The sequence below is a fragment of the Herbaspirillum sp. CAH-3 genome (assembly GCF_009668275.1).
Lineage (GTDB): Bacteria > Pseudomonadota > Gammaproteobacteria > Burkholderiales > Burkholderiaceae_D > Herbaspirillum > Herbaspirillum aquaticum.
Window position 1 is genome coordinate 57672 of record NZ_VSWE01000009.1, and the last position, 56283, is coordinate 113954.

52 protein-coding genes (1 of these 52 cut by a window edge) are annotated in these 56283 nt (G+C 63.7%); 7 read left to right on the forward strand and 45 right to left on the reverse strand.

All coding sequences use genetic code 11. The annotated features are described in order from the left end of the window. The 32 genes from FYB76_RS12790 to FYB76_RS12945 all read right to left on the reverse strand — a co-directional run. A protein-coding gene (locus FYB76_RS12790) for an SPOR domain-containing protein (protein WP_154133889.1) crosses the window boundary here: on the reverse strand, positions 1-836 show its 5' portion. It extends 151 nt beyond the left edge of the window; 836 of the gene's 987 nt are visible here — the first part of the coding sequence; the start codon lies at positions 834-836; the stop codon falls past the left edge of the window. Positions 837-942: 106 nt separating this feature from the next. Next, positions 943-2256, reverse strand: a complete 1314-nt coding sequence (gene folC / locus FYB76_RS12795; protein ID WP_088754952.1) for a bifunctional tetrahydrofolate synthase/dihydrofolate synthase — start codon at positions 2254-2256, stop codon at positions 943-945. Positions 2257-2387: 131 nt separating this feature from the next. After that, positions 2388-3257 carry an acetyl-CoA carboxylase, carboxyltransferase subunit beta gene (accD, locus tag FYB76_RS12800; RefSeq protein WP_034331674.1) on the reverse strand — a complete coding sequence of 290 codons (870 nt, stop codon included), beginning with the start codon at positions 3255-3257 and terminating at the stop codon, positions 2388-2390. Between the two features lie 196 nt (positions 3258-3453). Then, complete coding sequence (gene trpA, locus FYB76_RS12805) at positions 3454-4251, reverse strand: tryptophan synthase subunit alpha (RefSeq protein WP_088754950.1); 798 nt, start codon at positions 4249-4251, stop codon at positions 3454-3456. Positions 4252-4326: 75 nt separating this feature from the next. Then, positions 4327-5586 carry a tryptophan synthase subunit beta gene (gene trpB / locus FYB76_RS12810; protein WP_154133890.1) on the reverse strand — a complete coding sequence of 420 codons (1260 nt, stop codon included), beginning with the start codon at positions 5584-5586 and terminating at the stop codon, positions 4327-4329. Positions 5587-5616: 30 nt separating this feature from the next. Then, positions 5617-6285 carry a phosphoribosylanthranilate isomerase gene (locus tag FYB76_RS12815; protein ID WP_154133891.1) on the reverse strand — a complete coding sequence of 223 codons (669 nt, stop codon included), beginning with the start codon at positions 6283-6285 and terminating at the stop codon, positions 5617-5619. A gap of 50 nt (positions 6286-6335) precedes the next feature. After that, entirely contained in the window at positions 6336-7244 is a 909-nt protein-coding gene (locus FYB76_RS12820; RefSeq protein ID WP_154133892.1) for a tRNA pseudouridine(38-40) synthase TruA, read from the reverse strand. Positions 7245-7406: 162 nt separating this feature from the next. Then, entirely contained in the window at positions 7407-10148 is a 2742-nt protein-coding gene (locus FYB76_RS12825; protein WP_154133893.1) for a FimV/HubP family polar landmark protein, read from the reverse strand. 457 nt (positions 10149-10605) lie between these two features. After that, a complete protein-coding gene (asd, locus tag FYB76_RS12830) occupies positions 10606-11718 on the reverse strand; it encodes an aspartate-semialdehyde dehydrogenase (RefSeq protein ID WP_088755000.1) in 1113 nt (370 codons plus the stop codon). Between the two features lie 121 nt (positions 11719-11839). Further along, positions 11840-12910, reverse strand: a complete 1071-nt coding sequence (leuB, locus tag FYB76_RS12835; protein ID WP_017452965.1) for a 3-isopropylmalate dehydrogenase — start codon at positions 12908-12910, stop codon at positions 11840-11842. Between the two features lie 93 nt (positions 12911-13003). Beyond that, complete coding sequence (gene leuD, locus FYB76_RS12840; RefSeq protein WP_034333116.1) at positions 13004-13651, reverse strand: 3-isopropylmalate dehydratase small subunit; 648 nt, start codon at positions 13649-13651, stop codon at positions 13004-13006. Positions 13652-13772: 121 nt separating this feature from the next. Continuing rightward, the gene (locus tag FYB76_RS12845; RefSeq protein ID WP_008330868.1) at positions 13773-13904 is read right to left on the reverse strand and encodes an entericidin A/B family lipoprotein; all 132 of its coding nucleotides are present in this window, start codon (positions 13902-13904) and stop codon (positions 13773-13775) included. Positions 13905-13940: 36 nt separating this feature from the next. Then, entirely contained in the window at positions 13941-15341 is a 1401-nt protein-coding gene (leuC, locus tag FYB76_RS12850; RefSeq protein WP_088754944.1) for a 3-isopropylmalate dehydratase large subunit, read from the reverse strand. A gap of 232 nt (positions 15342-15573) precedes the next feature. Beyond that, positions 15574-16395 carry a M48 family metallopeptidase gene (locus FYB76_RS12855; RefSeq protein WP_186450089.1) on the reverse strand — a complete coding sequence of 274 codons (822 nt, stop codon included), beginning with the start codon at positions 16393-16395 and terminating at the stop codon, positions 15574-15576. Between the two features lie 175 nt (positions 16396-16570). Further along, complete coding sequence (aroC, locus tag FYB76_RS12860) at positions 16571-17659, reverse strand: chorismate synthase (protein WP_088754942.1); 1089 nt, start codon at positions 17657-17659, stop codon at positions 16571-16573. 96 nt (positions 17660-17755) lie between these two features. Continuing rightward, entirely contained in the window at positions 17756-19645 is a 1890-nt protein-coding gene (locus tag FYB76_RS12865; RefSeq protein ID WP_154133894.1) for an MFS transporter, read from the reverse strand. 396 nt (positions 19646-20041) lie between these two features. Beyond that, positions 20042-20284: a DUF2274 domain-containing protein gene (locus FYB76_RS12870; RefSeq protein ID WP_004883121.1), complete on the reverse strand. Its 243-nt coding sequence runs from the start codon at positions 20282-20284 to the stop codon at positions 20042-20044. After that, entirely contained in the window at positions 20281-21561 is a 1281-nt protein-coding gene (locus FYB76_RS12875) for a TrbI/VirB10 family protein (protein WP_004883119.1), read from the reverse strand. Before FYB76_RS12875 ends, FYB76_RS12870 begins: the two co-directional genes overlap by 4 nt. Positions 21562-21563: 2 nt before the next feature. Next, positions 21564-22556, reverse strand: coding sequence for a P-type conjugative transfer protein TrbG (gene trbG, locus FYB76_RS12880; RefSeq protein ID WP_004883112.1), 993 nt, complete (start codon positions 22554-22556; stop codon positions 21564-21566). After that, positions 22553-23257 carry a conjugal transfer protein TrbF gene (gene trbF, locus FYB76_RS12885; RefSeq protein WP_004883108.1) on the reverse strand — a complete coding sequence of 235 codons (705 nt, stop codon included), beginning with the start codon at positions 23255-23257 and terminating at the stop codon, positions 22553-22555. Before trbF ends, trbG begins: the two co-directional genes overlap by 4 nt. A gap of 29 nt (positions 23258-23286) precedes the next feature. Continuing rightward, positions 23287-24651: a P-type conjugative transfer protein TrbL gene (gene trbL, locus FYB76_RS12890; protein ID WP_004883106.1), complete on the reverse strand. Its 1365-nt coding sequence runs from the start codon at positions 24649-24651 to the stop codon at positions 23287-23289. Next, a complete protein-coding gene (locus FYB76_RS12895) occupies positions 24648-24974 on the reverse strand; it encodes a hypothetical protein (RefSeq protein WP_004883103.1) in 327 nt (108 codons plus the stop codon). The genes trbL and FYB76_RS12895 overlap by 4 nt, the downstream gene beginning before the upstream one ends. Positions 24975-24986: 12 nt before the next feature. Beyond that, positions 24987-25724, reverse strand: coding sequence for a P-type conjugative transfer protein TrbJ (gene trbJ / locus FYB76_RS12900; RefSeq protein ID WP_004883101.1), 738 nt, complete (start codon positions 25722-25724; stop codon positions 24987-24989). After that, entirely contained in the window at positions 25721-28171 is a 2451-nt protein-coding gene (trbE, locus tag FYB76_RS12905; protein WP_004883099.1) for a conjugal transfer protein TrbE, read from the reverse strand. The genes trbJ and trbE overlap by 4 nt, the downstream gene beginning before the upstream one ends. Before the next feature lie 11 nt (positions 28172-28182). Continuing rightward, positions 28183-28455, reverse strand: a complete 273-nt coding sequence (locus tag FYB76_RS12910; RefSeq protein ID WP_004883097.1) for a VirB3 family type IV secretion system protein — start codon at positions 28453-28455, stop codon at positions 28183-28185. Next, positions 28452-28835: a TrbC/VirB2 family protein gene (locus tag FYB76_RS12915; RefSeq protein ID WP_004883090.1), complete on the reverse strand. Its 384-nt coding sequence runs from the start codon at positions 28833-28835 to the stop codon at positions 28452-28454. Before FYB76_RS12915 ends, FYB76_RS12910 begins: the two co-directional genes overlap by 4 nt. Next, the gene (gene trbB / locus FYB76_RS12920) at positions 28832-29899 is read right to left on the reverse strand and encodes a P-type conjugative transfer ATPase TrbB (RefSeq protein WP_004883088.1); all 1068 of its coding nucleotides are present in this window, start codon (positions 29897-29899) and stop codon (positions 28832-28834) included. The genes FYB76_RS12915 and trbB overlap by 4 nt, the downstream gene beginning before the upstream one ends. Continuing rightward, positions 29896-30360: a ribbon-helix-helix protein, CopG family gene (locus FYB76_RS12925; RefSeq protein ID WP_004883086.1), complete on the reverse strand. Its 465-nt coding sequence runs from the start codon at positions 30358-30360 to the stop codon at positions 29896-29898. Before FYB76_RS12925 ends, trbB begins: the two co-directional genes overlap by 4 nt. Then, entirely contained in the window at positions 30357-32372 is a 2016-nt protein-coding gene (locus tag FYB76_RS12930; protein ID WP_004883083.1) for a conjugal transfer protein TraG, read from the reverse strand. The genes FYB76_RS12925 and FYB76_RS12930 overlap by 4 nt, the downstream gene beginning before the upstream one ends. 258 nt (positions 32373-32630) lie before the next feature. Next, positions 32631-32906 carry an EexN family lipoprotein gene (locus FYB76_RS12935; RefSeq protein WP_004883082.1) on the reverse strand — a complete coding sequence of 92 codons (276 nt, stop codon included), beginning with the start codon at positions 32904-32906 and terminating at the stop codon, positions 32631-32633. Then, complete coding sequence (locus FYB76_RS12940; protein ID WP_154133895.1) at positions 32903-33847, reverse strand: LysR family transcriptional regulator; 945 nt, start codon at positions 33845-33847, stop codon at positions 32903-32905. Before FYB76_RS12940 ends, FYB76_RS12935 begins: the two co-directional genes overlap by 4 nt. Before the next feature lie 74 nt (positions 33848-33921). Then, on the reverse strand, positions 33922-35346 hold the full coding sequence (locus FYB76_RS12945) for an efflux transporter outer membrane subunit (RefSeq protein WP_028699135.1): 1425 nt from the start codon (positions 35344-35346) through the stop codon (positions 33922-33924). A 109-nt stretch (positions 35347-35455) separates the two neighbouring features. On the opposite strand from FYB76_RS12945, the gene FYB76_RS12950 reads away from it, so the two are divergent. From FYB76_RS12950 to FYB76_RS12975, 6 genes are all read left to right on the forward strand, one after another. Then, on the forward strand, positions 35456-36091 hold the full coding sequence (locus tag FYB76_RS12950) for a TetR/AcrR family transcriptional regulator (RefSeq protein ID WP_034139498.1): 636 nt from the start codon (positions 35456-35458) through the stop codon (positions 36089-36091). After that, positions 36091-37257 carry an efflux RND transporter periplasmic adaptor subunit gene (locus FYB76_RS12955; RefSeq protein WP_023123862.1) on the forward strand — a complete coding sequence of 389 codons (1167 nt, stop codon included), beginning with the start codon at positions 36091-36093 and terminating at the stop codon, positions 37255-37257. Before FYB76_RS12950 ends, FYB76_RS12955 begins: the two co-directional genes overlap by 1 nt. A 22-nt stretch (positions 37258-37279) precedes the next feature. Further along, on the forward strand, positions 37280-40396 hold the full coding sequence (locus tag FYB76_RS12960) for an efflux RND transporter permease subunit (protein ID WP_004883075.1): 3117 nt from the start codon (positions 37280-37282) through the stop codon (positions 40394-40396). 190 nt (positions 40397-40586) lie between these two features. Continuing rightward, the gene (locus tag FYB76_RS12965) at positions 40587-40922 is read left to right on the forward strand and encodes a multidrug efflux SMR transporter (protein ID WP_154133896.1); all 336 of its coding nucleotides are present in this window, start codon (positions 40587-40589) and stop codon (positions 40920-40922) included. A 12-nt stretch (positions 40923-40934) separates the two neighbouring features. Continuing rightward, positions 40935-41552 carry a DUF3313 family protein gene (locus FYB76_RS12970; protein ID WP_004883071.1) on the forward strand — a complete coding sequence of 206 codons (618 nt, stop codon included), beginning with the start codon at positions 40935-40937 and terminating at the stop codon, positions 41550-41552. 155 nt (positions 41553-41707) lie between these two features. Next, positions 41708-43162 carry a patatin-like phospholipase family protein gene (locus FYB76_RS12975; protein ID WP_196636953.1) on the forward strand — a complete coding sequence of 485 codons (1455 nt, stop codon included), beginning with the start codon at positions 41708-41710 and terminating at the stop codon, positions 43160-43162. Here the strand turns inward: FYB76_RS12975 and FYB76_RS12980 are convergent. The 9 genes from FYB76_RS12980 to FYB76_RS26805 all read right to left on the reverse strand — a co-directional run bounded on the left by FYB76_RS12980 (position 43155) and on the right by FYB76_RS26805 (position 50816). Continuing rightward, positions 43155-45137: a relaxase/mobilization nuclease and DUF3363 domain-containing protein gene (locus tag FYB76_RS12980; RefSeq protein WP_004883068.1), complete on the reverse strand. Its 1983-nt coding sequence runs from the start codon at positions 45135-45137 to the stop codon at positions 43155-43157. The two genes, FYB76_RS12975 and FYB76_RS12980, sit on opposite strands and share 8 nt — an antisense overlap. 436 nt (positions 45138-45573) lie before the next feature. Then, a complete protein-coding gene (locus FYB76_RS12985) occupies positions 45574-46173 on the reverse strand; it encodes a S26 family signal peptidase (protein ID WP_004883067.1) in 600 nt (199 codons plus the stop codon). Next, the gene (locus FYB76_RS12990; RefSeq protein ID WP_004883064.1) at positions 46170-46715 is read right to left on the reverse strand and encodes a DUF2840 domain-containing protein; all 546 of its coding nucleotides are present in this window, start codon (positions 46713-46715) and stop codon (positions 46170-46172) included. Before FYB76_RS12990 ends, FYB76_RS12985 begins: the two co-directional genes overlap by 4 nt. Next, positions 46712-46987, reverse strand: a complete 276-nt coding sequence (locus tag FYB76_RS12995; protein WP_004883063.1) for a hypothetical protein — start codon at positions 46985-46987, stop codon at positions 46712-46714. The genes FYB76_RS12990 and FYB76_RS12995 overlap by 4 nt, the downstream gene beginning before the upstream one ends. Beyond that, a complete protein-coding gene (gene parA / locus FYB76_RS13000) occupies positions 46984-47622 on the reverse strand; it encodes a ParA family partition ATPase (RefSeq protein ID WP_004883061.1) in 639 nt (212 codons plus the stop codon). The genes FYB76_RS12995 and parA overlap by 4 nt, the downstream gene beginning before the upstream one ends. A 265-nt stretch (positions 47623-47887) precedes the next feature. Then, the gene (locus FYB76_RS13010) at positions 47888-48742 is read right to left on the reverse strand and encodes a replication initiator protein A (protein ID WP_028699137.1); all 855 of its coding nucleotides are present in this window, start codon (positions 48740-48742) and stop codon (positions 47888-47890) included. Positions 48743-48756: 14 nt separating this feature from the next. Continuing rightward, positions 48757-49041, reverse strand: a complete 285-nt coding sequence (locus FYB76_RS13015; RefSeq protein ID WP_004883058.1) for an AlpA family transcriptional regulator — start codon at positions 49039-49041, stop codon at positions 48757-48759. A gap of 112 nt (positions 49042-49153) precedes the next feature. Beyond that, positions 49154-49921, reverse strand: coding sequence for a DUF2285 domain-containing protein (locus tag FYB76_RS13020; protein ID WP_004883055.1), 768 nt, complete (start codon positions 49919-49921; stop codon positions 49154-49156). 343 nt (positions 49922-50264) lie between these two features. Continuing rightward, complete coding sequence (locus tag FYB76_RS26805) at positions 50265-50816, reverse strand: DUF2958 domain-containing protein (RefSeq protein WP_004883053.1); 552 nt, start codon at positions 50814-50816, stop codon at positions 50265-50267. Positions 50817-50934: 118 nt separating this feature from the next. Here FYB76_RS26805 and FYB76_RS13030 point away from each other — a divergent pair, with 118 nt between their 5' ends. Further along, the gene (locus FYB76_RS13030; protein WP_064717570.1) at positions 50935-51228 is read left to right on the forward strand and encodes a helix-turn-helix domain-containing protein; all 294 of its coding nucleotides are present in this window, start codon (positions 50935-50937) and stop codon (positions 51226-51228) included. On the opposite strand, the gene FYB76_RS13035 is transcribed toward FYB76_RS13030, so the two are convergent. The 4 genes from FYB76_RS13035 to FYB76_RS13050 form a co-directional block, all read right to left on the reverse strand. After that, positions 51225-51443 carry a hypothetical protein gene (locus FYB76_RS13035; RefSeq protein WP_103790875.1) on the reverse strand — a complete coding sequence of 73 codons (219 nt, stop codon included), beginning with the start codon at positions 51441-51443 and terminating at the stop codon, positions 51225-51227. The two genes, FYB76_RS13030 and FYB76_RS13035, sit on opposite strands and share 4 nt — an antisense overlap. 87 nt (positions 51444-51530) lie before the next feature. Beyond that, positions 51531-51845: a DUF736 domain-containing protein gene (locus FYB76_RS13040; protein ID WP_004883051.1), complete on the reverse strand. Its 315-nt coding sequence runs from the start codon at positions 51843-51845 to the stop codon at positions 51531-51533. Positions 51846-52655: 810 nt separating this feature from the next. Then, complete coding sequence (locus tag FYB76_RS13045) at positions 52656-54722, reverse strand: ParB/RepB/Spo0J family partition protein (RefSeq protein ID WP_004883050.1); 2067 nt, start codon at positions 54720-54722, stop codon at positions 52656-52658. Positions 54723-54802: 80 nt separating this feature from the next. Next, positions 54803-55633, reverse strand: coding sequence for a DUF932 domain-containing protein (locus FYB76_RS13050; RefSeq protein ID WP_004883049.1), 831 nt, complete (start codon positions 55631-55633; stop codon positions 54803-54805). Positions 55634-56283: the final 650 nt, after the last annotated feature.

Here is a 56283-nt window from a genome sequence, read left to right on the forward strand (position 1 = left end):
GCGGCGCTGAGCTTGTTGCGCAATTCATTGACCTTGTCCTGGGTGGCCAGCGCAGCCACCTGGATGACGAACTTGCCGCCAGCAGCGACCGGTTTCTTCTCCGCCGGGGCCGCAGCCGCACTGGCCGGCTTGCCTTCCAGGATCGCCAGCGCTCGCGCCGCATCGTCGTCGGCGGTGTGCGCAGGCGCCTTGGGCTTGGCAGCTTCCTTCTTCGGTTCTTCCTTGTGCTCGGCCACGGCCGGCTTCTTTTCCTCGGCCTTGTGCACCGGCTTTTCAACAGGCTTCTCGACCGGCTTTTCGGTCGGTTTTTCGCTCGCCTTCTCCACCACCTTGGGCGCCACCGCGGCCACCGGCGGCGTCACCGGCTGGGCCGGGGCAGCCGGCGTGGCTGCAGCCGGTTCAGGGGCGATGCTGGACGGCTCGACGATCTCTTCCTTCTGGTCCAGCGAGGCTTGCTTGCCATCGCGGCCACCCGGCTGGGCCGCATCGGCAGCCGGCTGGTCCTTGGACGGGATCTGGATGGCGATGTCGTCGTTGAGCGGCTTGGGCTCGGAATCGAGGATCATCGGCAACACGATCACCACCGCCAGTGCCAGCGCGACGGCGCCGATCAGGCGGCGGCGGGCGCGTTTCTTTTCTGGCAACAGCGGATCGGCGGCGGCATCCTTGCCCGCCTTGCTGCGGCTGCTGCGGCCGGTGCCAGCGGCGCCGTTGGCTGCACTGCGGCTGCTACGGCTGCGGATGACGGAAGATTGCTCCTCGGAACGTGAACGGAAGGACCCTTGGTCAGCAGAAGAATCCTGCTTGTTTTTACGGAAAAACGAGAACAAGCCCATGCGGAGTCGTCTTGAATTGATCTGGAAATCGTGGAAAACCTGCCTGGCCACTCAGGCCCTGGCACCGCCTGGCAAAGGCGGCCGGCTCCGGAACGCGGGTTCGGGATCAGTGCAGACCGGGGCGGCGCGCCTGCATGACGCCGGCTACGGTCAGGAAGGACCCGAAAACCACAATTCTATCATTCTCCCCTGCTCTGCTTAATGCATTTGCATACGCCTCGGCCGGTGTAGTGAAGGTTTCTACGCTGCGCGCCGCGTCCCGCCTGAATTCCGGCTGCACGCCGGCGCCCAGCAGGGCCTCCTTGAGCTGTTGCGCGCTGGCCGCGCGCGGCAGCGGCAGATCGGTCACGCACCAGTGGTCGATCTTGTCCTTGAGGTGGCCGATGACGCCTTCGATGTCCTTGTCCAGCATGGAGCCGAACACCGCATAGGTATAAGGGTGGAAGCCCATGTTGTCCAGGTTCTGCGCCAGCGTGGCGGCCGCATGCGGATTGTGCGCCACGTCCAGGATCACCAGCGGCTGGCCCGGCAGCACCTGGAAGCGGCCCGGCAGCTCCACCGTGGCCAGGCCAGTACGCACTTCCTGGGCACCCACGGGCAGCACTTCACGCAGGGCTTCCAGCGCGGCCAAGGCGGCCGAGGCGTTCAAGATCTGGTTGGCGCCGCGCAGGCTGGGATAGGCCAGCGAATTGCGGCGCATACCACGTCCGCCGTAGGCCCATTGCTGCTTGTCGCCCTGGTAGTTGAAATCACGGCCCATCAGCCACAGGTCGGCGCCAATCTTCTCGGCGTGGGCAATGAGCGACTTGGGCGGCACCGGGTCGCCGCACACGGCCACCTTGCCGGGACGGAAGATGCCGGCCTTCTCGAAACCGATCTCTTCGCGGGTCTCGCCCAGGTATTCGGTGTGGTCGATGTCGATGCTGGTGACGATGGCCACATCGGCATCGATCACGTTGACCGCATCCAGGCGCCCGCCCAGGCCGACTTCCAGGATCACCACATCCTGCTTGGCATCGGCCAGCAGCTTCATGATCGCCAGGGTGGTGAATTCGAAATAGGTCAGCGAGATGTCGCCGCGCTGCGCTTCCACCGCTTCGAAGGCGGCAATCAGCTGGGCATCGCTGGCCATGTCGCCGGACAGGCGGGCCCGTTCATTGAAATGCAGGAAATGCGGCTTGATGTACAGGCCCACGCGGTAACCGGCGCGCAACAGGATCGATTCCAGCATGGCGCAGGTAGAACCCTTGCCATTGGTGCCGGCCACCATGATGACGGGGCAGTCGAAGCGGATGTCGAGCTTTTCCTTCACGGCCTGCACGCGGTCCAGGCCCATGTCGATCTGCTTGAAATGGCGTTGTTCCAGCAGGGCCAGCCATTCATTGAGGGTGGCGGGAGTCGGGGAGGCTTGGGAAGTCATGGCGCGTCTCGGTCGGTGAAGCGGCTGCTCGAAAAACGGATTACGGATTACGGATTACGGCTTGCGGATGTCGAAAAGACAAAGCCCGGATTTGCACTTCTGCAAATCCGGGCCTGAAGTATAGCGGCTAATCAGGAAACCGTTTCGGCGGACTGATTTTGCAGCAAGGCCAGCAGATGGGCGATTTCCTCGCGCATCTTGCGGCGGTCGACGATCATGTCGATGGCGCCCTTGGTGACCAGGAATTCGGCACGCTGGAAGCCTTCTGGCAGCTTCTCGCGCACCGTGTTCTCGATCACGCGCGGGCCGGCAAAGCCGATCAGCGCCTTGGGTTCGGCCATCACCACGTCGCCCATGAAGGCGAAGGACGCCGAGACGCCGCCCATGGTCGGGTCGGTCAGCACGCTGATGAAGGGCAGCTTCTTTTCCGACAGCTTGGTCAGCATGGCGGTGGTCTTGGCCATCTGCATCAGCGACAGCAGGCCTTCCTGCATGCGCGCACCGCCCGTGGCGGTGATGCAGATGAAGGGGACCTTCTGTTCCAATGCCGCCTGGGCACCGCGCGCAAAGCGCTCGCCGACCACGGAGCCCATGGAACCGCCCATGAATTCGAACTCGAAGCAGGCCACCACGACCGGCAGGGTCATGATGGCGCCGCCCATGACCACCATGGCGTCGGTTTCGCCGGTGGATTCCATGGCGTCCTTGAGACGATCAGGGTACTTCTTGCTGTCCTTGAACTTCAGGGTGTCGACCGGCAGGGCTTCCTGGCCGATCTCATAGCGGCCGCCTTCGTCGAGCAGGGCATCGAGACGAGCGCGGGCGCGGATGCGCATGTGGTGGCTGCACTTGGGGCAGACATGCAGGTTCGATTCCAGGTCGGTACGGTACAGCACGGCCTCGCAGGAGGGGCACTTGACCCACAAACCTTCCGGGATGGCTTTGCGGCTGGTGGAGCCGCGTTGAATCTGGGGTGGCAATAACTTCTCGAGCCAGCTCATAGAGACCTCATAGATGTTTCCGGTGGCGCGCATTGTACCAGAGCCCACCGGCGGCGGACGTAAAGCACGGTCATGCTTTCCGGCTGACAATAAAATGCCGCTGCCCGCTTGCGCCATATCAAAAAACAAAGCCCCCGGACGCTGCCGGAGGCTCCTCATTGCGCTCCCCTGCCCTGCCAGGCCGGGGCGCTGCCGTTCAGGCGTCCAGCGCCTGGCGGATATCGGTGACGAAGGCTTGCACTGCTTCGCAGGCCTTGTCGTGCGGGGTATTTTCCAGCTCGGCGATGATGCGGCTGCCGATCACGACGCCATCGGCCACGCTGCCGACGGTGCGGGCGGTAGCGCCATCCCGGATGCCGAAGCCCACCGCGATGGGCAGCTTCACGTGCTGGCGGATGGCGGCGATGCGCTCGGCCACTTCGGCCGTGTCGATATGGCCGGCGCCGGTGACGCCCTTCAACGAAACGTAATAGCAGAAGCCGCTGCTGACGGCCGCCACCTGGCGGATACGCTCTTCCGAGGAGGTCGGGGCCAGCAGGAAGATCGGGTCCATGCCCTGGGCCTGCATCTTTTGGGAGAATTCTTCACATTCCTCGGGCGGATAGTCCACCACGATGGTGCCATCCACGCCCGCCTCGCTGGCTGCGGCGATGAAGGCATCCACGCCAAAGCGTTCGATGGGGTTGGCATAGCCCATCAGCACGATGGGGGTGTGGCTGTTGGTCTTGCGGAATTCACGCACATAGCCCAGCACGTCGTGGGTGCTGATGCCGAATTTCAGGGCGCGTTCGCAGGCGCGCTGGATCACCGGGCCTTCGGCCATGGGGTCGGAGAACGGTACACCCAGTTCGAGGATGTCGACGCCGCCAGCCACCAGCGCATGCAGCAGCGGCACGGTCAGCTCGGGAGCCGGGTCGCCGGCGGTAATGAAGGTAATGAGCGCCTTGCGCTTCTGCTCGGCCAGTTGGGAGAAGGTGGTCTGGATTCTGGACATGATGAGATGAATTGTTTTGTCGAAACCACCGGCCGGCCCCGCAGGACCGGCCGGCACGTGCGCGCCGGCCTGGGGTCAGGCCTGGTGCTGTTGCACGGTATGCATGTCCTTGTCTCCACGGCCGGACAGGTTGACCAGGACGATCTGATCCTTGGGCAAGGTGGCCGCCAGCTTGGCCGCATGGGCCAGGGCATGGCTGGACTCCAGCGCCGGGATGATGCCTTCGATGCGGCAGCAGTTGTGGAAGGCTTCCAGCGCTTCGGCATCGGTGATGCAGGCATAGCTGGCGCGGGCGCTGTCCTTGAGCCAGGCGTGTTCCGGACCCACGCCCGGATAATCCAGGCCGGCCGAGACCGAATGGGTCTCGATGATCTGGCCGTTGGCATCCTGCAGCAGGTAGGTACGGTTGCCGTGCAGCACACCGGGCGAGCCCAGCGTCAGCGAGGCCGAGTGGCGGCCGGTCTCCAGGCCATCGCCTGCCGCTTCCACGCCGACCAGCTTGACGTCCGGATAGTCGATGTAGGGATAGAAGATGCCCATGGCGTTGGAACCGCCACCGACGCAAGCCACTACGTAGTCCGGCTGGCGCGAAGCGATTTCCGGCATCTGCTGGATGCACTCGTTGCCGATCACCGACTGGAAGTCGCGCACCATCATCGGATAGGGGTGCGGACCGGCGACGGTACCAATGATGTAGAAGGTGGTCTCGACGTTGGTGACCCAGTCGCGCATGGCTTCATTGAGCGCATCCTTCAAGGTCTTGGAACCGGATTCCACCGGCACCACCGTGGCGCCCAGCAGGTTCATGCGGTAGACGTTCTGCAGCTGGCGCTTCACGTCTTCGCTGCCCATGTAGACGATGCATTCCATGCCGAAGCGCGCACAGATGGTGGCGGTCGCCACGCCGTGCTGGCCGGCGCCGGTCTCGGCGATGATGCGCTTCTTGCCCATGCGCTTGGCCAGCAAGGCCTGGCCGATCACGTTGTTGATCTTGTGGGCGCCGGTGTGGTTCAGGTCTTCGCGCTTGAAGTAGATCTGCGCGCCGCCGGCGATCTCGGACCAGCGCTTGGCGTGATACACCGGGCTGGGGCGGCCGACGAAATGCTTCAGTTCGGTATGGAATTCGGCCAGGAACTGTTCGTCGTGCTGATATTTCGCATAAGCGTCGCGCAGCTCGTTCAAGGCCAGGGTCAGCGTCTCGGAGACGAAGCTGCCGCCGTAGGGACCGAAGTGGCCACGGGCGTCGGGCAGGTTGTAATGGGCCGTCTGGTGCAGGGCGGCGGCGGGAATGGCTTGACGCTCGGCGAAACCGCCGAGGGGATTCAATTCTTTCATGGTGTTCCTCTGAAACTCTTTGGGGGTGCGCTACACGGGGGTAGCATCGGCCAGACGCACGGCCTGGATGAAGGCCTCTATCCTGGCGGCATCCTTGATGCCCTTGGCGGCTTCGACGCCACTACTGATGTCGACCGCGTACGGGCGAACGCCTGCCACCGCCTCAGTGACGTTGTGTACGCTCAAGCCACCACTCAAAACGGCCCGAGGCGCGAGTTCTTTTGGAATGAGAGACCAATCGAAAACCTTTCCGCTGCCGCCATACTCCTCGACCAGGGTGTCGAGCAGCAGTCCGGTGAAAAACGGACTGGCGGAGCGATATGCCTGCTCGTATTCTAACAAATCCGCGGGCTGCGTCGAACTTCCTATTCTGGCCGCGCGCATGAAGGGTCTGACAACAGCCCGGGCGATGGCGGCGCACTGCTCGGGCGTTTCGTCGCCATGGAACTGCAGCACCGTCAGGGGGGCCTCGGCCAGCACCTGCTGCACCTCTTCCAGGGTCGGATTGACGAACAGGCCAACGATGCTCACGAAGGGCGGCACCGCACGGGCCAGCTCGCCGGCACGCTGCGGCGTCACGTAGCGCGGGCTCTTGGGATAGAACACCAGGCCCAGCGCATCGGCGCCAGCGGCCACGGTGGCACGGACATCCTCTTCACGGGTCAGGCCACAGATCTTGATGCGGGTACGAAAGCTCATGGAGATTGCCTCATGGGTGAATACTTCGACTGGTCAGCCTGCTGACGCACTTACAGCCAGGGCCAGGAACGCGCCTCCTGCGGCAGCGCCCAGCTATCCGGATAGTCGACCCGCGCCAGGTACAGGCCGTCAGGCATGAAGGTCGGCGCGGCGCGGCTGCGGTCGCGCAGGGCCAGCACCTCTCCTATCCATTCCGGCCCCTGCTTGCCGCTGCCGACCACGATCAAGGAACCGACGATGTTGCGCACCATGTGGTGCAGGAAGGCATTGGCCTTGAGGGTGAAGACGATCATGTCGCCGTGGCGGCGCACGGCGATGCTCTCCATCTTGCGTACCGGGGACTTGGCCTGGCATTCCACGGCGCGAAAGCTGGTGAAGTCATGTTCACCGATCAGGTGTTGCGCGGCCTGGTGCATGCGGTCCGCGTCCAGCGGGCGGAAGGTCCAGCCGGCTTTGCCGGCCAGCAGCGGCGAGCGCACCGCGTGGTTGTAGAGCACGTAGTGATAGGTCCGGGCGATGGCCGAAAAACGCGCATGGAAACCGAACTGGGCCAGGCTCTCGGCCCCCTCCCGCTCTGCCCCGTGCAACTCGGCCGCCTGGGCGGCGGCACTGGCACCGGCAATGGCCGCATCATCGACCCACGGCAGTTCGCAAGCCCAACGCACCGCGATCGTGGGCGGTAAAAACGCATTGGTGCCACGCACCCATGAAAAGCTGTCGCGGGCAATGGCCGTATCGAAATGCACCACCTGCTCCAGCGCATGGACGCCCGAATCGGTGCGGCCGGCGCAAGTGGTGGCAATCGAGGTCGTACTGAAGCGCTGCAGGGCCGCTTCGAGCTGGTCCTGCACGGTCTGGCGGTGCGGCTGGGTCTGCCAGCCCTGCCAGCTGGCGCCGTCATATTGCACGCCCAGCACCACGCGGCGCAGCCCCTGGGACGGGGAAGAAAGTTCTGTCATGGATATTCACTGCTTGTCGCCAGCGGCCGGGGTCCTGCGCGAGCCTGCAGAAAGCTTCATACAGCCCGCACACCACGGTCTGGCGGCACGATAAAAACGAACGGGCAGCTCATGCGAGCTGCCCGCGAGATGAAGCTATTGTAATCGCTCTGGAGGGCGGGATCAGCCCAAGGCGGCGATCATGGCCTTGGCGCGCGCCACCTGGGCGTCGTTGCCGCCGCGCATCACCTCTTCCAGCAATTCGCGGGCGCCTTCCTTGTCGCCGATTTCTTCATAGGCGGCGGCCAGGTCCAGCTTGGTGGTCATCTCCTGCTCGAAGGCCGATTCCTCATCCTCTTCCAGGATGTTCGCCGCCGACGGGGCCGGCGTGTCTTCCGGCAGGCTCAGGTCCAGGTCGGCCAGGGTCGTGGCAGCCGGCGCATCGTCAAGACTGTCCAGCAGCATCGAGGCCGAAGCCGCGCCGCTGGAAGCCGGCAGGATGGGCTCGTCGGCATCCGGCTTGGCGCCGTTTTCCAGATCCAGGTCGAAGTCGATGTCGCGGCCCAGGTCCATGGGGGCTGCCGGTGCAGCAGCGGCTTCCGGCTGCACCTCGGCGGCCTTGAAATCGGACAGGTCGAATTCCATGCCCGGGGCTTCTTCAGGCTCAGGCTCCGGCTCGGCAGGCGTACCGCCATAGAGCGGATTGGTCGGATCGATGGTCAGGCCCAGCGCTGCGGCCTTGACCCAGGTCTCGTTGAGGCCGCCGCTGAGGGCATGCAGGTTCAACGCCACGCGGTTGAAATTGTCGACGTCACCGCGCTTGGCGTAGATCTCCAGCAGCTTGGCATGCAGGGCCTGGCGCTCGGGCTGGGCCTGCAAGGCCAGCTTGAGGATGTCCTCGGCCTGTTCGTCACGGCCGTAGGCGATGTACATGTCGGCCTCGGCGATCGGATCGACCGGGGCCTCCTCCACCACGGCCGCTTCGGCCGGTGCCGCCACGGGCTCCACCACCGGTTCGGCTTCGGGCTCGGGCTCGGGTTCAGGCTCGGCCACCGGGACGGCGGCGGCGACGACAGGCTCGGGGGAAGGGGCAGGCTCAGGCTCGATGGCAGGTTCAGCCGGTCCGTCCTCGGACTTCTTCTTGCGGCGGCGCATGGCCAGCACGCCACCACCGGCAGCCAGCAGGGCCACCAGGAGGCCTGCTCCGGCGAGGATGTAGGGATTCTCCTTGACCTTGTCCATGAAACCGCCGGACTTGGCGGCTTTGTCCGCCGGTGCGGCCGGGGCCGCAGCCGGGGTGGCCGGAGCAGCCACGGGGGCCGGTGCGGCAGCAGGCGCGGGCTTGTCCTCCGGCTTGGTCTCGCCACCCTCGGCCGGCTTGTCGGCGGCAGCCGCCGCCATGGCAGGCGCTGCTGCCGGCTTGGCGGCCTCGGCCTCCTTCTGTTGCTGGGAGGTCAGGTCGGCGATGGTCTTGTTCTTCAGCTCCAGCAGTTTCTGGAGATTGTCGACGTTCTTTTCCAGGTCCTTGACGCGGTCATTGGCTTCGGCCAGGGCGCGCTCGCTGGCCGCCTTGTCTTCGGCCGCAGCGCCGGCATTGCCGGTCTTGCCACGGGTCTTGCTGGCGCGCGAGAGCTCCAGGCGATCACGCGCATCCTGGGTGCCGGAGCGCTCCTCCACCCGCGCGGTGATCTTGCCACCGCCGCTCTGGCGGTTGCTGCCCGCCTTGCCGGCAGGCGCGTTGGCCACCTGGCCGGCCAGCTTGTTGCGATAGGCGTTGAAGTCCTGGGCTTGCGCCACCACCATGCCGCGTGCTTCGTCACGGTCAACCGCCGCAGCGGTTGGCTGATCCGGGATCGCCAGGATCTTGCCGGCGCGCAGGCGATTGATGTTGTTGCCCTGGAAAGCATCCGGATTGGCGCGGTAAAGCGCGATCAGCATCTGGTCCAGCGAAACATTGGCTTGCTGGTTGCGGGCGGCGATACCGGCCAGGGTGTCACCCTGCTTGACGCGGTAATCACCGCTCTTGCCAGCGGCCGGGGCCGCCGCCGGGGCTGCCGGTGCCGAACCGCTGCCCGAGGCGGCGGGTGAGGCCGGGGCGGCGGCCATGGCCTCCGGGCTGGCCGAGGCCGGGGTGTTTTCAGCAGCGGCTTGCTGGCGGCGGATCAGTTCTTCGGCCAGTGCGGAAGGGGCCGCACGCTGCACGATGCTGGTGGCAGGCTCTTCGCCGCTGACCGGAATCGGGGCGCTGGGGGCAGCCGCGGCTGCCGGTGCGGCCTGCGCGGCAGGCGTCGCGGGTTCAGCCGCCGGAGCCGCGGGAGCCGCTTGCGTCGCTGGAGCCGCCTGTGCGGCGGCCGGTGCCGCCGCAGACGCCGCAGCCGTTTCCGGCGCAGCCGGTGCGGGTGCAGCAGCCGCAGCAGGCGCGGCAGGCGCAGCACTGGCAGCCGCCGCCGGCGCATTGCCCGGCGTCAGCGGCGCGACCTGGGCATTGCGCGGGGTCTTGCTGTCCGGCGGGTCGAGCAGGAAGGTGTATTCACGCAACTGGCGCGATTCGCCGGAGCCCAGTTCCAGCAGCAGGTCGACGAAAGGATCGCTGACCGGCTGGGAAGAACTGATGCGGATGAAATGACGCCCCTGGCGCTGTTCCAGCACGATGGACAAGGAGCTCAGGACCGGGTTGTAGTCCATGTTGGCGCGGCGGAAAGCCTCGGCCGGCGCCAGGCGTGCCGTCAGCTTGCCTGCTTCGGCTGCGGCGACCGAGGTCACCTCGATTTCGGCCCGCAGCGGCTGTCCCAGTGCCGACAGCACGGTCAGCTTGCCCAGGGCGGCGGCTTGCGCCCCCAGCGGCAAGGCCATGGCCAGCGCAAGGGCGGCGCTGAGGGTCTTCATCTGGGATCGGGCAAGCTTCTTGTTGGTATTTACAGGCATGTTTTGTTTGGCTTAGAGAAACGTTCCGCTTCAAACCCGTCACGCTGGCCTTGGACCCGGTGCTGGCCCGGGAATGCCGTACAACTCCGTGAATGGGGCAAGTGCCGCGCGGCCTCTGGAGCCGGCCCGCGCCACTCCGGTACTGGCTTGCTGTTATGGCGCCTCTTCTTGCAGGCCAGCGGACCGGAGCAGATCCATTTCATCAAATCCAGCAGGCGCTCAACGAGAGCGCTGCCACTTGTTGGCTTTCATGAAATAGATTGGCTTTTCAACTTATCATCAAGAACTTACACCCGCAAGTGTACTTACTTTCTCAAGATGAGAAAAACCCGCCAGCCTCCACAGGGGTGGAAGCTGGCGGGCTATTGTTGCAGACTGACAACGCGAAAGGCAAGCCTTATTCGCATTGCAGCATCGCCTGCGCACTGATGACCGGGATCGCTCCCGGCCAGCGGCATCACTCCAGGTTGCCCAGGATGATGCGCAGCATGCGGCGCAGCGGTTCGGCCGCGCCCCACAGCAGCTGGTCGCCGATGACGAAGGCGGAGATGTATTCCGGACCCTGGTTGAGCTTGCGCACACGGCCCACACCGATTTCCAGGCCGCCGGTGATGGACGCCGGTGTCAGTTCCTTGACCGTGATGGCACGGTCATTGGGCACCCACTTCACCCACTGGTTGCCGGCACGGATGATGGACTCGATCTCGGCCAGGGGCAGGTCGCGCTTCAACTTGATGGTCAGCGCCAGGCTGTGGCAGCGCATTGCGCCGATACGCACGCACAGGCCGTCCACCGGGATGATCTGCTCGTTGCCCAGGATCTTGTTGACTTCCGCCTGGCCCTTCCACTCTTCCTTGGACTGGCCGTTTTCCAGCTGGGCGTCGATCCAGGGGATCAGGCCGCCGGCCAGGGGCGCGCCGAAGAATTCGGTCGGCACGTCTTCACGGATGGTCTTGGCGACCTTGCGGTCGATGTCCAGGATGGCCGAGGACGGGGTTGCCAGCTCGTCGGCCACGGCCGCGTTGATGACGCCCATGCCCTTCAGCAGCTCGCGCATGTGGTTGGCGCCGCCGCCGGAAGCGGCCTGGTAGGTCATGGAGCTGACCCACTCGACCAGGCCTTCCTTGAACAGGCCGCCCACGCCCATCAGCAGGATGGAGTTGGTGCAGTTGCCGCCGATGTAGTTCTTCACACCCTTGGCCAGCGCATCCTTGATGACGTTGTTGTTCACCGGATCGAGCACGATCACGGCATCATCCTTCATGCGCAGCGAGGAAGCGGCGTCGATCCAGTAGCCATCCCAGCCAGCGGCGCGCAGCTTGGGGAAGATCTCATTGGTGTAGTCGCCGCCCTGTGCGGTGATGATGATGTCGCATTTTTTCAGCTCTTCAATGCTGTTGGCGTCTTTCAGGGTCGTTGCCGTTTTGGCAAACGACGGCGCCTTGCCGCCCGCATTCGAAGTCGAGAAAAACACCGGTTCGATGTGATCGAAATCACCTTCGTCCTGCATGCGTTGCATCAGGACCGAACCCACCATTCCACGCCAGCCAACCAAACCAACCAGTTTCATCATCTTTCCCTATTTAGAACTTCCATGGTGAACAAATCAGATTGAACACAATTGCGCCGGACCATCCGGCATTTCAAGCACCCGGCCGCACCATTTGGGGCACGGCCAGGCGACGTTGATCTCAGGCGAGGGCCTTGACCACGGCTTCACCCATCTGCTGGGTGTTGACCTTGGTGCAGCCTTCTTCATAAATATCGGCGGTGCGCAGACCTTGCGCAAGCACTTTCTTCACTGCGTTCTCGATGCGATCGGCCTGCTCGGCACGGTTCAAGGAGAAGCGCAGCATCATCGCCGCCGACAGGATGGTCGCCAGCGGATTGGCGATACCCTTGCCGGCGATGTCAGGGGCCGAACCGTGCGAAGGTTCATACAGGCCCTTGTTGTTGGCATCCAGCGAGGCCGAGGGCAGCATGCCGATCGAACCGGTCAGCATGGCTGCCGCGTCCGAGAGGATGTCGCCGAACATGTTGCCGGTGACGATGACGTCGAAGTTCTTCGGCGCCTTCACCAGCTGCATGGCGGCGTTGTCCACGTACATGTGCGACAGCTCGACGTCCGGGTACTCCTTGCCGACTTCGGTGACGATGTCTTTCCAGAACTGGAAGGTTTCCAGCACGTTGGCCTTGTCCACGCTGCACAGGCGCTTGCCGCGCTTGGCGGCGGCCTGGAAGGCGACGTGGGCGATGCGGCGGATTTCCGGTTCCGAATAGCGCATGGTATCAAATCCTTCACGCGCACCCTTGAACGGACCGTCCGGCGCCTCGCGCATGCCGCGCGGCTGGCCGAAATAGATGTCGCCGTTCAGTTCGCGCACGATCAGGATATCCAGGTTGGCCACCAGCTCAGGCTTCAGCGAAGAAGCACCGGTCAGTTCCGGATAGCAGATCGCCGGACGGAAGTTGGCGAACAGCTGCAGGTGCTTGCGCAGGCCCAGGATGGCTTGCTCGGGACGCAGGGCGCGCTCCAGCTTGTCGTACTTCCAGTCGCCCACGGCACCGAAGAGGATGGCATCAGCTTCCTTGGCCAGCTTCAGGGTGCCGTCCGGCAGCGGGTGGCCGTGGGCCTCATAGCCGGCGCCGCCGACCGGGGCGGTTTCCATTTCGAACTTCTCGTCCAGGGCGTTGAGCACGCGGACGGCTTCATCGACGATCTCGGGACCGATGCCGTCACCCGGCAGGATAGCAATCTTCATGGCTTCTCTTTCTCAGTGTTTCCAGCGTTCTTGGAATAGTAACGACAAGGGCGGCCATCTGACCGCCCTTTGCTGTTGTCTCGACGATCCTCTTCAGATCGTGTTGCTCAGCCAGGGCTGTTCGTGCAGGTGTTTCTCTTCGTAGGCACGAATGGTGTCGGCTTTGCGTAGGGTCAGGCCAATGTCGTCGAAACCGTTCAGCAGGCAGTACTTGCGGAATTCGCTGATGTCGAACGGATAGACTTCGCTGCCATTGGTGGTGCTGACGACCTGCTTTTCCAGGTCGATGACCAGGCGATAACCCGGGAAGGCCTTGACCTCATTGAACAGGTGATCGACCTGTTGTTCAGTCAGGACGATGGGCAGCAGCCCGTTCTTGTAGCAGTTGTTGAAGAAGATGTCGGCGAAGCTGGGCGCGATCACGGCACGGAAGCCGTACTGGTCCAGCGCCCACGGCGCGTGTTCGCGCGAGGAGCCGCAGCCGAAGTTCTTGCGCGACAGCAGGATGGACGAACCCTGGTAGCGCTCCTGGTTGAGCACGAAATCGGGATTGAGCGGACGCTTGCTGTTGTCCATGCCCGGCTCGCCGTGGTCCAGGTAACGCCATTCGTCGAACAGGTTGGGGCCGAAGCCGCTGCGCTTGATCGACTTCAGGAACTGCTTGGGGATGATCGCATCGGTATCGACGTTGGCGCGATCCAGCGGCGCCACCAGTCCTTCATGCACGATAAATTTATTCATGAGCTTGACCTTGGGTCGGCGGGGCGATTGCTCTGCCCTACCCTTCCTGTTTCCTGTTCAAAAACTGAAGCTGCGGCACGCTGGCCGCAGCCTTGCACTGTCTGATCCTGCTAATTTCTGCTTATTTCTTGCTGGCATCCTGCATCTTTTCGCCGACCTTTTCGACATCCTTGCCGAAACCATTGACGGTATTGCAACCGGCCAGCGCACCCAGGGTGACGGCCAGCAGAACCAGAGCGGAGATTTTTTTCATGGTTGTTTTCTCTCGAAAAGATTCACAAGCAAGCGCTTACAGCGAACGCACATCCACGAAGTGACCGGCGATACCGGCTGCCGCCGCCATGGCCGGGCTCACCAGGTGAGTACGGCCACCGGCGCCCTGGCGGCCCTCGAAGTTGCGGTTCGAGGTCGAGGCGCAGCGCTCGCCCGGTTCCAGGCGGTCGGCGTTCATGGCCAGGCACATGGAGCAGCCCGGTTCACGCCATTCGAAACCGGCATCGCGGAAGATCTTGTCCAGGCCTTCACGTTCGGCCTGTTCCTTGACCAGCCCCGAACCCGGCACCACCATCGCCAGCTTGACGTTGGAGGCGCGGAACTTGCCACGCACCACCTTGGCCGCTTCGCGCAGGTCTTCGATGCGGGAATTGGTACAGGAACCGATGAAGACCTTGTCGATGCGGATGTCTTCGATGGGGGTATTGGGCTTCAGGGCCATGTAGGCCAGGGCCTTTTCCATGCCGTCGCGCTTGGTCGGGTCCTTTTCCTTGTCGGGATCGGGGACGCGGGCGTCGATCGACACCACCATCTCGGGCGAGGTGCCCCAGGTGACCTGCGGCTTGATCTCGGCGGCGTTCAGGGTCACGACCAGGTCGAACTTGGCGCCCTGGTCCGAATGCAGGGTGCGCCAATACGACACGGCGCGCTCCCAGTGCGGGCCGGAGGGCGAGAAGGGACGGCCCTTCAGGTATTCCAGGGTGACGTCGTCGAAAGCCACCATGCCGGCGCGGGCGCCTGCTTCGATGGCCATGTTGCAGACCGTCATGCGGCCTTCCATGGACAGCGAGCGGATCGTCGAGCCAGCGAATTCGATGGCGTAGCCGGTACCGCCGGCGGTACCGATCTTGCCGATCACGGCCAGCACGATGTCCTTGGCGGTAACGCCAGCCGGCAGCGCACCGTCGACCTGCACCAGCATGGCCTTGGACTTGCGCGCCAGCAGGGTCTGCGTGGCCAGCACGTGTTCGACTTCGGAGGTGCCGATGCCATGGGCCAGCGCGGCAAAGGCGCCGTGGGTCGAGGTGTGCGAGTCGCCGCAGACCACCGTCATGCCCGGCAGCGTGGCGCCCTGCTCAGGGCCGATCACGTGCACGATGCCTTGACGCTTGTCGTTCATGCCGAAGTACGTCAGGCTGAATTCTTTTGCATTGCCGTCCAGCGTTTCGACCTGCAGGCGCGAGATCGGGTCGGCGATGCCTTGGGCGCGGTCGGTGGTGGGGACGTTGTGGTCCGCCACCATCAGGTTGGCCGAGTTCCGCCAGGGTTGGCGACCGGCTAGCTTGAGGCCTTCGAAGGCTTGCGGGCTGGTCACTTCATGGAGCAGGTGGCGGTCGATATACAGGATGGCGGTACCGTCATCTTCCGTATGAACGACGTGCGACTCCCAGAGTTTGTCGTAGAGCGTCTTGAGCATGTTGCGGTCCGGCGGAAACGAGAAAGGGGTGCTGAACGGGAAAAATAGCTTTTGATTATGCCATAAAGCGACAGGTCTGACCTCCCCGCCGTGTTTTCCGCCGCGTTGCAACAACAGAGAATAATGCTGCAAGGCAGCAGAAAAAGCGCAGGACGTGCGGCGCGCATGAAAAACCCGGCATTTCTTCCGTGGCGGAAGAAATGCCGGCTCGCTCTTTCTGAACTTGCTTGAATCAGCGCTTGCGGGTCTGCTGGTAAAGCGGTTCAACGCGCTGGGCGTAGACCGTCAGGTCGGCGATGCGCTCGCTGCTGGAGGGGTGGGTGGACATGAACTTCATCGGCTCGTCGCCGCCCAGGCTGGCCATCTTCTGCCACAGGGTGACGGCGGCCTTGGGGTCATAGCCGCCACGCGCAGCCAGTTCCACGCCGATGCGGTCGGCTTCGGTTTCATTGGCGCGCGAATTGGGCAAGCCCATCAGGCCCATGTACAGGTATTGGCCGCCCTGCTTGCCCACGTCGCCCAGGCCCAGCAGCGCAGCACCGATGGAGATGGCCGAATTGGCCACCACCTGCTGCGAAGCGCGCTCGCGGGCGTGCTCACGCAGGGCGTGGGCAATCTCGTGGCCCATCACGGCGGCCAGTTCATCGTCGGTGATCTTGAGCTTGTCGATCAGGCCGGTATAGACCGCGATCTTGCCGCCGGGCATGCACCAGGCATTGGTCTCATCAGAACTCAGCACGTTGACTTCCCAGTTCCATTTCAGCGCATCCGGACGGAATACGCCGGTTTGCGGAATCAGGCGATTGGCGATGGCACGCACCCGCTGCGCCTGGGCGGCATTGCGATTGAGCAGGCCCTTGCTCTTGGCCTCGGCCAGCACCTGGGCGTATTCCTTGGCGGAAGACGCTTCCATCTCGGCCGAAGACACCAGCATCTGCTGCTTGCGGTCGATGCCGACGGCGCCGCCTTGGGTGGTCTGGACGGTTTCGCAAGCCACCAGGCCCACCAGGGCTGCGGCCAGCAGACTGTTCTTGATGATAGGGTTGAGCACCATGCCCGCCTCCATTTGAGTAATTGATATTGATCTCGGGTCCGGTCTGCTGGCGTGCTTGCTGCCGCCAGTCAGCCGTGAGCCGCTTCGACCCGGCTCTTTGCAAATTGTTTCAGGCAAGAAAAAACCGGCGACCGCATGCGCGATGGCCGGCTTGCTGGCAGGGCTTGCCGACCGCTCAGCGCAAGGCTGGCGTCTCAACCTTCACATCGCCGCATTGTGCGCGATGACGCAGGGCGTGATCCATCAGCACAAGGGCCAGCATGGCTTCGGCAATGGGGGTGGCGCGAATGCCCACGCAGGGATCGTGGCGGCCGAAGGTTTCCACCGAGATCGGCTGGCCGTTCTTGTCGATGGACGGGCGCGGCGTGCGGATGCTGGAGGTCGGCTTGATGGCAATGGAAGCCGTGATGTCCTGCCCGGTCGAGATGCCGCCCAGGATGCCGCCGGCGTTGTTGCCGACGAAGCCTTCCGGGGTCAGCGCGTCACCGTGCTCGGAACCCTTCTGCGCCACCGAGCGGAAACCGGCACCGATCTCCACGCCCTTGACCGCATTGATGCCCATGAGCGCATAGGCGATCTCGGCATCGAGCTTGTCATAGAGCGGCTCGCCCAAACCCACCGGGACGTTCTGCGCCACCACGTCGATGCGCGCGCCGATGGAGTCGCCGTCCTTGCGCAGGGCATCCATGTACTCTTCCAGGCGCCCGATGATGCTGGCGTTGGCCGCGAAGAAGGGATTGTTGGGGACGTGTTCCCAGGATTCAAAGGGAATGGCGATCTCGCCCAGCTGGCTCATGCAGCCCTTGAAGGTGGTGCCGTATTTCTCGAACAGCCACTTCTTGGCGATGGCCGCCGCACCCACTACGGGGGCCGTCAGGCGCGCGGAGGAACGGCCGCCACCGCGCGGGTCGCGGATGCCGTACTTGTGCCAGTAGGTGTAGTCGGCATGGCCGGGGCGGAAGGTATCGAGGATGTTGCCGTAATCCTTGCTGCGCTGGTCCTGGTTGCGGATCAAGAGCGCAATCGGGGTGCCGGTGGTCTTGCCTTCGTAGACGCCGGAGAGGATCTCCACCGTATCCGGCTCCTGGCGCTGGGTCACGTGGCGCGAGGTGCCGGGACGGCGGCGGTCCAGTTCGGGCTGGATGTCGGCTTCGGAGAGCGTCATGCCCGGGGGGCAGCCATCGATCACGCAGCCGATGGCCGGGCCGTGGGATTCGCCGAAGGTGGTGACGGTGAAGAGCGTGCCGAAGGTATTGCCGGACATGATGGAATTCGCGCAAAAATTGGGGGAAACCGCGATTCTACCAGCCTCGGCGGCCGCCGACGAGCCGCGCCGGACGGCGCGCTCGCCCCGGCCGGCTTATTTCCAGTCGCCGCGCAGCGCCCTGACCTGCTCCTGCAGGCCCTCCGGGCTGACCGCTACGGGCGCGATCGGCTCGCCCACCGCCAGTTCCAGGCGCGAGAACAGCCCGCGCTTGAAGGTGCGCGCCACCGGATTGCTGGGGTCGCGCGAGAACAGGCTGCCCCACAGCCCGCGCAGGGCCATGGGCAAGACCGGCACCGGGCTGCGGTCGATGATCTTCTGCACGCCGCCCTTGAAGGGGTTGATCTCGCCATCGCGGGTCAGCTTGCCTTCCGGGAAGATGCACACCAGTTCCCCCTCGTGCAGGGCCTGGGCGATATCGACGAAGGCCTTTTCGGTCAGCCACGGGTCTTCCTTGACCGGCGCAATCGGGATGGCCCGCACGTTGCGGAACAGCCAGGACATCACCGGAATCCTGAAAATCTGGTGATCCATCACGAAGCGCACCGGGCGCGGGCTGGCGGCCATGATGGCAATCGCATCCACGTAGCTGACGTGATTGCACACCAGCACAGCCGGTCCCTCCTCAGGAATGGCCTGGCCGTTGATGATGCGCACCCGATAGAAGGTATGGATCAGGATCCAGGCCAGGAAGCGGATCAGGAACTCCGGCACCAGCGAGAAGATGTAGACCGCCACCACGCCATTCATGATGGCCGTGGCCAGGAAAATCTGCGGGATCGTCAGCCCGGCCTTGAGCAAGACCATGGCCACCAGGGCCGAGACCACCATGAAGAGCGCATTCATGATGTTCATCCCGGCAATGGTGCGCGAGACATGGGCCGGGTCGCAGCGGGTCTGGATGAGCGCGAACAGCGGCACGATGTACAAGCCGCCGAACAGGCCGATGCCCAGGCAATCGAACAGGATGCGCCAGCTGCCGCCCTGCGCCAGGAAGCCGCCCAGGTCCAGCATGGCCGACGGTGTGACATAGGCCTGGCTGGCGAAATACAGCTCCAGCCCGAACACCGACAAACCGATCGAACCGAAGGGCACCAGCCCGATTTCCACCTTGTGCCCGGAGAGCCGTTCGCACAGCAGCGAACCGACACCGATGCCGACCGAGAACACCGCCAGCAGCAGCACGAAGACGCTATGGTCGCCATGCAGGTAGTTCTTCGCGTAGACGGGGAATTGCGCCAGCATGATGGCGCCATAGAACCAGAACCAGGAATTGCCCAAGAGCGACAGGAACACCGGCCGGTTGCGGCGCGAATAGCCGAGGTTGCGCACGGTCTCGGTGAAGGGATTCCAGTTCACCTTCAGCTCCGGCACCGGGGCCGGCGAGAGCGGAATGCGCAGGCTGGCCAGCCAGCCCAGCACGGCGATGCCGATGGTGATGCCGGCCACCAGATGCAAGCCCCAGGGCTTGTGCACCACCAGCACCGCCCCCAGGATTTCCCCCAGCAGGATGCCGACGAAGGTGCCCATCTCGATCAGGCCATTGCCGCCGACCAGTTCCTCGCGCTTCAACTGCTGCGGCAGGTAGGCGTATTTCACCGGCCCGAACAGGGTGGAATGGATGCCCATGCCGATCACGGCGGCGATCAGCAGCCACAGGTGATGGGTCATCCAGCCATAGGCGGCGATGCCCATGATGGCGATTTCCAGCAGCTTCACGAAGCGCGCCACCCTGCCCTTTTCCAGCTTGTCGGCCAGTTGGCCGGAGGTGGCCGAGAACAGGAAGAAGGGCAGGATGAACAAACCCGGAATGAGGTTGTTGAGCAGGCCCGGATCCATGTCCGTCCACGACAGGGCGTCGTAGGTGAGGATGGTCAGCAGCGCCGTCTTGAACACGTTGTCGTTGAGGGCGCCAAGGAACTGGGTCCAGAAGAAGGGAGCGAAGCGCCGTTGGGAGAAGAGCTTGAACTGGCTGTTCTTTTGCATGGGCAGTCAGGTTGAGGGAGCAAGGGCGCAGCCTACGCTGCGCGGGTCAGGATTGGCAACAATACCAAAGGGCAAGAAAAGCGGGAAAGAAAAGCAGGCAATAAAAAATGTCCGCAGTCAAGCGATTGTTGAAATCAGCCTGATGGCCGGAAGTCTATATGGGGTGCGGGTTTGGCTCTACTTCGGGCCGCCTTGCGGGGCTGTGGCGTTGTGGGCTGGGAGCCACATAGGAGCTTCGCGGTAGAAAGCCCGAGCGTGCTGCATCGGGGGCGGTTGCCTGCAGGCGGTAGCCGCGTTTGGTCTTCATAGCCCAATCGGTCGCCGTCCTCCAGAATGAAGAACGCGCAGCCTTGGGCTGCGCGTTTGAGGGATGGCCGCCAGCGGAAACCGGCATCATCAGCTTGGCTTCGGCGGCGCGGCCTTGCCCGCGCCTCCCTTCCTGAATCCCCGATCTCCGACCATGAAGGCTTCTAGCATGTGCGGAATTAGCACCGTGGCATCGACCGCCTCGCCGTAGGTCTGCGCGTGCAGCGTAGCGTAGCGGTCGAGGTCGGCTTTCAGGCTGGCCGGGCAAGCAAAAGTCAGCTTCGTGGATTCCGTTTTCGGCAGCGGCCCGAGCCGTAGCTTGCGCGTCGTCATCGCGAAGTCCCCCTGTTGAAGAAAAGTGGCTGGTACGGCCGCAGCACCAGATCGCGGTTGACGATGATGCGAACCGGCAAGCCGGGGCGCTCCGTCAAGGTGGGCTGGATGTTGAGGTTGCGCCGGGTCATCTCCTGACCGACCTGATTGATGCTGTCCTGGGCGCTATCGCGGCCGGCGATGATGACGCGATCACCGTCCTGCCGGTTCTCCGGCGCAGCCAGTTCGGCACCGATGCCCAGTAGCGTCGTCAGTGCCGCACCGGCAAAGACGCGATCCCAATGCCAATCCACATCATCTTCCAAGCCGGCGTAGCCGGCCGGATCGGTGCCGGCCAAGTTGTCGAGCTTGAGCGAAGACGTGTCGGGCAGGATGATCCGGTTCCACACCACTTGCACGCGGCTCTGCCCGTAGCTGACCTGGCTGTTGTATTTGCCCAGGATGCGTGACCCCTGCGGGATCAGCAGGAACTTGCCGGTAGCCGTGTCATAGACCGGCTCCGTCACTGTGGCGATCACATCGCCCGGCAAGTCCGACTTGATGCCCGTCACCAGCGCCCCGGCGACCACCGTTCCGGCCATGACCTGATACGGCGACGCCGGCAGCGTCAGGTTGCCGGAATCACGGGCTTCCGTGGTTCCGGCTTTCTGGAATGCCTCTTTCTGGTCTTGCCGGTTCTGCACGGCGGTCGGGTCGGCGGGCTGGGCCGCCGTCGACGCAGGCCCGGCCGCCAGCGGGTCGAAGGCCGCATTGGCGGTGAAGCCCGGCGCAGCGGCTACCTGTGTCTGCGCCACCGGCGCGGCCTTCTGCGAACCAGAGCGGAAGAACACCGCCGATGCCGCTGCTGCTTCGGCTTCCTTGCGCAACGCGTCGTTGGGGTCGTTGCCGGGGGCCGCGTAGGCGGCCGTCACCGGCTGCTGCGACTTCACAATGGCCGGGCCAAGATCGCCTGGCAGCGGCGGCCCCAACTCCGGCACGGATGCCGCCAAGGGGGGCGGCAGCTTCGAGTAGTCCGCCGGCAGCGCGTCCAACCCTTCGGACTTCGAGACGCGATCGACGTTGTAAAGCTCGGTCTGCTCGCCTGCACCGCGCCGCTGCGGTTGCAGCGACCACATCAGCGCGCCGAGCACAGCGACCGAGAGACCGCCGACGAGGATGGCCAGCGTGCGCCGGTTCAGGCGCGTGACCGGGCGCGGTTGGGCGCGCAGCGCAACTGCCTCGGGTGCCACCTTGCCCGCATGCGGCGTGGCGAGGTCGGGAGTGTCGTCCTGGCTCATGGTCAGTTCCTCCGCGCCAAGCCATCCGTGCGTTCGATACGCACCACGTCACCCTTGTCGCCGCCCAGGCGCAGTTCGGCCGCGCCGAACAGCCGATCCACGATGTAGTAAGGCGAGCGAAAACGGTAATTCACCAGTTGTCCGTCGCCCTGCGCGCCGATGACGAACAGCGGTGGCAGCTCGCCTTGGGCGATTCCCGGCGGGAACTGGATATAGACCTTCTCGCCATCGTCGAAGGCGCGCAGCGGCTTCCACGGCGGATTGCTGCCTGAGACGGAATATCGGAAGCGGATCTTCTCCAGCGACAGTCCGGTATCGACCGGTGCGGCGGCGCTAGCCGCCTGCGACTGGCGCTGCAAGGCCAACATCCGGTCTTTTGGGTAGTCCCAGGACACCGACGCCATCCATGCCTTTTCCGTCGAGGTCAGTTCCAGCAGGTATGTTCTGCGACTGGTGGTGATGACCAAATTCGTCTTGAGGCCTGAGCGGATGGGCTTGACCAGCACATTGATGCGCATCGCGTCGCCGCTGCCGCTGGACGTGTCACCGACGATCCAGCGCACGGTATCGCCGGCTGCGACCGTCACTAGTTCCTCGCCCGGCTGCAAGGAAACCACGGTCACGCGTCCCGGCGCGGCATAGACTTGGTAGAGCGCACCATCGGTGAAGGGCCACACCTGAATCGCATTGACGTAGCCCTCGCGCGTGGGCGCGATGCGCGCCTCGGCATTGGCACGGGAAACGCGCACCTTCTCATCGGCCGGCTCCGGCTTAGCCGGGGCCGCGTCCAACTCGTGCAGCGGCTTCAACTGCGCTGGCAGCGCCAGCGGCTCGGGCATGGCGACGACTTCCACTGGAGCAGGCGGCTCCGGCAGCGGCTGTGCCTGCACCGGCTCATCGAGCGAAATGGACGGAGGCGGCTTGCCCTGCGAAGCGCAGCCCGACAGGGCCACCACGGTCAGCGCGAAAGCGTATAAGCGGAAAGACAGGTTCATGGCTTGGCTCCTTCAGAAGAATCCAGTTCGCGGCTCCACGACAGGCCGTTGACGTAGATACCCAGCGGGTTCTTGCGCAGGCGCTGTTCGGTGCGCGGGGTTTGCAGGACGGTGGAAAGCACCGCGTTCCATCGCTCGGTCCCGGCGGGGGCACCGTTGATGAACCGTTGCTCCGTCCAACGGACGTTGAACGAGGCATCGCTGGCGCGTACCACGCTGGTGATCTGCACCGTCACCGACTCGCGGCCAACACGGGCGAAAGGATCGTTCTTGCTGGCGTAGTCGTTGAGCACCGCCGCGCCTTTGTCGGTGGTGTAGTCGTAGGCGTCCAGCCAGTTTTGCCGCACCACGATGGGATCGATAGACAGCGAGCGCACCAGCGTCACGAAGCGCGCCAGGTGGTGCGCGATCTGCGCATCGGCGGGCCGGTACGGCGTGGCGGCTTCGCCGACGGCGCGCACCTGCCCCGACTGATCGACCTCGATGACGTAAGGGGTGACGATGGACTGCGCCGAGCGCCACACCAGGCCACCGGCCATCAGCAGCGCAAGCGTGAGGCAGCCGAAGGCCATAAAACGCCAGTTCTTGGCCTGGACGCGGGCCGAGCCGATGCGCTCGTCCCACACCTGCGCGGCGGATTGGTACGGGGTGGCAGGCTGCGGCGTGTCGGCATAGCGCACCTGCGGGCGTTTGAATCGCATAGGGTTCTCCTTGGTGGTCAGGTATCGGGTCACGCATCGGGGCGCAGGCTTGGGCCTTGCCCTGAGCCGCCGCCGTCGCCACTGCGCAGCGTGTGGGCTGCGGTGGTTGCGGCATGGGTGATCTGCTGGCGGCGGTGCATCCGCTTTGCCCAGGCGGGTTGCTCTTGCTTCGGCGCGCTGGCTGCGCCTTCGCCTGCGGCGGCCTGGCCGGAACCGGCAGCGCCGACATCCGCACCGTTCCATCCTGCCCGGAAGGAGTCGGCCACCTTCTGACCGGCAGCGGAAGCGCCCGATGCAGCTCGGCGGCCTGCCGCTTGCGCGCCGGTCTTGGCGACATTGCCGAGGCCCGCAGCCGCGCCTTTAGCCCCGCCGCCCGCAGCGGCGGAACCGGCCTGGAATGCGGACTTGGCGCTGCTGGCCGCCGACGTGGCGGCGCGTGCGCCGCTCCCGGCCAGCTTTGCGGCGGCCGGGGCCATGCGTGCGCCCGCCATGACGGCACCGCCCACGCCGGTCGCGGCGGCACCGATGGCAACACCCGTGCCTACCGCGCCGACGGCAGCGCCCGCCATCGCACCCGCGCCGAGCTGCGGCGCACCGGACACAAGGCCCGTGGCGATGCCGGGGCCGAAGATGCCCAGCGCCAGCAAGGCAAGCGAAGCCAGCATCACGACAAGCGCATGGTCGATGGAAGGCTCGTCGGGATGAACCTGGAACTCCGCGAACAGGCCCGAGCCGATGCCGACGATTACCGCCAGCACCAAGACCTTGATGCCTGACGAAACCACATTGCCGAGCACCTTTTCCGCGAGGAACGAGGTTTTGTTCCAGAGCGCAAACGGGATCAAGACGAAGCCGGCAAGCGTGGTCAGCTTGAACTCGATCAACGTGATGAAAAGCTGAACCGCGAGCACGAAGAAACAGAGGATCACCACCAGCCAAGCGATGAACAGCACCACGATGGGGTCGAGGTTCACGAACACTTCGGGGAAGCCGGCCATGTCACCGATCTGGTCGAGGATCGGCGCAGCGGCGTCGATGCCGGTCTTGGCAAGCCGACCCGGCTGCAAGAAGTTCTCCATCGTTATGGCCGAGCCAGTGGCGGTGATGCCTAGCCCGGCGAACGAGCGGAACACGATGCTCGACAGCCAATTGAAGTTACCGATGATGTAGGCGAAGGCACCGACGTAAAGCACCTTGCGCAGCAGCTTGGCGATCACGTCCTCGCCCTGGCCGGTCGCATGGCTCATGGCCCAATACAGACCGGCAATGGTCATGTCGATGACAATGAGAGTGGCCGTCAGGAACGCGACTTCGCCTTGCAGCAGACCGAAACCGGAGTCGATGTAGCGCGAGAAGGTATCGAGGAATCTGTCGATGATCGTTACGTCGTTCATGGCGTGTCCTCCGCAGCGGCGAGCGACGCATCACCTTCCGGCGCGTCGTCGGTTGGCGTGTCGAAACTCGCCGGAATCGGCGGCAGTTCTGCCAGCGTCCGGTATTCGTCCGGCCCAGTCTGGCCGGTGAAGAAGCGCCGCCGGAAGGCTTCGGCAGCGGCGCGACAGGTGTCTTCGCCTGCGGTTTGCCGGTCGGCTGCGCATTGGGCGCGCAGCGCCTTGAGCCGCACGGGATCGGCGGCCAAGGTGGCGGTCAGGTCTTCAGCCGGCTGCTGGCCGCATGCGGTCAGCAGCACGGCCAGCAGGACAGGAACGCATCGCATGGCCGCCTCCCGTCAGTTGTTGTAGAAGTTGACGGACTGCGGTGTGTACGGCGTGCCGGTGCCCAGGAAGCGCCGCCGCACTTCGCGGGCGCGCTCGGTGGCCGCTGCCTGCCGCGCCAGCTCCAGCGAGGCCGCCCTGTCTTGTGTGATCTGGAGCTGCTGGGCCTGGATGGACTGCTTGGCCTGCAAGGCGAGAAGCTGGTTCGTTGCCTGCATCGCTTGCAGCGCACCCGTGGCCGATTGGCTTTGGCTCACGAGGTCGGCCAGCGCGCTTTCGTCTTGCGTCAGGTTCTGCGACACCTGCGCCTGCATCCGCATCGCGGTGTGCAGGCCGTCGAGCGTGTTCTTCCAGCGTTCGCGTGCGTCCTGTGCCATGCGGTCGCCGCTGATGGTGGCGGCGTACTGCTCCGGGTACAGGCGCGAGAACGTGGCATCCATGCTCTGCACGTCGTAGGCCAGCCCTTGCGCCTCGGCAATCAGGCGTTCAGTCGTGGCGAGCGTCGAGCGCAGCCGGTTGACGATGTTGAAGTCGAGATTCGCCAGGTTGCGCGCCTGGTTCATCAACATCTGCGCTTCGTTCTGGAGCTGGTTGATCTGGTTGTTGATCTGCTCCAGCGTGCGGATGGCAGTCAGCGTGTTCTGCACCAAGTTGACGGGATCAACGAAAGTGAGCGCCGCCGCTGGCTGAGCGAGCATCAGCGAGCCGGCCAGCGCGGCGGCGAGCGAAACGGAAAGTACACGGGTCTTCATGGCGAAATCTCCAGGGGTTGAGTAGCGAGGAAAGAAGCCGCCGACGGCGAGGACGGCAGCAGGTCGGCGGCCCAATCGAGGCCGCGATGGCGTAGCCACGCACCGGCGAAGCCGGGAGCGCCGGCCTGCGTCAGCACTCGGTCAATGTCGCGTTGGTCTTGCGGTGTGGATGCGCCCGAGAAGGCGAGCGCGGCTGGCCCCAGGTCGAGGTCGAACAGACGATTGCCCAGGCGCGATTGGTAGTAGTAGTCGCGCTTGGGCTGCGCGGTGGCGACGATTTCGATTTGCCGACTGTTGAGGCCAAAGCCCTCGTAGACCGTGCGAATCTGCGGCTCGGTCGCCTGCGGGTTGGGCAAGAAAATCCGGCTCGCGCAGCTTTCGATGATCGCGGGCGCGATGGTCGAATCCTTGATGTCGGCAAGCGACTGCGTGGCGAAGATCACCGACACGTTTTTCTTGCGCAGAGTTTTCAACCATTGCCGGATGCGTGCCGCGAAGGACGGTTCATCAAGGAATAGCCAGGCTTCATCGAGAATCAGCAGCGTGGGAGCACCGTCGAAACGTGCATCGAAGCGGGCGAACAAGTAGCGCAGCACCGCTTGCACGGCGGCGGGGCTGTGCATTAGCTCTTCCATCTCAAAGCCCTGCACGTCGCCGCTGCCGAGCCGGTCGCGGTCGGCATCCAGTAGCTTGCCGTGCGCGCCGCCCAGCACATACGGCGACAATGCCTGCCGCAGCGCGTTCGATTGCAGCAGCACCGAAAGCCCGGTCATCGTGCGCTGCTCCACCGGCGCACCAGCGAGGCTGCCGAGCGCCGACCAAATGGCGGCTTTCTCGTCGGGGCCGACGGTCACGCCTTCATGCAGCAGGCGGCCTTCGATCCACTCGGCGGCCCAGGTGCGATAGCCTTCGCTGTCGATACGGGCCAAGGGCTGAAAGGCAATGGCGCCGTCCGCGCCGAGGTCGTAGTGTTCGCCGCCCAGGCCCAGCACCGTCGCCCGCATGGATCGCCCCATGTCGAAGGCGAAGATGCGCGAGCCGCCATAGCGGCGGAACTGCAAGGCGAGCATCGCCAGCAGGACAGATTTTCCCATGCCCGTCGGCCCCGCGACCAGCGTATGCCCCACGTCGCCGATGTGCGTCACCAGCCGGAACGGCGTCGCGCCATCCGTGCGCGTGACGATCAGCGGCGGGCCGTCGAGATGGGCGTTTTTCTCCGGCCCAGCCCACACGGCGGACACCGGCATCATGTGCGCCAGATTCAGCGTCGAGACGATGGGCTGGCGCACGTTGGCATAGGCATTGCCTGGTATGGACGACAGCCACGCATCGACTGCATTTAAGGTTTCGGGGATGGTGACGAAGCCACGTCCTTGGATGACACGTTCCACCATGCGCAGCTTTTCGTCGGCTACGGCAGGGTCGTCATCGAACACCGTCACCGTGGCGGTGAGGTAGCCGAAGGCGACTTGATCGCTGCCAAGCTCTTGCAAGGCGGCATCCGCGTCGGCCGCCTTGTTGCTGGCATCCGTGTCCACCAGCGGCGATTCCTGCTGGAAGATGGTTTCGCGCAGTAGCGCAATGACATTCTTCCGTTTCGCAAACCACTGGCGACGCAGGCGGCCCAGCTCCTTTTCCGCCTCGGCTTTATCGAGGCAGAGAAACCGGGTACTCCAGCGATAGGCAAAGCCCAGGCGATTGAGGTCGTCCAGCAGGCCCGGCCAGGTCGAGGTCGGAAAGCCCCGCACCGACACCACGCGCAGATGCTGGTCACCCAGCATGGGCGCAAGGCCGCCGACTAGGGCGGAATCGGCCAGCAGTGCGTCGAGGTGGAAAGGCACCTCGGGCACGGCCAGCCGGTAGCGCCGCGTGGACACCGTGGCGTGAAGATAAGTCAGCGTCGCGGCATCGTCCAACCAGACGATTTCTGGCATCACGCCATCGAGCAGGTCGAAAACCCGATCCGTTTCTGCCAGGAAGGCGTCAAGCCGACCGCGCCAGTCCACACCATCGCCCGGCGCGTGCTCGTAGAGCAGCTTGGCTGCACGAGCGCGGGATTCCTCCGGCGGCAGATAGGCTAGCGTCAGGTGATAGCTGCTTTCGTAGTGGTTCCCCGATTCCTCAAAGGCAGCGCGGCGTTCTTCGTCCACCAGCCAGGACAGCGGTTCGGGAAAGTCGGAATGCGGATAGTCCGCGGCCGACTGGCGCTCGGCTTCCACGAACAGCGCCCAGCCCGAACCCAGCCGGCGCAACGCGTTGTTTAGCCGTGCCGTCGTGGCGATCAATTCGCCCTGCGTGGCGCTGTCCAGATCAGGCCCGCGAAAGCGCGCCGTGCGCTGAAACGAGCCATCCTTGTTCAGCACCACGCCCGGCGCGATCAGCCCAGCCCAGGGAAGCCAGTCGGCCAGCAAGGCGGGCCGCTGGCGGTATTCGGCAAGGTTAAGCATGGCGGCGTCTCCTACACGTCCAGCAGCGGCTTGTGCTTGATGTGCCGGGCGAAGACCTGCATGAACTGCGGATCGACCCTCGCGCCCCACACGGCCAGCGAGTGACCGACGATCCAGAGCACTACGCCAGGAATCCAGAGTTGCAGGCCCAGCCCGACGGCAGCGGCTAGCGTGCCGTTGGCAATCGCCACCGTGCGCGGTGCGCCGCCCATCAAGAGCGGCTCGGTCAGCGAGCGATGTAGCGGCACCTCGAAGCCGGCCGCGAAGCTATCCGGGCCACTCATACGACAGCCCCGCCGGAGAAGCTGAAGAACGACAGGAAGAACGAGGACGCGGCGAACGCGATGCTCAAACCGAACACGATCTGGATCAGCTTGCGAAAGCCGCCCGACGTGTCGCCGAAGGCGAGCGCGAGGCCCGTGGCGATGATGATGATGACCGCGACGATGCGTGCCACCGGCCCCTGAATCGACTCCAGAATGGATTGCAGCGGGCCTTCCCACGGCATCGAGGAGCCGGATGCCTTCGCCGTGCCCGCCGTCATCAGCATGACTGCGGCCAGCAGCAGGCCGTGGTGCGCGGGGCCGGCCAGCCGCCGCAGGCGTGCGATGGTTGAAACCGGATTTACGGAATTACGGAAAGCGTGAACGTGCATCTGCGTCATGGCAGTTCTCCAGGTAGGTCAAGGGACGAGGAAGGCGCAGCGGCATCGGCTGCGAGAGGAACCGGCATCAGCTCGGGAAACGGTGTTTCCAGCGCGTCCGCCAGGCGATAGCCGGTGCCGTCGAAACCGACGACACGGGCGATGCTTTCGACGCGGCGCTTGCGGCCACGCCCGGCGATGTGGATCACGACGTTGACCGCCTCGGCGATCAGCGCACGCGGTGGGTTCACCGCCACTTCAAGAATCAACTGTTCGAGGCGCAGCAGCGCGCCCAGCGCGGAACCGGCGTGGATGGTGGCGATGCCGCCGGGGTGGCCGGTGCCCCACACCTTAACCAAGTCCAGGGCTTCGCCGCCGCGTACCTCGCCGACGATCACGCGGTCGGGGCGCAGGCGCATCGTGGCCCGCACCAGCTCGGTCATAGACACGACGCCAGCGCGGGTGCGCAGCGGCACATGGTCGCGGGCTGCGCATTGCAGCTCGATGGTGTCTTCGAGCACAAGCACGCGGTCGCCCGTGGCGGCGATCTCCGCAAGCAAGGCATTGGCGAGTGTGGTTTTGCCGCTGCTCGTCGCCCCGGCGATCAGGATGTTCTGGCGCTCACGCACGGCGCGGCGCAGGAACTCGGCCTGGCCTGTGGTCAAGATGCCGTCGGCCACATAGCGATCCAGCCCGATGATGCTCACGGCGCGCTTGCGCAGCGCGAAGGCTGGGCCGGGCGCTGCGGGCGGCAAGATGCCCTCGAACCGCTCGCCGGTTTCGGGCAGCTCGGCGGTCAGCAGCGGCCGCCCGCGATGCACCTCTGCGCCGACGTGCGCAGCCACCAGCCGGATGATGCGTTCGCCATCGTCTTGGGACAGCTCCACGCCCAGCGGCATGCGGCCCGATGACAACCGATCCACCCATAGGGTGCGGTCGGGGTTGAGCATGATTTCCACCACGTCGGGGTCGGCCAGCGCAGCGGCGATGACTGGCCCCATTGCCGTGCGCAGCATCTGGATACGGCGATCCAGAGAGGTTGCGGCGGATGAGAGTTCGGGCGGGGTTTGCGGAATGGCGCTCATGAGGCACGCTCCTGCGCTTCAGCCAGTGCCTCCGCGTCATCCATTCGCGCCGGGTCTGGGTGCAGTTCTTCCACAACGTCGCGCACCAGGCTGCGGCCACGCAGCAGGTGGCGGCCGAGCCGCTCCACGAATTGCTCGAAACGCGCTTTGCCTTGGGCGCGAGCTGCGTCCTGATGGGCTTCGGGAATCGGGGTGCTGACGGTCAGGAAGTAGCGGATGAACAGCGCCAGTGTTTCGATCTGGATGTTCTGGTCGCGCTCCATGCGCTCGGCCTGCCGCGACAGGCGATCGAGCCGCTTGGCGATGGCCGCCTCGCGCTGGTCGCCAGCATCGGGCGATAGCCACGACGCGAGCGCCGCCGCGACAATGGACGACTTGGACACGCCTTTCTTGGCGGCCAGTTCTTCGAGACGCTTGGCGTGCTCGGGCTGAATGAACAGATTGAGGCGGTATTGGCTCATAAGTCGATTCCGTCGTTGGGGTCGAGGGAAGCCAGCCGGGCCGTGCGCTGCATGGCCGGGTCGAGCTGGCCGGGAAGCGGCAGCGGCAGGTCGTCGTCGTCATCGAGCAGAGTCAGGTCATGGCCGGCGAGCAGCGGTTCGGGGCTGTATTCGCTGACTTCGGATAGCTCCGGCTGTCGGCGTGGGCCGCCGTCATCGGCGGTGCCTGTGCCATCGCCGGACAGGCCCGCAGCCCGGACCGTTGACACGGCTGGGATCGATAGGCCGCTCCAGTCGTCGGGCCGGGCCGGTGGCGCGTCCGCGTATTGCCCGGCCGCGAGCACAGGCGGCGGTAAAACGCGGTTCTTGAAATTCGCGTCGGCGTAGTAGCGCAGCTTCTTGGCCTTGATCGGTGCCACGCTGGACACCATCACCACAGCTTCCTCAGTCGGAAGCTGCATCACTTCACCGGGCGTCAGTAGCGGGCGGGCCGTCTCCTGCCGCGACACCATGAGGTGCCCCAGCCACGGTGCCAATCTGTGCCCGGCATAGTTGCGCTGCGCGCGCAGTTCGGTAGCGGTGCCAAGCGTTTCGGAGATCCGTTTCGCAGTGCGTTCATCGTTGGTGGCGAACGTCACGCGGACATGGCAGTTATCCAGAATCGAATGGTTCTGGCCGTAGGCTTTGTCGATCTGGTTGAGCGATTGGGCGATAAGAAAACTGCGGATTCCGTAGCCCGCCATGAAGGCAAGCGCCGTCTCGAAGAAGTCCAGGCGGCCCAGCGCCGGGAACTCATCGAGCATCAGCAGCAGCTTGTGGCGGCGTTCGATGCCGTCGCTGCCGTCGAGCGATTCGGTGAGCCGTCGGCCGATCTGGTTGAGGATCAGGCGAATGAGCGGTTTCGTCCGCGAAATATCCGAAGGTGGCACTACCAGATAAAGCGACACCGGATGCTCGGACGCGATCAGGTCGGCGATACGCCAGTCGCAGCGCGAGGTGACTTCGGCCACCGTGGGGTCGCGGTAGAGGCCCAGGAACGACATGGCGGTGCTCAACACGCCGGAACGCTCGTTGTCCGACTTGTTGAGCACTTCGCGCGCCGCCGAAGCGACGACTGGATGCGGGCCACCACCTTCCACGTTCACGAGGTGCTGTGTGGTCATCATCCGGTGCAAGGTCAGCTCGAAGGGGCTGGCCGGATCGGAGAGGAAATTGGCGACGCCGCGCAGCGTCTTGTCCTCGCCCGCGTAGAGCACATGCAGGATGGCCCCGACCAGCAGCGCGTGCGAAGTCTTCTCCCAATGGTTGCGCTTCTCAAGCGCGCCTTCTGGATCGACCAGAATGTCGGCTATGTTCTGTACGTCACGCACTTCATGTGCGCCGCGCCGAACTTCTAGCAGCGGGTTGTAGGCCGCCGACTTCGCATCGGTCGGATTGAACAGCAGGCAGTGTGAGTAGCGTGAGCGCCAACCTGCGGTGATCTGCCAATTCTCGCCCTTGATGTCGTGGACTACGGCGGATGCAGGCCAAGAAAGCAGCGTCGGCACCACAAGGCCGACGCCTTTGCCTGAGCGCGTGGGCGCGAAAGTGAGGATGTGTTCCGGGCCTTCATGCCGAAGGTACTTGCCATCGTGCTGACCGAGGAACACGCCGATCGGCTGCGTAAGGCCGGCTTTGCGAATGTCCTCCGTACTTGCCCAGCGTGCCGAGCCATAGGTCGTGACTAGGCGTGATTGACGAGAGCGCCAGATCGACATGCAGACTGCGACCACCACCGCCAGCAAGCCACTGCCACCCGCTATGGCACCGCCCGTGTCGAAAACGCGTGGCGCGTAGGCATCGAAGAAGAACCACCACTCAAACAGCTTCCACGGGAGGTAGATCGGTGTGCCGAGGAAATCAAACCAGGGGGAGCCAAGGCGTACCTGATAGCCAAGGGCTGCTGCCGTCCATTGTGTGGCGCCCCACACACCCGCGATCACGATGCCGAATACCACGGCTATCTGACCGAACAGCACATTCGTACCTTGCATAGCCCCGCCTCCAATCTCTCCTACGCTGATTCCCTTGGGAAACGCGGCTTAGAAATGTGCCGCAGGCGTCAGGATCGGTGCTGGCTTAGTGCCGGTCAAAGACCGTTTGGGGCAGAAAGGTCGATAAGAAAGAATGAATTCGCGCTGTGTCTAGCCAGGGAGTGACTCCGTAAGCGCCGGCGAATATCAGCGTGCCGAACAGAAGATTCAGGCAGACTAGCGAATTGCTGAATTGCTGAATTGCTGAATTGCTGAATTTCAGAATTTGGGGGATTCTTTGGGCGGTGTGTATGGCGTTTTTCCGTCACCGTAGAACCGCTTACGTGTTGCCTCCGCTACCCGGTTGCAAAGCAGTTCGCCCAAAGTAGGCCGATCCGTCTTGCATTGCTGGCGCAACTTCTTGAGCTGTTCCGGGTCTGCCACCAGCTCTTCTACTGTCGGGGTTTTCTTTTCTGCACTAGTGGCTTTGTGCGGTTTATCAGATTGACCGCATGCGACTAGCATTGCAGCGACGAGCGTGATGGCGAGTCTCATGGCATCAATTCCTCCGGAAGATCGGGATTTCGGCTTTTTGTTGACCTGAGAAACTCTGGCAATTCGATGGCCTGTACTCGCTGAATGAAGCGCGCAAGCTCGTCAAACGGATCGCCTTCAAGTCTGAGTAGATAGGTCGTCAAAGGTGGTACGCGTGTCGAAAGCGGCCTCGCCACGACTCCTGGCTCTCGGGAGGCTGCAATGTGTGCAGCCCCTGTAAGTCCGAGTGCAAAACCGGCAGATACCAACGCCATCATCAGGTCGAAAGTGGTAACCCGCTCGGCAACTAGAGGCTGCATTTCAGCCCGGCTAAGTACTCGCTCAATGTGCTTGGCGTGGCCCTCGCACACTTGAGGATCAGATAGCACTAGCGGGTAGCGCAGCAGTTCATCCAATGGAATTCGCTTAAGAGCCAGCAACGGATGCCGAGCTGGCAGCGCCACCATAAGCGTGTCAGTCCACGCGGGAAGTGCGACGATTCCATCACCTACGTCGTCGGACTGTGCAAAGCCGACGTCATACAGGTCGTCGTGCAATCCTTTGATTTGTTGGGATAGTGGCACCTCAAAAAAGCGAATCTCAACCTCGGGCTCCTCCTCGCGACACAACGCCAATAGGGCTGGTAAGCACAGTAGTGTTGCGCCGTCTGACAAGGCGACGCGGAGTTGTCCATGAAAGCCATTTTTTGCTGCCTTCACGCAGTCCCGCGCCTGTTGCAAGGATGCGAACACCCGAAGTGCGTGCTCCATGAGCATCAACCCAGCTCGTGTCAAACGCGTGCTTCTCGTGTTCCGAATAAAGAGCTGTGCTCCTAACTCCTCTTCGAGTTCTTTGATCGTGCGAGACAGTGGGGACTGCTCAATATGCAGTTTCGCAGCGGCGCGAGCGAAGTGAAGTTCCTCGGCGAGCGCCATAAAACAACGTAGATGTCGAATTTCCATGCGTCCCCTACTAATCGTCGATCTATTCAGTATTTAAAACTCGCTGCCATGCTGCGTTCTTCCAACTCAAGGACTCAGGGTGAAGATTGCAGATTCACATGCTCTGGCGAACCAGAAAGCGCTTTAGCGAGAACACCCCATTGCACGGCTGCGTCGGCGCGAGCACGGACCAGAGCCGCTCGCTGGGACAAGGTGCCACGCTCCGCTTCTGCAACAACGGTCGCATCCACCTGTCCCGCCTCAAAGAGGCGTCGACTGCGGTCAAGGAGTCGATCAGCGACGACAAGACCATCGACCTGATGCTGCAGAGAAGTCCGCTGGGTCTGCCAGCCCAGATAAGCGTTCTCCACATCCTGAAGCGCAAGCAAAACCGTGCGTTCCAGGTCAGCCTGTGCGCCGCGACTGCGTGCTGAGCCCTCGTCGATTCCCGCTTGTATTGCTCCACCGTCAAAGATCGGAAGCGTCACACCCAAGCCCAGAGAGAAAATGTTCCCTGCCACACGTGTTCCGTTGTTCTCGAAGCGTTGGCGCCCACCACTCAAATCGAGCACAAGTTTGGGGAACCGCTCGCCTTCTGCTGCGTTCCATCGCGCCGTCGCCGCTGCAAGACGCGCCTGCGCGGCTCTGACGTCGGGGCGCTGCTGCAGCAATTCGCCTGGCACGCTTCTGGGAGTCCAATCGGGCATGGTGAGAGAGGCAAGCGCAGGACCGCTGCCAAGCGCCCCCGGAATCCGGCCAACGAGCACATCCAAGGCATGCGTTGCTTCGCCGCGTACGCGTCGCAACTGCTCTTGCTCCACCCGGAGGGCGATGACCTCGGAACGCGTGCGTTCAATGTCAAAGCCCGTAGCTTGACCTGCCTTGAACTTCTGCTCTGTCAGACGCTCAAGGCGCTCGGCGACTTGAAGTCGCTCTTTTGCCAGATCTTCCAGCTCTGCCGCCTGCCGCTGCTGCAGTGCAGCGGACACTGTCTCAAAGGCGATCTGCCAACGTGTCGCGAACCAGTTCTGTTCGACAGCAACTGCGTCCATCCGTGCGCCATCAGCGGCATGCGAGAGGCGGCCCGCTAGATCAACTTCCCATGAAGCCGACAGCGGAAGCCTGGCATCGCTGCTGATGGTCGGTGCCAAAGAAAAGTCGCGCGCGCGCGTTGCTTGGGGCGTGAGCGCCAAGCTAGGGAACATTGAAGCGCGTGTACGTCGGGTGATCGCCACAGCTTCATCAATCCGCGCTCTTGCAATAGCGAGATCGGTGTTGTGCTCCAGCGCGTTGCGCACCAGCGCGTCAATCAGCGGATCACCGTACGCCGTCCACCACTCGGCCGGGAGTGCTTGTGCTGGCACCTGCTGCACAGCCAGACCCGCTTCGTTCATGAATTTGGCCGGAACCTCAACGCGTGATGTCTCCACCCTGTGAGGCGAGTGGCTGCACGCGGCGAGAAGCGTGATCGATAGGAATGCAACAGCAGTAAGGCCGCGGCGGGCGTAGGGATCGGACATGTTGAGCCACTAGGTTGTGAATTGAGGAGGCCGTCTTGACGGGCATAGTTCATGGCGTGTACTATACCGTCCAGACGGTTCAAAAATCAAGCATCTTTGGAGTTTCACCATGGCAACTCGTATGAAATCAAGCCCAGAGGAGTCGCATTCGGCGGACAACGGCGCTGAAGCCCCCTCCATCTCTAAGAACGCGCAACAAACACGGGAGCGCATCCTTCAAGCTGCGCGTGACGTAGTCATGGAGGGAGGTGCCGGGCACCTAACGCTTGACGCGGTCGTTGCACGGGCAGGAATGAGCAAAGGTGCGTTCCTGTACCACTTCAAGACCAAGCGCGATCTGCTCCTCACGATGATTGATGACCAGGTCTCGGCGTTTGATGGCGGGCAGGAAGAGCGAGAGCTGCCATTCGTCGGCGATCCAGACCCTTGGCTATCCAGCCAGGTCTCGGCTATGCCTGACGGCGGGATGCAAAAGATGAGCGCTGCATTGCTGGCGGCCGTGGCTGAAGACCCCACGCTGCTTGAGCCTGTGCGCGGCTGGTACCGCAGGCAGTACGAGAACGCGAGCAAATCTCCACGCGGCACCGATATCGCCGGAATCGTTCTATTTGCCTTGGACGGAGTCTTCCTCGCCGAAATGATGGGTTTTCCGACGTTTGCTGCCGAAGACCTTTCTCGACTCATGCACACCCTCCAGGCGCTCGCCCGCGGCGAACTGGAACTCACCCCTATTGATAAACGCTGATGAAAGGCCTTCCCGTGTCTTGCACTCCCTTTAAATCCCAGTCCTGGCAAATGCAGAAAGTCGGCCTCGCGTTTGTTCTGCTCGCATCGCTTGCCGGCTGTGGTAGTCAGAAGGAGCCTGCTTCCGATCCACCGCGAGCGGTCAAGCTGCTCACGGTGGGGGATGTAGGTTCTGTGGCCAATCGCATTGAATTGAGTGGTCTAGCTCGCTCCAGTGAGCGGAGTACCTTGGGGTTCGAGACTGGCGGGCGTATCAGCAAGCTTCATGTGGACGTGGGAGATCGCTTCTCTCGCGGACAGCTTCTGGCTGAGTTGGATGTTCAGCCCGAGCAACTCCGCCTAGAACAGGCTCGGGCGACACTCGCTGCTGCGGAAGCCGCATTGGCAGACAGAATCGTGCAGACAACGCAGCAAAGGGGGCTGCTTGAGGGCAACGTAATCTCCCCGGCTGCATTCGAGAGTGTGAAAGCACAGTTGGTTGCAGCTGAAGGCCAGGTGCGCAATGCAAAGGCCGCATTCGGCCTTGCCGAGCGTGCGCGAAGGGGGGCCGCCATTCATGCGCCATTCGACGGCGTCGTCGCGGAGAAACTCGCTCTGCCGTTCACAGATATTGCAGCCGGAGCGCCGGTGCTTCAAGTGGATGGACTACGCAGCGGCGTAGAAGTCCTTGCGACTGCATCGACGACCCAGGCGGCAAATATCAAAATTGGGCAGGTCGCCGAACTGCGCCTGAGCGAGTCAGCAAGTCCCGTTCGTGCTTCGGTACAACGCATCGGCTTGCGTGCTGAAAATGGCTCACTTTTACCTGTCGTGCTCGTTCCTCAAGATGCTACTCTTGCGCGCAGTCTTCGACCCGGGTCTGCCGTTCAAGTATTGCTGAAGGCACCGGAAGCGAAGGATGCCTCACCAGATCGTCTGATGCTTCCCTATTCGGCACTGGTGCTCAGTGAGAAAGCAGGACAAGCCGCAGTGTTTGTATATGACGTGACCGGAAAGAAGGTGCACCGCCGGGAAGTGCAATTCCAGAGCGAGCCAGGCGGCGACAACGTTCGCGTTGTGGGCGGCCTGAAGCGCGGCGAGATGGTAGTCGCGGCTGGCGCGAGTTGGCTGACGAACGAGCAACAAGTCACCCCACTCAAGGCCACGACCCAATTGGCCGGACGCTGACCCGCTACAGGAAGACTTCGCTATGAAGATCACAGAAATGGCGCTGCGCGCCAGCAGACTCACCTACCTTGCCGCGGTCATCATTCTTGTTGCCGGCATTGCCACGTTTCTCAATTTCCCTTCGCAGGAAGAGCCATCGGTCACGATTCGAGATGCGGTTGTTGCCGTTCTGAACCCTGGCATGCCAGCCGAACGTGTTGAGCAGTTGATCGCGCGTCCGATCGAGGAGCGTTTGCGGGAGCTGGCCGAGGTCAAGCGTGTAACCACAACCGTTCGCGCGGGCGGGGCCGTCATACAGGTCACGATCTGGGAGCGGTACACCGACCTAGCCCCCATATGGCAGCGCGTTCGCGCGAAGGTTGCCGATGCTCAGCCTCTGCTTCCACAGGGTACGTTGGGGCCATTTGTCAACGACGACTTCGGCCGTGTTGCCGTGGCCTCCATTGCGGTGACCGCGCCGGGCTACTCCATGGGCGAAATGCGTGTGTCGTTGAAAGAGATGCGCGATCGCCTATACGCGCTTCCCGGCGTTGATCGCATCAGCTTCTACGGCTTGCAGGAAGAGCGCGTCTATCTCGAATTTGATCGACCAAAACTAGCCCAGCTTGGATTGACCCCACAAGGGGTGATCGATCAACTCGTTAAACAAAACGTCGTGCTTTCAGGCGGGCAAATCGCCATCGGTGGCATCAACGCTTCGCTGGCTGTTAGTGGAGAGGTTCGCGACGCCGCTTCGCTGCGCGCGTTGCCGATCATGATGGCGCAAGCTCAGGGTGCGCGCGGTGCTTCGCCTGCTCCTTCAATCTCACTGGGAGAGCTTGCGCGCGTGCAGGTACAACCTGCAGATCCTCCCGAGTCTGCTGCAGTCTATAAGGGCCAGCCTGCCGTAGTGATGGCAGTGTCCATGACCTCGGGCCAGAACGTGGAGCAATTCGGCGTAGCCCTCAAATCCCGTGTGGCCGAGCTTGAGAAACTTCTGCCCGCAGGTTTCGAGCTCTCCTATGTGACATTCCAGGCAGACGTCGTCAAACGTGAAATGGGCAAGATGAACCAGGTGATGATCGAAACGATTGTCATCGTGCTCGGCGTCGTCGTCCTTTTCCTGGGATGGCGCACAGGATTCATCGTCGGGATGATCGTGCCGCTTACCATTCTGGGGGCACTGATCGTGATGCGCGCGCTGAACATCGAGCTGCAAAGTGTTTCGATGGCAGCCATCATCATCGCTTTGGGGCTCTTGGTAGACAACGGCATCGTGATTGCCGAAGACATTGAACGGCGCTTGGCAGCCGGTGAAGACCGCAAACAGGCTTGTCTCGAAGCGGGTCGTACCCTCGCACTGCCGCTGCTGACGTCCTCATTGGTTATCGTCATCGCCTTCTCCCCGTTCTTCTTCGGCCAGAGTGCGACGAGTGAGTATCTGCGCTCTCTCGTCATTGTCCTCGCGCTCACGTTACTCGGATCTTGGCTGTTGTGTCTGACCGTCACTCCACTGCTGTGCTACCACTTCACCAAAGTGCATCATCAACCGGCGAATGACGCGCAAACCTACAACACACGCTTCTATCGCGGCTATCGCAAGTTGCTTGAGTGGGTGCTTGACCACAAGGCGATCTACGTTGGTGTGATGACGGGTGCATTGGCCGTAGCTCTGTACGGATTCACGACACTGCCATACGACTTCTTGCCGAAGTCCGACCGAGTTCAATTCCAAATACCGGTGCAGCTCGCCCCTGGAACGGATTCACGGCTCACTCTTGCCAAAGTGAAGGAAGTGAGCGGCTGGCTCGGTGATCAAGAAATCAACCCCGAAATCACGGATCACATTGGCTACGTCGCTGACGGTGGGCCGCGCTTCATCCTTGGGCTCAATCCCCCATTGCCAGCATCGAACATCGCGTACTTTGTCGTGACGGTCAAGGCAGGCACCAACATTGACGTCGTGATTGCCCGAACTCGGGCTTACTTCGCGCAGCATCATGGAGATGTACGCGCAGAGCCTCAGCGGTTCTCGCTAGGCACTACCGAAGCCGGCACAGCCGTCTACCGGGTCAGTGGGCCGGATCATGAGGTGCTGATGAATGCGGCGGCGAAAATTGAGTCCGCGCTACGGGAGCTGCCAGGTACGGCCAACATCAAGAACAACTGGGATACCCGTGTCGGCCGTCTCGATGTTCGGGTCGATCAAGATCGTGCGCGACGTGCTGGCGTCACCACCGACGACATAGCTGCCTGGCTTGGCACCCGCTACATCGGCCAGTCGATCTCTGTGATCCGAGATGGCGATACCAGCGTGCCAATCGTGATGCGCGGGACGTCCAATGATCGGCGCAGCACTGCGGACGTTGGTTCGACGACCATCTATCCAGCGTCGGGTGGCCAGCCGGTTTCCCTGGCGCAAGTGGCCGATGTCACGCTCGCTAGCGAGCCGTCTGTGATCCAGCGCCGCAATCTCATTCGTACAGTCACAGTTCAGGGGCAGAACACCGCATACACCGCGCAAGAGATCGTGGATCACCTCGCACCTCGGATCGCCGCAATTGAACTACCTGCAGGCTATGCCATAGAGCTTGGTGGAGAAATTGAGGAATCGGCTGAATCGAATGCATCGCTCACGCACTACATGCCGTTCGCTCTTCTGGCGATGTTGCTGCTATTCATCTGGCAGTTCAACTCCTTCCGCAAGCTGATCGTGATTCTCGCAACGATTCCCTTCACGTTGATTGGGGTCGTGATTGCACTGAAGGCAACAGGCACTCCTTTCAGCTTCATGGCGACATTCGGGGTGCTTGCGCTGTTCGGAATCATCGTCAACAACGCCGTTCTTCTGCTCGAACAAATTGAACACGGCCTCTCGGAAGGTCTCGCCCGACATGAAGCCCTGGTGGGAGCTGCGATGCAGCGGCTGCGTCCAATCGTGATGACCAAGGTGACCTGTATCGCGGGTCTCGTGCCCCTGATGTTGTTTGCGGGGCCGCTGTGGAAGGGCATGGCCATCGGCATGATCGGTGGTCTCGCACTTGGCACGCTCGTGACGCTTGGCCTGATTCCGTTGCTCTACGAGGTGCTGTTCGGAATGAAGTGGCCGGGCAGCAAACGGAGTCACGAGGCGGTACAACAACCAGTGCAACCGGTCTGATCCCTCAGCGTAACTGTCCACACGCTTCCCCCGATCTCTCTCGTGGCCGGAGAGATCGGGGAGACAGATTCTCGCCATCAGAGAGTTTAAGAAGAAATCAGAAGCAGAGCGAATTGACCGCCTACTGCCTATTCTTTGATGCTTTGATGCTTTGATAATCAATTTTCACTGAATAGATTTGGAGAAATATATGAACCCGTTGTCATGGAATCCATGGTTGGTTCTACTGATTGCCGGCCTGTTCGAAATCGGTTGGCCACTAGGCCTCAAGATGGGTGCGGCCAATGCAGCGATGCGCTACGTGGGGCCGGCGATTGCAGTTGCCTGTATGGCAGCCAGCGGCTTTTTCCTATGGTTATCTCTTAAACAGATCCCCATAGGAACAGCTTATGCGGTCTGGACCGGCATCGGTTCGCTGGGCGCGTTTTTCGTGGGCGTGTATGTGTTCGGCGATACCGCCTCCTTGATACGTTGGGTTGGAATTGCGCTGGTTGTTGCTGGCATCGTCTGTCTGAAAATTGGATAAATGAAAATATATATGAAACGCCCTATTTCATTAATCCATTTTGTGCTGCTGGCAGGCCTCACGGCAACCTTATCTGGCTGTGCTTCAAACGGAATGACTCGATCAGGGTTTCTTGGTGATTACGATGTATTGGGAAAAACGAAGTACGAAAATGTTCTGCTCTTCAAGGCGCCAGGCTTTGAACCCAGTCGTTACCGGGAAATATTAGTCGAGGATGCTCAGGTAGTGACGGCAACTGGACGCATAGGTGGGCTTGAAGCTGAGCAAGTGCGAGAGCTTCTCGATCACGTCAACAGTGAACTGCGACATCTCCAAACTAAGTCCGAAGCTCCCGCATCGTCAGGCCGCATACGTGTGCGTGTGGCAATTACGACCATTGAGACGCCCAATAGAGCAGTCAACACCCTAACGACGTTGCTTGTTGGACCAGTGACAACTGGGGGAGCTAGTTTGGAGTTTGAGGCAGTAGATGAACAAACAGATCGTCGGGTGGCTGCTGCTAGCTGCTTCGAGCACGGCAACGCTCTCGCGGATTTCAAAGGCTCCTACACACTGCTCGGGCATGCAAAGTCTGCAATCACCACCTGCCTTGAACGGATCAATAGCGCTTGGAGAAGTGCTGGCTCGTGAATAGCTGCTATTCCATAACTTCGCGCGGATCGCGAGGAGCCTCATCAAGGGGATTCGTAGGGTGCCGTTCTTGTAACGTCTGCAGCATTCTGGAGTGGCTCTGCTTCGTCGCAAAATTGCCGGCGTTTCTCGTTCTTGTCTATTCGAAACGCTGCGTGGTGCTGCTTGCAGAGGTAAAGCGCCTGGAGGTGTGTAAATTCACACGATGGAGTTTGGCCGGTGTGCTGGCAACGGTAGTTCTGACAGGGTGTTCCACTTACCGTCCTTGGATCAACCCGACACTTTCCGACGCCGCCTTAATGTCTCTCGCCGAGAACGACCAACGCATCAGGCCGTCGGAGGTCAACCAACCGGTGGTTGTAGCGGTGACACTGTCAGGCGGGGGCGCTCGGGCGGCGGCCTTCGGCCTGGGCGTGCTGCGCGAACTCAAGGCCACACGCTTCGCGCTAGAGGGCCAGGAGACCACTCTGTTGGATCAGGTGTTCCTGGTCAGCGGAGTGTCGGGGGGCAGCATCCTTGCCGCGCACTTCGCGGCCTTCGGCGATGCCACGCTGACTCGTTTCGAGCCGGATTTTCTGCTTGTGCCTTTTGAGGGGCGACTCATACGTGAAGCTCTGTGGCCTGAGCGTCTTTATAGACTAACTTCACCTTGGTTTGGGCGCAGCCAGATCCTGGCTCAACGCTTGGACGAACTTTTTGAAGGCCGCACCTTTGGTGACGTGCGCCGACGACCGGGCGCGCCCGAACTGATGATCACGGCAACCGACCTCACGACCGGTGCCCCTTTCGATTTCACCACCGAGCAATTCCGGCTAATCTGTTCCGACCTCGATGCAACGCCGCTGTCTTTCGCGGTGGCGGCCTCGTCGGCAGTACCGCTGGTGCTGTCGCCCGTAACGGTGCGAAACAACGCCAATACCTGTCCGCCGCCTCTCCGATCTTTGCCTGTCAGAGGGCAAAATTACAGATCACGCATCCTGCAAAGCGGCATAGACAGCTACCTCAATGCGCACGATCGGCCCTATATCCACCTCGTGGACGGTGGTGTCTCCGACAACCTCGGCGTACGTCTGATGCTAGACCGGCTAGTAGCTTCGGGCTCAATGAGCGCCAATTTCTCGGAGGTCAAGCCCGGAAGCTTGCGCCGACTCGTGTTGGTGACGGTGAACTCCGAACGAGGACTGAGCGAGAGAGTGGACAGTAGCGACCGAGTTCCCAGCACGACGCAAGTACTTGAGTCGCTGATCTTCGGTGCCGGCGCTCGCGAGACCCAGGTGACGCTGGCCATGCTTAACGACGACCTGCAACACTGGCGTTCCGAGATTGTCCGCACCCGTGGCCAAGCGGACAGCCCCTTTGCGGCCGACGCAGAAATCTACGTAGTAAGCGTAAGTCTGAACGACGTGCCGGACGACAAGATCCGGCATTCGCTGCTGCGCGTGCCCACAGCCTTCACGATCGAGGCTACGGATGTCTTGGACCTGCAAACTGCGGGAGGCGAAGCACTGAGGCAATCCAAGGAGTTTATGGCATTGATTGAATCTCTAAGAAGAATCACAGCAGCCAAGCAGACTGCGCCTGGTACTCAGCTTCCCTTGATATCTAACTGATACCGATACTGGGCTTTCGTCCAAGTTCCCAAGAGGCACTTCCGCCGATAACCTTTGCGGCAAGCTGTTGTCCCAGTCGCGGCTCAATTACCGGCCGCCACGGCACAAGGCTGAACCCCATGCCGTCATCGAGCATCGCGTAGCGCCCGCTGGCGAGCATAATGGAACGCCGGTAGATACCGGCTACGCGCTGCCCGTCGGCCACCGGGCGATGCTCTAGGCCGGTTTCCGCCGCAATGTCTTTCGCGGCCTGCACTAGTTCCCGATTGCGTAGCGTGCCCAGCAGGTTGCGCGCGAGGATGACGCGCTGCCCGCGGCGCTGTGCCAGCCCCTGTTCTTCGAGGAAATCGGCTCGCTGCTGTATGGCCTGCTTGGTATCACCGCCAAAGCCCAAGTTGCCCAGCCCACGGCCACCGCCGATCAGTTGCTGGTCAAGCCAAGTCGCGCCGATGACGCGGGCCTGCCGTTCAATAGGAAGGTGTGATTTCAGCTCTACGGCTACATCGCCCAGCCGTTGCGCGTCGTATTGGCGGCCACGCTCGGCCAGGTCGTCCGGTACCTTCCATAGCCCTTCGGCCACGCGCTCCACGATGCAAGCCCGGCGCAGGGCTTCCAGCCGCCGGACATGAGCGGCGACGACTTCCTGCGGGTCGCGTCCGGGCGTAGCCCGGCCCTGCTCGATTACCAGGTGATGATCGGTGCGGTACAGGCCATCGCTCGCCAGCGAGGCGATGTTCTTGTCGGCCGTGCGCACCTCAGTCGAACCCTTCACCTCTACCACAGCGCCCGTGGGATAGTTCGCCAGTTCGTCGCGGGCGTTCAGTGCAACGTAGTGGGCCTTACCGTCCGTGCCGTCGATGATCAGATAGCCTCGGTCGTGCAACTCATCGGCAAGCCCCTTCGCGGCCACGCGGCCGATGAGGCTGCGACCATCGTCGCCCGGCTCGAACACCGCCAGCTCACGCGGCTGGCCGCTCATGGCCCGCTGCATCGTTCGGATGATGTCGCCACGCTCACCCAGGGCACGCAAGGTCTTCTCGGCATCGGCATGAATGGCCCAGGTGCCGGGCTGCACCTCGTCGGCTAGGCCCAGGCGCTGCAAGCGTTGCAGGCGGCCGATCAGCAGCAGGCGCTGGCGTTGCAACCTCGGCTCGTTGAGCCGTTCGACATGCACCCGGCCATCCTCGCCGGTCTCGCGCTGCAAGGTGCGATCCAGGCTCGTCCACCGCTCCTGTTCCACCTCGCGCCTCAAGGTCTGCTGAATCTCCAGTTCGGTGCGCGGCCCCAGCCACTCGGTCGCCAGCTCGGCGGCGCGATGGCGGAAGCCGTGGGCGATGTAGTCACCCGCGATGATGAGGTCTTTGCCGGTGTCGTCGCGCCCGCGCACGATCAGGTGGGTGTGCGGGTTGTCGGTGTTCCAGTGATCCACCGCCACCCAATCCAGCCGCGTGCCCAGGTCGGCTTCCATGCGGCTCACCAGATGCCGGGTGTAGGTGCGCAGGTCGTCCAGCTCGGCCCCGTCCTCGGGCGAGACGATGAAGCGGAAATGGTGCCGGTCGTCGGCGCAGCGTTCCTTGAAGGCGTCCAGATCGGCTTCGTCGGCCTGTGGCCCGTAGCCCCGGCCCGGTTCGCCATCGCGACCCGCGCCGTCGCGCTCGATGTAGCGCAGGTGCTTGGCGAGCGATTGCGGGCTGGCCCGCTGGTGATTGACCAGCAAGGTCTTGATGGTCACGCGCCGCGACATGGGCATTAGCTTCGCCCCGGCGAAGCGCGCCGCCGTGTGGCCACGTCCGAGCCGAGAGCCGGGCCGCTGGCCGGTGCCAGCCGCGCCAGGACGGCGTACTGCCGACTTGCCGCTGCTGGCTTTGCCGGCCTGCTTGAGCACCTTGGAAACGAAGCTCTGCCCCTGGCCCTTGCCCCGGTTCTTCGGGGCGCTGGGGCGCACGCGAAAGTCGTCGTCGCGGCTGTCGGTCATGGCTGCGCTCCCCGCAAGCTTGGGCGTGTCCTGTCGTGCGAAGCACGCGGACATGCCAGCATTGGCGCGACCCTCGCGCCAAACGCGGCACGGTGGCGAAGCCGCTCCGTGCCGCGTTCCCCCCATGTGCTGACTGGCTTTCGACGCGGCCAGGTGCCGCGTCCTTTTGTCTTGCCTTCCGCCTTTGCCCTTCGCTGTCGCTCCAGGCAACGGCGGCCCGGCGGCGCTGCTGCGTGAACAGACAGCGCGCCGGCGAAAGCGCCAATGGCCGCAGGCCGGGCGCGTTCGAGGCAAGACGCCTGAACGTTGGACGGCTGCGCCGGATGCTGCGCGACGTGCGGTGCGAATGCACCGGCACGACAGGCGCAGCGACACTGAAGCAGCCAGCAGAACGACATGCCCGATGGCACGTCAGAGCGCAGCGAATCGGCGGCCATCATGGGCGTATCTCCGGCCACACCGGATGCGCAACGCCGATCACGGCGGATGCGCTGACCGGGCCGAAATAGCGGCTGTCGAACGATGCTGGATTCGTCACGCTCAACAGGAGCAGTTCGCCCGGTTCAAGGCGGCGGCAAAGCTGCAAGGACGGCAGCGCCCGGCCCAGCCGGTCGGCGGGCAGTACGGCGGCCGAAGGCACGCCGTCGATGCGTACCTGACCGGCGACGATGCAGACGTGTTGCGGCGCGACCGCGCCCACACGTTTGAGCAGCGGAACGCGCGTCGGCAGGTAGCCGCGCTGCGCAGCGAGCGCGGCAGCCGTGGCCGGAAGCGGCACCAGCACGATGCTGTCCACGGACAACGGACGTGGCAGCGAGGCGGTGCGCGGGTCGAACGGGTCAATGCGATACCAGCCGACCGCCACGCTGTCGGACGGGTTGTAGGTCAGACGCGGCAGCGGCGACACGAAAGCCGCCCAGGCCAGCGCAGCGAAGCCGATGGCGGCCAGTGTCGCCAGCACGATGCGAGCGCGCAGGCGTGAGCGAGGACGCGGCGCCACGTCGGGCGCGTTGGGTGTGGTGGTCGGGGCGGTCATGGCAGCACCTTCCCGGCCAGCCAGGCGGTATGCCGCTCGGTGGTGTATTCGGGCAGCGCAAGGCGAGCCGCAAGACGGTTGCCCAGCGTGCGCCAGTACGCCGGCGACACGTCGATGGCAGCGATGCCCAGCGCCTCGATGCCGTCGATGCGCTCCAGCACGGCGCGCACGTTGGCATCGCCTTCGGTGTGTAGGAGCAAGCGCGCGCCCGGCTGAACACCGGGGATGCGCTGCGCCGCGTCCAGCGGTGTGCAAGCCTGCATCACCATGAGTTGCCAGCGGATCGTGCCGTAGTCGTTGGCCTGCCAGCGGATGCGGCAGAGCATCGCGCCCGGCAGGAACACCGCGCAGCGCCGCCAGCGGTCGAGCTGAAGCGTGCGCGCCGGTTCGCCGAAGCGCAGGTAGAGCTTGAAGCGATGTTCGAGGTAGGCCAGCGAAACGCGCGTCAGCGGCACATTGCCGGCCTGTCCGGCGAGTGCCGAAAGCGCAGGCAGCGGCGCAGCCGGTGCCGCGTTCGCGGCAGGCCAAGCGAATGCGTTCATGGTGTGTTCTCCGGCGGAAACTCCCGCTCCAGCAGGCCGCGCAGCAGGTCGGCCACGGTCACGCCTTGCGTGAAGGCCGACACCTTGATGCGCGCCCGCATGGCGGGCGTGATGTCGAGCGTGAGGCGGGCCGTGTAGAGGTCGCCTTTGCCCAGCGCGTCGGCATCGCCCTGACGAATCCACGCCTCGGCGTGCGGATTCGCGGGCGGACGTGCGCCGATGCCGACGCGCTTGCCCGTGCGTTTGCTGTTGGGTGGCTGCTGCGCTGTCATGTCGGCCACCGCAGCAGTTCGTCCACCAGGGCGGTGATTTCGCGGGCGGCGGCACTGTCGGGCGCTGTCTCGCGTGCGAGCCGGCCAGCGGCCACGCTGTCGGCGAAGACGATGCGCTGATGCACCTCCGAGCGCAGCGCGGGCAGCGGCTGTTCGGCGAGCGATTGCCGCGCCTCGCGCCCGATGATGGTGGTGCTGACGCGCCGGTTGATGACGAAGGCCGCGCGGAGCAGCGGCCGGAACACCTGCGCCTCGCGGATCAGCGAAACCATTTCCGAGCTGGCCCAGAGGTCGTAGGGGCTGGGCTGCACCGGGATCAGCACGCGCTCGGCCGCCAGCAGCGCGGAGCGCGCCAAGGCGGCGATGCGCGGCGGCCCGTCGATGATGACGTGATCGGCCCGCCTGGCGAGTTCTGGCGCTTCCTGATGCAGCGTTTCGCGTGCGAGGCCCACGGCGCTGAACAGCCGTGGCAAGCCTTGCTGGCTTCTGCGCTGCGTCCAGTCCAGGGATGAACCCTGCGGGTCGGCATCGAGCAGGACGACATGCTGGCCGCGCATCGCCAGTTCGCCCGCGATGTGCGTGGCGAGCGTGGTCTTGCCGACACCGCCTTTCTGGTTGAGCAGAGCGAGGATCATGGCGCGGCCCTCCCTGCTGGAAAGCCGGGCTTTACCTGCCGTGCAAAACGCTGTTCGCCGTGCCGTTTCTCGGTTGTCCACCGAAACGGCGCGCTTCTACTAAAAGTTATGTATTTCTTGTTAGGGAAGTTAGAGGGGCCGCAAACCCGCGCCGTTATTGGCTTTCCGGCGTTTTCGTACTCCTGATAGCACGATAGGCGTACTCCCGATAGCACGATACCCGGTACTCCTGATAGCACGAGGCCGTCCACACCTTTTCCACGAGTTATCCCCGTGCCGTGTGCAGCACGGGCCGGAAGGTCAGCAGTTCTTGTCCGTCGTCCGGCATTCGCTCGATGCCCAGGACGTAGCCGGGCAGCGACTGCCGCGCCACCAGGACGCGCAGGTCGTAAGCGAAGTCGGAGAAGCGCGCAGCGCTGCCCGACTTGCGGTGCAGGTGCCGGAAGTCGAATTGCCAGCCGCCCGGCTGCTTGCCGCCGTGCTTGCGCACCAGGCGGTACAGCCAGCGCTCGATCCCGCCCTTCAAGCGGAAATAGGCTGGGTCGATGGTCAGCACCAAGGCGGCATCGAGCACGCCCGCATAGAACCAGTCCGGCAGGATCAGTTCGATGCCCAGCGGCACGCCGCTGGCATCGGCCAGTTCCTTCCACTCGTTGATCCACGAGAAGCGATGCAATCGCCTTCCCGTGGTTTCGCGGATGGACGTGGCCACCGTGGTCGATTGCAGCCGGTCGAGCGCGGCTTTCAGGCGCAGGTAGTCGTTGAGAGACGTGCCGCGCCCGATGAAGCGCAGGATCTCGTAGGGAGTGGCGCGTATCCAGCGCGACGGGCGCAAGCCCGCGTCGCGCGCCTCCACGATCTGCGAGGCGGCCCAAATCAGCAGGTCGGCATCCCATATCGTTGCGATGCCGTGCTCCTGCGTACCCTCCACGCGGATGGTGATGCCGCCGGCGCGGAAGTCGATCGGCGCGGTACGCCGCGACTTCGCCAGCGAGAAGAACGGAAAGGCCATCAAGTCCTGGCTGTCGCGGGGTGCCATGTCGCCCGGCAGCGCGCGGAACAGGTCGAGCTGTTCGCGCTGCAAGGCTTGCCCTGGCGGGCTGGACATGGCGACGGCCACCCACGCGCCAGCGATCAGCGGCCATCACGGTAATCGCCCGCGTGGCGTTCGGCATATTCCGGGTCGGAAGTCGCCTCGTAGCTGCGCTGGTCGGCCCAGGCATCGAGGTCGGACACCGCGTACATGACGCGGCGGCCGAACTTGCGGAACTTCGGGCCGCCGCCGATCACGCGCTGTTTCTCCAGCGTGCGTGGCGACAGGCGCAGGTACTCGGCGGCTTCGTCGTTGGTCAGGTAGCGTTGGGGCTGCGCAGGCGCAGCGACAGCAGCGGCGGCAGGCCGCAAGGGAGCGGGTCGCATGGGATGTACCTCCATCAAGCCCGGCCACACCACGCGGCCGGTTAGAGGCACTTTCAAGAAAGCGAGGCTGCTTGCTAAGGGACGATCTACGGGGGACGCGAAACGTCCCCCCCTACTGCAACGGCGGCGGAAGCTGTGCCAGGCGGCGATAGCCGCCACGCATCAGCGCATCGCCACGACGTACCAGCCGCCGCACGCGGGCACGTAAGGCGCTGTCCTTGTGCCAGTCGGCGGCGACGGCATCGGCGCCGAACAGCCCTTCGGCCACTTCGCGCAATGACGCGCCCGCCAGGGTCGCGTCGAGCGTCTGCAAGGTGTGCAGTTCCAGCACCGCGGCCGTCGTGGGCCTGGAACGGGCCGCCGCCGCAGGCGTGGCAACCGTGGCCACGGCCAATGCGTCCAGCTCGGACGCGAGCGTGCGATAGCGCGCGCAGGGCGTGGCGCAGGCGCGGGTGGCGTAGAGGTAGGCCATGCCGTCTTCCAGGCCCGGCGCGAGCGCGAGCCGCAGGCAGCAGCCGGGCCAATGCGACACCAGCACCAGGCGCTTGCCGTCGTGGATCAGTTGCTTGCGGCCAGGGACGCGCCAGAACTCGAAGGCATGGGCTTCGGGTGGCGGGTCATCGTCCGGGTAAACCTGCACGACGGCATCGTGATCGGGAAACCAGGCCGGATGCGCGTCGCGCGCATCCAGGGCTGGGTCTTCCAGCAGGCGCAGGCCCCACGCCTGCGCCGTGTCCGGCCGGCGGCGGCGGCGCAGCCAGTCGCGGCGGTAGTCGGGATTTCGGCGCAGGTATTCCCACGCCAGCGCAGGGCCGTCAAGGTGCAGAACGTAGAGATAGGCCGCTGTCGGATACCAGTGTTCGGCGCTGCGATCAGTCATGGCGAAACCTCCCTCTGTTTGGGATGCGTCGCCACGATTTCCGCGATGCGGGAACTATCGAAATGCCATCAGGTCGTCATCAAAATTGGTTAGGCTGTAACTGTCGGTGTCAAGACCATTTGGCTCTGCGTGTTGCGGAAATCGTCTGAATGCGACGGCTACGCCTTCAGGAAAATGACGCGCAGCACCGAACACCGTGCCGCAGCCCGCGCCCAAGATCAGGACTGTTTTCAACAGGATCGCACCACTTCGGTGCAAGAATGCGGATTCAGACCTGCACGGTCTTGATCAAGATTGAAATAGTCACGATGCGCCCCGGCTGGCTAGGCCGCGCTGGTTTTCATCAGTCCGTGATCGCGCCGTTCTCCTGCGCCAGCCGGACGTACTCCGATAACGGGCGCACCGCCTGGAAATACCGATCCCGCCGCACCGGCAGCTTGCGCGGCCCGACGATGCCCGCCAGGTCGGACAGCTTGACCATCCCGAGCTCAGGCATACCGATACCGAGGTCGATCAGGCCGTAGGCCGTGTCGCCATCCGCCGGGTCGAGCGACACCAGCAGCCAGGTCACATGCGCGTCCGGGGTGAACAAGCGCACCACGGGCAGCGGGTCGAGCCGCTGACCAGCGGCGAGCGCCGCGCCGTGGGCCAGCAGCCGGGCGCGTTCATCAGCGGTGACAAGCGGCAGGGTCATGGGCAGCTTCTCCACGAAACCGACGATGCGCGAATGCGCTTTGGTGCCGAAGCGCAGAACTGCCGAAACGCATCCGTGCATTCGTGTGGAAGCACCGATGTGCAAGCCATCGCATCCGTAGAAGAACAGAAGCGCCGAAGCGGAATTGTCGGAAGCCGGAAAGACACGGATGCGATTCCCCGGTTCTGTCGGAATCCGCATCTGCGGATTTCCGTAAAAGCACGAAAGCGGGCCTTTCAGCCATGAATGAACACTATAGATTGTAGCCCTATAGGGCGCAATGGGCTGTCATCTTGGTTTTTATGGGGAAACCAAGTTAGTGACAGCGAAACACTCATTGGCAACGGCAATACGGACAGTCAGGAAGGCGCGAGGCTTGAGCCAGGAAGCGTTCTCCGACGTGTCCAGCCGCACCTATATGAGTACGCTGGAGCGCGACTTGAAAAGTCCGACCCTGCACAAGCTGACCGAGCTGTGCGAGGTCATGGAAGTGCATCCGCTGACGCTGTTGACGCTGGCCTACGCCGGCGACGACACGCACAAGGCCGACGAACTGCTGGCGCGGGTGCGCCAGGAGTTCGAGGCCGTGCTGAAAGAGCGCGACGCGCCCTAGCGCGTCTGAATGCCCGCAAGCGGAGCGCGCAGCGCCGCCAGGCGCGAAGGCGTGAGGGATTGAAGCCGAATGGACATGACGCCATTGGCGGCATGGGGCGCAGCCCGAAAGCCCGGCGGCGCAATGCGCCGACACGCCATGCTGTTCCTACTGCCACGGGCTTCGAGCCATTCGACCATCACCAATGCAATGCTGGCCTTGGACATGCGGGACATGGGGCAACTGCCGAAACCCTGTGCGTGCGATGCTGCGATCAGCAGCACCGCGCCCCGCCGCAATGGGCGGGGCGCGGTGGGCGGCCGTCAGGCCGCCTTGGGCTTGCTGCGCGACCAGATGAGGTCGTGCGTGTCATTCTCGCCTTCGATCAGGCGGGCATAGACCGTCGCCGGGAATGAAGGATCGTCGATGGCCACCGACAGGTAATCCCGCCCGGCCTCGCTGGTTTTCTTCCACGCCGCGCCGAAGTCGTGGCCGGCCGCTTGCAGGCGGAAGTCCGGGGCGCTTTCGTTCTCGCCCTTGTCGTTGGGAACCAGCTTGACCTTGAAGTTGAGGGTCAGGGTGCGGAGCTGGCCGGTGAAGCCGTCTTTCTCTGCGGTGAAGGTGCCGATGTTAGCCATGATGATTTCTCCTTTCGGGTTGAACAAGGTCGCGCCAGTGCGTCCTTGTTGTGATCCGTCCGGCGGGGGATGGGCTGGCCGCACCGCGCAGCGGTCGCAACACCGTGGAGAACCTGGAAGCGAAAAGAATTTGTCCCGCGAGGAATGCGCGCAGCGCAGGGGGAATTGTTTTCGCTGGAAGGTTGCGGCCATGAAGCCCAGCCACCGCCAGGATTCACAACAACACAAGGACGTACTGGCCGCCCGCTCCCGAATGGAGGCATGGCCGACTCGGCATCCCCGCGCGACGGCTTCACCGGCCTGCGCCCTGACACGGGCAAGGACAATGCCCAGCGACAAGGTGAAAGCGTCCCTACTGCTGCTTGCGGCCCTTTGCGTGAGGCGTGGCGTGGAAGCTCCATTGCAAGGCCGGGCGGCGTGTCGGTGAACCGTCCTTCGTGACGTACAGGCGACGAACCGCCAGCGTCGAGGACGGCACGCTTTCGTGCAACCTGCGGCAGCAAGCCGGGGCGTAGCCCCACACGCCCGTCCATTGCGGTGGGGCGCGTTCGGAATGTCGTCGGCGCTGTGCGCCGACGCACTTATGGGCTTCGAGGGTTTCCCGCGCACAAGGTCACTTGTGCGCCGCCCCTTCGCCGTCCGCCCGAAGGCGGCGAAGGGGCGTTCTGGCTTTGGGCTTGGAAACCGGGCGCGGCCACCGCCGCGCCCGGATTTTTGACCATCGGCACCAGGGCGGAACGGCCTGGGGCCGATGCTGATGGAACAGCGAAGCGCCCCGGCCGAAACCGGGGCGCTCGGTGGTGGTGAAGGTCAGGCGGCGAGTGCGTGGGCCTGCTGCTCGTCGTCGTTGTCGATGGCTTCCGGCTCGTCGTTCGTCACCGCCTGCGGCGCATCCTGCGCCGTGGTGTCGTCGGTGCCTTCGGCCTTGAAGATGGCAGGCATCCAGCCGGTGCCATCGGCCAGCCGCTCGGCTTCGCTGGCAATGTCGGCCTTCTTCAACTTCGCCAGCCGGGTGACGTGCGCCGGGGCGTACTGCTCCACGGCTTCCAGAATCGCGGCCTTCGGCACATGCCGGAAATAACCCTCATTGGTGGGCTTCCACCATGCGGCCATGTCCAAGCCGACAGCCTGCGCCAGTTCCGCGCCCGGTTGCTGCGGCGTGGCGCGGGGTGTCACCACGTCCACCGTGACGGCCACGGATATCGCCAGCAGCCGCACCAGTTCATCTTGCGACTTCGCTAGCAGCACGGCGAACAGTTCGGCGCTGTCCTCCGGCAAGCCTTCGCCTGCTACCTGCTGCAACTCGCGCAGCGCCACGGCGGCGGGCGAATCCGGTATATCCGGGGCGATGCCTTCCAGCCGGTCTTGCGCTTTCAGGCTCACGCCCAGCGGCAAGTCGTGGCCGTAGTGGCTGCCCTGCAAGACGGTCTGCACCATGCCATGCACCAGCGCGGCCAGCGCCACTTGCGGATGCCGGGCGACTTCGATTTGCAGCGCGGCGGTGCGGTGGGCGCTCAACCGCTGCGCCAGCTTGTCGGACATGGCGGCGGTCTTGGGCTGCTCGTCGTCCTCGCCTTCGTCGTCGTTCCCGGCTTCGCTTTCGCTGCCGAAACCTTGGCGCAGGCGTTCCAGTGTGCGCAGCGCCTTGGCCTCGGCCTCGCGCATCAACCCGCGATGAATCACTGCCTGCCCGTTGCGGTCGATGGTGACGATGGCACCGGCTGCGGCCTTCACGGTCGTGCCGTAGTCCTGCAAGCCATCTTCCAGCGCCTGCAACTGCTCGCCCACGGCTTCGCCTTCTTCCTGCAAGGCATCGGCCTTTTCCTCGTCCTCGGTATCAAGCGCGTCATCCACGGCGGCGGCCAGTTCGTGCATCTTGGTTTGCAGCTTCTCGATGCGCTGCGCTTCGCGCTTGTTCGGTTCGCGGCGCTCCCTCGGCGCACGCTGGAAGGCGTGCAGGTCGGCATGGGTCACGGCGGGGGTGGCATCCACCCACGCCCAGCCTTCGTCCTTCACCTCGGCGGCGATACCTGCCAGCTTGTCTTGCGCCAGCCGTTCCAGCAGCGCGGCATCGGTCAGATACACGCCCGCGTCACCTTCCGCGAACAGGTCACGGCGCACACCACCGCCTGCGGCTCCGTAGGTATCCAGCCCCACGAAACGCACCAGCGGATGCCGGTATGCGTCAATCTCGCGCTCGGTGAGGCGGTCGCGCAATTGGGAAGGGTTGCGCTGCCACGTCGGCGCGTCGTAGAACGCGGTTTCCTGCGCGGCGTGGTCGTCGGTGATGGCAAGGGCCATCAACTGATCGAGCGTCACGGCTTCGGCGCGGTAGTCGGCCAGCAGCCGGGGCGAGACGTTCGCCAGCTTCAAGCGGCGCTGCACCACCAGCGGCGTGACGCTGAAATCGGCGGCTATGTCCTCGATGGGTCGGCCTTCGGCCACCAGCGCGGCGAATGCCTCGAACTGGTCGGCGGGGTGCATGGCTTCGCGCTGCACGTTCTCGGTGAGGCTGGCCGTGCGGGCGGTGCCATCGGCCACCAACAGGCAAGGCACTTCCCATTCCTTGCTGATGCGGCGCTTCTTCGCCAGCAGCTTCAACGCGGCCAGCCTGCGGCCACCGGCCACGACTTCGTAATGCTCGCCATCGGCGGCGGCAATGACGATGAGGTTTTGCAGCAGGCCGACACGCTGAATGCTCGCGGCGAGTTCGGGAATGGACATGCGCGGGGTCTTGCGCACGTTGCGGCCAGCAGGACGCGACACCAGCCGCGACAGCGGAACCAAAATCAGGTTCTTGGTCGGGTCGGCGGCTTCCAGCGGGATAGCGGCGGCGGTGTTGAGGGCGCGGGCTTCGGTTTGGGTAATGGCGTTCATGGTGATAACTCCTATCGGTTCAGGGATGCAGCAGCGAAGAAAGCGGCAAGGGCTGCTGCCTGCCCCTGCCGCGTGGGGAATCAGGCCTTCAACTGGCGCAGGCCATCGGCCAACATCCAGAGGGCGCGATTGAGGCGCACATCGGAATCAATGCCCTGCACGGGGCGGGTCTGCTGGCGGCGTCCGTTGGCGCTGCGGCCATGCAATCCGCCTTTGGTCAGGTTTTCTTGGGTGCGGTTGAACACGCTCCACAAGTCCGGGCGGCGGTCGTCGAACCGGCGCGGCATCAGGATTTGGCTTTCCGTGATGGGCGCGGGCTTGTTATCGGTGGGGTCGTACTTGAGGGCCAGCGCGGAACGGGCGAACACTTCGGCTTCGCCTTCGTCCAGCGTGATAGCGCGCATCAGGTCGCGGGATTCCTTCACGCGTTCGAAGCCGCTCAACACCTCGAAAGCGCCTTCGATGACAGAACCGGCCACGTCGCCCTTGTGCGGCACGCGCACATCGGCCACGGTATCGCCGCACACAAGGCCATTGCTGCAAACGAACCGGAACATTCCGGCCAGCATCTGATAGCTGCTGGTGCCGTCGTGCGAGTTCAGCAGCACGATTTCATTGGCTTCCGCGCCGTTGATCTGACTGGCATGGCGCAGGCGAATCATGTGTTTGGTGTAGTCGCGGCGGTCGTCGTGCCGCACGCGGGTTTGCGCTGCCATGAAGGGTTCAAACCCTTCCTTGCGCAGTTCCGCCAGCACGGCGGCGGTGGGAATGTAGGCGTACCGTTCGGAGCGGCTATCGTGCGGGGCCTCCGCGAAGATGGACGGGGCTACGCGGCGGATTTGGTCGTCGGACAGCGGGTAGTCACTGCGCAGCGTCGGGGAATGGGAAGCGAATCGAGATGCGAGTTGCATGGTTTTCTCCAATGAGTTGCTGTGGTTTCAAAGCTGACCGGATTCCAAGATTCGGAGCCCGTTGTGGCTTCGGTTGGTTCGGCGCAGAGACCTGGGCCGGTCCTGTTTGCCGCCGTCTTTCCTGAGTTCATCGCCCGCGAAAAACCGGGCCAGCGAGGGACTGGCCGTCAAGGGAGAAGCGCAGGGTTGGTGCGGCCCGCAGCGCAGCGAGGACTCGGCCCTGCGCGCCTTGACGGCCAGGCACCGCGGGCTACGGTCGCGGGAAAAAGCGATGAACTTGGGGAAAGACGAACAGCGGCCAATGGGCCAGGGGGTGCGCTGAAACCAACGCCGCGCGGCGAGCGCCCCTGCGTGCCAGCGGCACGCCTAGCTGGATGGCTGTTGGTCGATCAGGTGCAACCTGTTCGGTGCATGCGAGGGGCGCCAAGCAAGGCGCGGCGGGGATGGGCTGTCCAGCCGATCCCCTGGAGGGCAAGCGCCGCGCGCAGGCCAGGAGCGAAGAGACGGCCGGAGGCATCAGGGATCAAAGCCGCATGGCCGCGACTCGGCACGAGGCGCGGGGCAACGCCCGCGAGCCCGACGGCGGCACGCCGGGATGCTCTACTGTTCACAACAAAATGTAAGTGACGCAATAGTACTTATGAGCCACA

Coding starts and splice junctions, on each gene's coding strand:
- FYB76_RS12940 (WP_154133895.1), bottom strand. CDS start 33,847: ATGGAAATTCGACATCTACGTTGTTTTATGGCGCTCGCCGAGGAACTT.
- FYB76_RS12930 (WP_004883083.1), bottom strand. CDS start 32,372: ATGCAAGGTACGAATGTGCTGTTCGGTCAGATAGCCGTGGTATTCGGC.
- FYB76_RS13045 (WP_004883050.1), bottom strand. CDS start 54,722: ATGAACGCCATTACCCAAACCGAAGCCCGCGCCCTCAACACCGCCGCC.
- FYB76_RS13020 (WP_004883055.1), bottom strand. CDS start 49,921: ATGACTGATCGCAGCGCCGAACACTGGTATCCGACAGCGGCCTATCTC.
- FYB76_RS12895 (WP_004883103.1), bottom strand. CDS start 24,974: ATGCGATGCGTTCCTGTCCTGCTGGCCGTGCTGCTGACCGCATGCGGC.
- FYB76_RS12845 (WP_008330868.1), bottom strand. CDS start 13,904: ATGAAAAAAATCTCCGCTCTGGTTCTGCTGGCCGTCACCCTGGGTGCG.
- FYB76_RS13015 (WP_004883058.1), bottom strand. CDS start 49,041: ATGCGACCCGCTCCCTTGCGGCCTGCCGCCGCTGCTGTCGCTGCGCCT.
- FYB76_RS12865 (WP_154133894.1), bottom strand. CDS start 19,645: ATGCAAAAGAACAGCCAGTTCAAGCTCTTCTCCCAACGGCGCTTCGCT.
- FYB76_RS12950 (WP_034139498.1), top strand. CDS start 35,456: ATGGCAACTCGTATGAAATCAAGCCCAGAGGAGTCGCATTCGGCGGAC.
- trbL (WP_004883106.1), bottom strand. CDS start 24,651: ATGAACGACGTAACGATCATCGACAGATTCCTCGATACCTTCTCGCGC.
- FYB76_RS12825 (WP_154133893.1), bottom strand. CDS start 10,148: ATGCCTGTAAATACCAACAAGAAGCTTGCCCGATCCCAGATGAAGACC.
- trbE (WP_004883099.1), bottom strand. CDS start 28,171: ATGCTTAACCTTGCCGAATACCGCCAGCGGCCCGCCTTGCTGGCCGAC.
- FYB76_RS12935 (WP_004883082.1), bottom strand. CDS start 32,906: ATGAGACTCGCCATCACGCTCGTCGCTGCAATGCTAGTCGCATGCGGT.
- trbB (WP_004883088.1), bottom strand. CDS start 29,899: ATGAGCGCCATTCCGCAAACCCCGCCCGAACTCTCATCCGCCGCAACC.
- FYB76_RS12925 (WP_004883086.1), bottom strand. CDS start 30,360: ATGAGCCAATACCGCCTCAATCTGTTCATTCAGCCCGAGCACGCCAAG.
- leuB (WP_017452965.1), bottom strand. CDS start 12,910: ATGAAGATTGCTATCCTGCCGGGTGACGGCATCGGTCCCGAGATCGTC.
- trbJ (WP_004883101.1), bottom strand. CDS start 25,724: ATGAAGACCCGTGTACTTTCCGTTTCGCTCGCCGCCGCGCTGGCCGGC.
- trpA (WP_088754950.1), bottom strand. CDS start 4,251: ATGTCCAGAATCCAGACCACCTTCTCCCAACTGGCCGAGCAGAAGCGC.
- trpB (WP_154133890.1), bottom strand. CDS start 5,586: ATGAAAGAATTGAATCCCCTCGGCGGTTTCGCCGAGCGTCAAGCCATT.
- FYB76_RS26805 (WP_004883053.1), bottom strand. CDS start 50,816: ATGCGGATTCCGACAGAACCGGGGAATCGCATCCGTGTCTTTCCGGCT.
- leuC (WP_088754944.1), bottom strand. CDS start 15,341: ATGCTCAAGACGCTCTACGACAAACTCTGGGAGTCGCACGTCGTTCAT.
- FYB76_RS12990 (WP_004883064.1), bottom strand. CDS start 46,715: ATGAACGCATTCGCTTGGCCTGCCGCGAACGCGGCACCGGCTGCGCCG.
- FYB76_RS12875 (WP_004883119.1), bottom strand. CDS start 21,561: ATGAGCCAGGACGACACTCCCGACCTCGCCACGCCGCATGCGGGCAAG.
- FYB76_RS12985 (WP_004883067.1), bottom strand. CDS start 46,173: ATGACCGCCCCGACCACCACACCCAACGCGCCCGACGTGGCGCCGCGT.
- FYB76_RS12855 (WP_186450089.1), bottom strand. CDS start 16,395: ATGGTGCTCAACCCTATCATCAAGAACAGTCTGCTGGCCGCAGCCCTG.
- leuD (WP_034333116.1), bottom strand. CDS start 13,651: ATGAATAAATTTATCGTGCATGAAGGACTGGTGGCGCCGCTGGATCGC.
- FYB76_RS12815 (WP_154133891.1), bottom strand. CDS start 6,285: ATGAGCTTTCGTACCCGCATCAAGATCTGTGGCCTGACCCGTGAAGAG.
- FYB76_RS13040 (WP_004883051.1), bottom strand. CDS start 51,845: ATGGCTAACATCGGCACCTTCACCGCAGAGAAAGACGGCTTCACCGGC.
- FYB76_RS12980 (WP_004883068.1), bottom strand. CDS start 45,137: ATGACCGACAGCCGCGACGACGACTTTCGCGTGCGCCCCAGCGCCCCG.
- FYB76_RS13035 (WP_103790875.1), bottom strand. CDS start 51,443: ATGTCCCGCATGTCCAAGGCCAGCATTGCATTGGTGATGGTCGAATGG.
- folC (WP_088754952.1), bottom strand. CDS start 2,256: ATGACTTCCCAAGCCTCCCCGACTCCCGCCACCCTCAATGAATGGCTG.
- FYB76_RS12945 (WP_028699135.1), bottom strand. CDS start 35,346: ATGTCCGATCCCTACGCCCGCCGCGGCCTTACTGCTGTTGCATTCCTA.
- trbF (WP_004883108.1), bottom strand. CDS start 23,257: ATGCGATTCAAACGCCCGCAGGTGCGCTATGCCGACACGCCGCAGCCT.
- FYB76_RS13050 (WP_004883049.1), bottom strand. CDS start 55,633: ATGCAACTCGCATCTCGATTCGCTTCCCATTCCCCGACGCTGCGCAGT.
- FYB76_RS12915 (WP_004883090.1), bottom strand. CDS start 28,835: ATGACGCAGATGCACGTTCACGCTTTCCGTAATTCCGTAAATCCGGTT.
- FYB76_RS12910 (WP_004883097.1), bottom strand. CDS start 28,455: ATGAGTGGCCCGGATAGCTTCGCGGCCGGCTTCGAGGTGCCGCTACAT.
- trbG (WP_004883112.1), bottom strand. CDS start 22,556: ATGAACCTGTCTTTCCGCTTATACGCTTTCGCGCTGACCGTGGTGGCC.
- accD (WP_034331674.1), bottom strand. CDS start 3,257: ATGAGCTGGCTCGAGAAGTTATTGCCACCCCAGATTCAACGCGGCTCC.
- FYB76_RS12995 (WP_004883063.1), bottom strand. CDS start 46,987: ATGACAGCGCAGCAGCCACCCAACAGCAAACGCACGGGCAAGCGCGTC.
- FYB76_RS12960 (WP_004883075.1), top strand. CDS start 37,280: ATGAAGATCACAGAAATGGCGCTGCGCGCCAGCAGACTCACCTACCTT.
- FYB76_RS12820 (WP_154133892.1), bottom strand. CDS start 7,244: ATGACAGAACTTTCTTCCCCGTCCCAGGGGCTGCGCCGCGTGGTGCTG.
- FYB76_RS12955 (WP_023123862.1), top strand. CDS start 36,091: ATGAAAGGCCTTCCCGTGTCTTGCACTCCCTTTAAATCCCAGTCCTGG.
- FYB76_RS12870 (WP_004883121.1), bottom strand. CDS start 20,284: ATGACGACGCGCAAGCTACGGCTCGGGCCGCTGCCGAAAACGGAATCC.
- FYB76_RS12970 (WP_004883071.1), top strand. CDS start 40,935: ATGAAACGCCCTATTTCATTAATCCATTTTGTGCTGCTGGCAGGCCTC.
- aroC (WP_088754942.1), bottom strand. CDS start 17,659: ATGTCCGGCAATACCTTCGGCACGCTCTTCACCGTCACCACCTTCGGC.
- FYB76_RS12965 (WP_154133896.1), top strand. CDS start 40,587: ATGAACCCGTTGTCATGGAATCCATGGTTGGTTCTACTGATTGCCGGC.
- parA (WP_004883061.1), bottom strand. CDS start 47,622: ATGATCCTCGCTCTGCTCAACCAGAAAGGCGGTGTCGGCAAGACCACG.
- asd (WP_088755000.1), bottom strand. CDS start 11,718: ATGAAACTGGTTGGTTTGGTTGGCTGGCGTGGAATGGTGGGTTCGGTC.